Source organism: Onishia niordana (genome assembly GCF_004798965.1).
Taxonomy (GTDB): domain Bacteria; phylum Pseudomonadota; class Gammaproteobacteria; order Pseudomonadales; family Halomonadaceae; genus Onishia; species Onishia niordana.
Map to the genome: position 1 here is coordinate 56506 of NZ_SDSD01000005.1, position 57671 is coordinate 114176.

At 60.2% G+C, this 57671-nt stretch carries 51 protein-coding genes (2 of these 51 only partly in view); 34 read left to right on the forward strand and 17 right to left on the reverse strand.

The features are described 5' to 3' along the window. The 13 genes from ETC27_RS10650 to ETC27_RS10710 all read left to right on the forward strand — a co-directional run. Window positions 1–1766, forward strand: the 3' portion of a protein-coding gene (locus ETC27_RS10650) for a type IV pilus assembly protein FimV (protein WP_136254983.1). It extends 967 nt beyond the left edge of the window; the window shows 1766 of its 2733 coding nt (coding positions 968–2733); its start codon lies beyond the left edge, outside the window; its stop codon occupies window positions 1764–1766. Window positions 1767–1773: 7 nt separating this feature from the next. Further along, on the forward strand, window positions 1774–2718 hold the full coding sequence (truA, locus tag ETC27_RS10655; protein ID WP_136254984.1) for a tRNA pseudouridine(38-40) synthase TruA: 945 nt from the start codon (window positions 1774–1776) through the stop codon (window positions 2716–2718). A 73-nt stretch (window positions 2719–2791) separates the two neighbouring features. Continuing rightward, the gene (locus ETC27_RS10660) at window positions 2792–3424 is read left to right on the forward strand and encodes a phosphoribosylanthranilate isomerase (RefSeq protein ID WP_136254985.1); all 633 of its coding nucleotides are present in this window, start codon (window positions 2792–2794) and stop codon (window positions 3422–3424) included. Between the two features lie 45 nt (window positions 3425–3469). After that, complete coding sequence (gene trpB, locus ETC27_RS10665) at window positions 3470–4657, forward strand: tryptophan synthase subunit beta (RefSeq protein ID WP_136255188.1); 1188 nt, start codon at window positions 3470–3472, stop codon at window positions 4655–4657. A gap of 26 nt (window positions 4658–4683) precedes the next feature. Next, on the forward strand, window positions 4684–5487 hold the full coding sequence (gene trpA, locus ETC27_RS10670) for a tryptophan synthase subunit alpha (RefSeq protein ID WP_136254986.1): 804 nt from the start codon (window positions 4684–4686) through the stop codon (window positions 5485–5487). Between the two features lie 98 nt (window positions 5488–5585). After that, window positions 5586–6536 (forward strand): acetyl-CoA carboxylase, carboxyltransferase subunit beta, encoded by a 951-nt coding sequence (gene accD, locus ETC27_RS10675; protein WP_136254987.1) that lies wholly within the window; start codon window positions 5586–5588, stop codon window positions 6534–6536. Between the two features lie 11 nt (window positions 6537–6547). Further along, window positions 6548–7891 carry a bifunctional tetrahydrofolate synthase/dihydrofolate synthase gene (gene folC / locus ETC27_RS10680; RefSeq protein WP_136254988.1) on the forward strand — a complete coding sequence of 448 codons (1344 nt, stop codon included), beginning with the start codon at window positions 6548–6550 and terminating at the stop codon, window positions 7889–7891. Window positions 7892–7940: 49 nt separating this feature from the next. After that, window positions 7941–8627, forward strand: a complete 687-nt coding sequence (locus tag ETC27_RS10685; protein ID WP_240724880.1) for an SPOR domain-containing protein — start codon at window positions 7941–7943, stop codon at window positions 8625–8627. Further along, on the forward strand, window positions 8624–9211 hold the full coding sequence (locus ETC27_RS10690; protein WP_136254990.1) for a CvpA family protein: 588 nt from the start codon (window positions 8624–8626) through the stop codon (window positions 9209–9211). The genes ETC27_RS10685 and ETC27_RS10690 overlap by 4 nt, the downstream gene beginning before the upstream one ends. Window positions 9212–9277: 66 nt before the next feature. After that, the gene (gene purF, locus ETC27_RS10695; protein WP_136254991.1) at window positions 9278–10807 is read left to right on the forward strand and encodes an amidophosphoribosyltransferase; all 1530 of its coding nucleotides are present in this window, start codon (window positions 9278–9280) and stop codon (window positions 10805–10807) included. Between the two features lie 11 nt (window positions 10808–10818). Then, window positions 10819–12024 (forward strand): O-succinylhomoserine sulfhydrylase, encoded by a 1206-nt coding sequence (locus tag ETC27_RS10700; protein WP_136254992.1) that lies wholly within the window; start codon window positions 10819–10821, stop codon window positions 12022–12024. Window positions 12025–12275: 251 nt separating this feature from the next. Beyond that, entirely contained in the window at window positions 12276–12830 is a 555-nt protein-coding gene (locus ETC27_RS10705; protein ID WP_136254993.1) for a cytochrome b, read from the forward strand. Between the two features lie 91 nt (window positions 12831–12921). Continuing rightward, window positions 12922–13503, forward strand: coding sequence for a YceI family protein (locus tag ETC27_RS10710; protein WP_136254994.1), 582 nt, complete (start codon window positions 12922–12924; stop codon window positions 13501–13503). A gap of 220 nt (window positions 13504–13723) precedes the next feature. Here ETC27_RS10710 and ETC27_RS10715 read toward each other — a convergent pair whose 3' ends face one another. Then, window positions 13724–14518 carry a 2OG-Fe dioxygenase family protein gene (locus ETC27_RS10715; RefSeq protein WP_136254995.1) on the reverse strand — a complete coding sequence of 265 codons (795 nt, stop codon included), beginning with the start codon at window positions 14516–14518 and terminating at the stop codon, window positions 13724–13726. Between the two features lie 523 nt (window positions 14519–15041). Between ETC27_RS10715 and ETC27_RS10720 the strand changes: the two genes are divergently transcribed. From ETC27_RS10720 to ETC27_RS10735, 4 genes are all read left to right on the forward strand, one after another. Further along, window positions 15042–16787 (forward strand): putative bifunctional diguanylate cyclase/phosphodiesterase, encoded by a 1746-nt coding sequence (locus tag ETC27_RS10720; protein WP_136254996.1) that lies wholly within the window; start codon window positions 15042–15044, stop codon window positions 16785–16787. A gap of 106 nt (window positions 16788–16893) precedes the next feature. Then, window positions 16894–18210: an MATE family efflux transporter gene (locus ETC27_RS10725; protein ID WP_136255189.1), complete on the forward strand. Its 1317-nt coding sequence runs from the start codon at window positions 16894–16896 to the stop codon at window positions 18208–18210. Window positions 18211–18428: 218 nt separating this feature from the next. Next, window positions 18429–19688, forward strand: a complete 1260-nt coding sequence (locus tag ETC27_RS10730; protein WP_136254997.1) for a D-amino acid dehydrogenase — start codon at window positions 18429–18431, stop codon at window positions 19686–19688. 517 nt (window positions 19689–20205) lie between these two features. Next, on the forward strand, window positions 20206–20730 hold the full coding sequence (locus ETC27_RS10735) for a hypothetical protein (RefSeq protein ID WP_136254998.1): 525 nt from the start codon (window positions 20206–20208) through the stop codon (window positions 20728–20730). A 193-nt stretch (window positions 20731–20923) separates the two neighbouring features. Here ETC27_RS10735 and ETC27_RS10740 read toward each other — a convergent pair whose 3' ends face one another. The 3 genes from ETC27_RS10740 to phhA form a co-directional block, all read right to left on the reverse strand. After that, complete coding sequence (locus ETC27_RS10740) at window positions 20924–22111, reverse strand: amino acid aminotransferase (protein WP_136254999.1); 1188 nt, start codon at window positions 22109–22111, stop codon at window positions 20924–20926. A 1-nt stretch (window position 22112) separates the two neighbouring features. Continuing rightward, on the reverse strand, window positions 22113–22451 hold the full coding sequence (locus ETC27_RS10745) for a 4a-hydroxytetrahydrobiopterin dehydratase (protein WP_136255000.1): 339 nt from the start codon (window positions 22449–22451) through the stop codon (window positions 22113–22115). Between the two features lie 101 nt (window positions 22452–22552). Continuing rightward, complete coding sequence (phhA, locus tag ETC27_RS10750) at window positions 22553–23377, reverse strand: phenylalanine 4-monooxygenase (protein ID WP_136255001.1); 825 nt, start codon at window positions 23375–23377, stop codon at window positions 22553–22555. Between the two features lie 458 nt (window positions 23378–23835). Here phhA and ETC27_RS10755 point away from each other — a divergent pair, with 458 nt between their 5' ends. Together ETC27_RS10755 and ETC27_RS10760 are read left to right on the forward strand one after the other, a co-directional pair. Continuing rightward, window positions 23836–25398: a sigma-54-dependent transcriptional regulator gene (locus ETC27_RS10755; protein WP_136255002.1), complete on the forward strand. Its 1563-nt coding sequence runs from the start codon at window positions 23836–23838 to the stop codon at window positions 25396–25398. A 36-nt stretch (window positions 25399–25434) separates the two neighbouring features. Beyond that, window positions 25435–26013 carry a hypothetical protein gene (locus ETC27_RS10760; protein WP_240724881.1) on the forward strand — a complete coding sequence of 193 codons (579 nt, stop codon included), beginning with the start codon at window positions 25435–25437 and terminating at the stop codon, window positions 26011–26013. Here the strand turns inward: ETC27_RS10760 and ETC27_RS10765 are convergent, their stop codons facing one another. The 8 genes from ETC27_RS10765 to cfa all read right to left on the reverse strand — a co-directional run bounded on the left by ETC27_RS10765 (window position 26014) and on the right by cfa (window position 35823). After that, window positions 26014–27027 (reverse strand): LacI family DNA-binding transcriptional regulator, encoded by a 1014-nt coding sequence (locus tag ETC27_RS10765; RefSeq protein ID WP_136255004.1) that lies wholly within the window; start codon window positions 27025–27027, stop codon window positions 26014–26016. Between the two features lie 10 nt (window positions 27028–27037). After that, window positions 27038–27919, reverse strand: a complete 882-nt coding sequence (gene rbsB / locus ETC27_RS10770) for a ribose ABC transporter substrate-binding protein RbsB (protein WP_136255005.1) — start codon at window positions 27917–27919, stop codon at window positions 27038–27040. A 62-nt stretch (window positions 27920–27981) separates the two neighbouring features. Next, window positions 27982–28944 (reverse strand): ribose ABC transporter permease, encoded by a 963-nt coding sequence (rbsC, locus tag ETC27_RS10775; protein ID WP_136255006.1) that lies wholly within the window; start codon window positions 28942–28944, stop codon window positions 27982–27984. Next, on the reverse strand, window positions 28941–30494 hold the full coding sequence (locus ETC27_RS10780) for a sugar ABC transporter ATP-binding protein (protein ID WP_240724882.1): 1554 nt from the start codon (window positions 30492–30494) through the stop codon (window positions 28941–28943). Before ETC27_RS10780 ends, rbsC begins: the two co-directional genes overlap by 4 nt. After that, window positions 30491–30910, reverse strand: coding sequence for a D-ribose pyranase (rbsD, locus tag ETC27_RS10785; RefSeq protein WP_136255007.1), 420 nt, complete (start codon window positions 30908–30910; stop codon window positions 30491–30493). The genes ETC27_RS10780 and rbsD overlap by 4 nt, the downstream gene beginning before the upstream one ends. A 111-nt stretch (window positions 30911–31021) precedes the next feature. Beyond that, window positions 31022–32992 (reverse strand): RecQ family ATP-dependent DNA helicase, encoded by a 1971-nt coding sequence (locus ETC27_RS10790; protein WP_136255008.1) that lies wholly within the window; start codon window positions 32990–32992, stop codon window positions 31022–31024. Window positions 32993–33347: 355 nt separating this feature from the next. Further along, window positions 33348–34274, reverse strand: a complete 927-nt coding sequence (locus ETC27_RS10795) for a GGDEF domain-containing protein (protein ID WP_136255009.1) — start codon at window positions 34272–34274, stop codon at window positions 33348–33350. Window positions 34275–34671: 397 nt separating this feature from the next. Continuing rightward, window positions 34672–35823, reverse strand: coding sequence for a cyclopropane fatty acyl phospholipid synthase (cfa, locus tag ETC27_RS10800; RefSeq protein WP_136255010.1), 1152 nt, complete (start codon window positions 35821–35823; stop codon window positions 34672–34674). Window positions 35824–36028: 205 nt separating this feature from the next. Between cfa and ETC27_RS10805 the strand changes: the two genes are divergently transcribed. The 3 genes from ETC27_RS10805 (at window position 36029) to ETC27_RS10815 (ending at window position 38865) form a co-directional block, all read left to right on the forward strand. After that, window positions 36029–36355, forward strand: coding sequence for an MTH1187 family thiamine-binding protein (locus ETC27_RS10805; protein WP_136255011.1), 327 nt, complete (start codon window positions 36029–36031; stop codon window positions 36353–36355). A 363-nt stretch (window positions 36356–36718) separates the two neighbouring features. Beyond that, the gene (locus ETC27_RS10810) at window positions 36719–37783 is read left to right on the forward strand and encodes an HlyD family secretion protein (RefSeq protein WP_136255012.1); all 1065 of its coding nucleotides are present in this window, start codon (window positions 36719–36721) and stop codon (window positions 37781–37783) included. Between the two features lie 8 nt (window positions 37784–37791). Continuing rightward, on the forward strand, window positions 37792–38865 hold the full coding sequence (locus tag ETC27_RS10815; protein ID WP_136255013.1) for a DUF2955 domain-containing protein: 1074 nt from the start codon (window positions 37792–37794) through the stop codon (window positions 38863–38865). Between the two features lie 13 nt (window positions 38866–38878). On the opposite strand, the gene ETC27_RS10820 is transcribed toward ETC27_RS10815, so the two are convergent. Continuing rightward, window positions 38879–39790 carry a LysR family transcriptional regulator ArgP gene (locus ETC27_RS10820; protein ID WP_136255014.1) on the reverse strand — a complete coding sequence of 304 codons (912 nt, stop codon included), beginning with the start codon at window positions 39788–39790 and terminating at the stop codon, window positions 38879–38881. 117 nt (window positions 39791–39907) lie between these two features. Between ETC27_RS10820 and ETC27_RS10825 the strand changes: the two genes are divergently transcribed. From ETC27_RS10825 to ETC27_RS10850, 6 genes are all read left to right on the forward strand, one after another. Continuing rightward, the gene (locus ETC27_RS10825; RefSeq protein ID WP_136255015.1) at window positions 39908–40519 is read left to right on the forward strand and encodes a LysE/ArgO family amino acid transporter; all 612 of its coding nucleotides are present in this window, start codon (window positions 39908–39910) and stop codon (window positions 40517–40519) included. Between the two features lie 317 nt (window positions 40520–40836). Continuing rightward, window positions 40837–41946 carry a 4-hydroxyphenylpyruvate dioxygenase gene (hppD, locus tag ETC27_RS10830; protein ID WP_136255016.1) on the forward strand — a complete coding sequence of 370 codons (1110 nt, stop codon included), beginning with the start codon at window positions 40837–40839 and terminating at the stop codon, window positions 41944–41946. A gap of 180 nt (window positions 41947–42126) precedes the next feature. Continuing rightward, window positions 42127–43587 carry a sodium-dependent transporter gene (locus ETC27_RS10835; RefSeq protein ID WP_136255017.1) on the forward strand — a complete coding sequence of 487 codons (1461 nt, stop codon included), beginning with the start codon at window positions 42127–42129 and terminating at the stop codon, window positions 43585–43587. Between the two features lie 196 nt (window positions 43588–43783). After that, entirely contained in the window at window positions 43784–44617 is an 834-nt protein-coding gene (gene cysQ / locus ETC27_RS10840; RefSeq protein WP_136255018.1) for a 3'(2'),5'-bisphosphate nucleotidase CysQ, read from the forward strand. A gap of 179 nt (window positions 44618–44796) precedes the next feature. Continuing rightward, window positions 44797–45681: a uroporphyrinogen-III C-methyltransferase gene (gene cobA, locus ETC27_RS10845; RefSeq protein ID WP_136255019.1), complete on the forward strand. Its 885-nt coding sequence runs from the start codon at window positions 44797–44799 to the stop codon at window positions 45679–45681. Window positions 45682–45780: 99 nt separating this feature from the next. Next, a complete protein-coding gene (locus tag ETC27_RS10850; RefSeq protein ID WP_136255020.1) occupies window positions 45781–46221 on the forward strand; it encodes a septal ring lytic transglycosylase RlpA family protein in 441 nt (146 codons plus the stop codon). On the opposite strand, the gene ETC27_RS10855 is transcribed toward ETC27_RS10850, so the two are convergent. Genes ETC27_RS10855 through ETC27_RS10870 form a run of 4 tightly spaced genes read right to left on the reverse strand, consistent with a single transcriptional unit; the run spans window position 46205 to window position 50122 of the window. After that, window positions 46205–47458 (reverse strand): ABC transporter substrate-binding protein, encoded by a 1254-nt coding sequence (locus tag ETC27_RS10855; protein WP_240724883.1) that lies wholly within the window; start codon window positions 47456–47458, stop codon window positions 46205–46207. The two genes, ETC27_RS10850 and ETC27_RS10855, sit on opposite strands and share 17 nt — an antisense overlap. Further along, complete coding sequence (locus ETC27_RS10860) at window positions 47458–48852, reverse strand: sensor histidine kinase (protein ID WP_136255021.1); 1395 nt, start codon at window positions 48850–48852, stop codon at window positions 47458–47460. The genes ETC27_RS10855 and ETC27_RS10860 overlap by 1 nt, the downstream gene beginning before the upstream one ends. After that, on the reverse strand, window positions 48849–49511 hold the full coding sequence (locus ETC27_RS10865) for a response regulator transcription factor (protein ID WP_136255022.1): 663 nt from the start codon (window positions 49509–49511) through the stop codon (window positions 48849–48851). Before ETC27_RS10865 ends, ETC27_RS10860 begins: the two co-directional genes overlap by 4 nt. Further along, complete coding sequence (locus ETC27_RS10870) at window positions 49508–50122, reverse strand: helix-turn-helix domain-containing protein (protein WP_136255023.1); 615 nt, start codon at window positions 50120–50122, stop codon at window positions 49508–49510. Before ETC27_RS10870 ends, ETC27_RS10865 begins: the two co-directional genes overlap by 4 nt. 320 nt (window positions 50123–50442) lie before the next feature. On the opposite strand from ETC27_RS10870, the gene ETC27_RS10875 reads away from it, so the two are divergent. The 6 genes from ETC27_RS10875 to urtC form a co-directional block, all read left to right on the forward strand. Beyond that, window positions 50443–51423 carry a Bug family tripartite tricarboxylate transporter substrate binding protein gene (locus ETC27_RS10875; RefSeq protein WP_205742730.1) on the forward strand — a complete coding sequence of 327 codons (981 nt, stop codon included), beginning with the start codon at window positions 50443–50445 and terminating at the stop codon, window positions 51421–51423. Continuing rightward, window positions 51423–51875 (forward strand): tripartite tricarboxylate transporter TctB family protein, encoded by a 453-nt coding sequence (locus tag ETC27_RS10880; RefSeq protein WP_136255024.1) that lies wholly within the window; start codon window positions 51423–51425, stop codon window positions 51873–51875. Before ETC27_RS10875 ends, ETC27_RS10880 begins: the two co-directional genes overlap by 1 nt. Then, window positions 51875–53389, forward strand: a complete 1515-nt coding sequence (locus tag ETC27_RS10885) for a tripartite tricarboxylate transporter permease (protein WP_136255025.1) — start codon at window positions 51875–51877, stop codon at window positions 53387–53389. The genes ETC27_RS10880 and ETC27_RS10885 overlap by 1 nt, the downstream gene beginning before the upstream one ends. A gap of 432 nt (window positions 53390–53821) precedes the next feature. Next, window positions 53822–55093: an urea ABC transporter substrate-binding protein gene (gene urtA / locus ETC27_RS10890; protein ID WP_240724895.1), complete on the forward strand. Its 1272-nt coding sequence runs from the start codon at window positions 53822–53824 to the stop codon at window positions 55091–55093. Between the two features lie 155 nt (window positions 55094–55248). After that, on the forward strand, window positions 55249–56841 hold the full coding sequence (urtB, locus tag ETC27_RS10895; protein ID WP_240724885.1) for an urea ABC transporter permease subunit UrtB: 1593 nt from the start codon (window positions 55249–55251) through the stop codon (window positions 56839–56841). Window positions 56842–56898: 57 nt separating this feature from the next. Beyond that, window positions 56899–57671, forward strand: the 5' portion of a protein-coding gene (gene urtC, locus ETC27_RS10900) for an urea ABC transporter permease subunit UrtC (RefSeq protein WP_205742727.1). It continues 358 nt past the right edge of the window; only the first 773 of its 1131 coding nucleotides appear in the window; it begins with the start codon at window positions 56899–56901; its stop codon lies off the right edge, out of view.

Consider the following 57671-nt stretch of genomic DNA (forward strand, 5'->3'; position numbering starts at 1 on the left):
ATGCTCAGTCAGATACTCAGTCAGATACTCCGCGCCTGACCTTGCTGACGGATGCTGAGGTAGAGTCGGAAGCCAATGCCGGTGCCGTTGATTCGCTATCAAGTGAGCAGGCCGAACGTCTCAATCGCCTGGAGGCGCAGCTTTCGCAGAGCCAGCAGTCCCTGGCTGAAATTCGTGCCGAGCGCGATAGTGCCGAGGCTGAGTTGGCGGCAATGCGTGAAGAGGTCGCCGATATGCGTGACACGCTTGAAACGCTTGCAAAAGCCCAATCCTCTAGTGTCGCGCAGACCCAAGGTGAGTCGGCAAGCAACAGTGCCGTTGAGCGTTATTTGATGCCGTTATGGACCGCTATCGCTCAGGCGGGTCGAGCTCTTTCCGCTCAGCTGGCGGCGGCTGGGCTGGCGCTTCTCTTGGCACTGTGGTGGTGGCTGCGTCGGCGCCGAGCAGCCGATGAGGATAATACGACTGACAACGCGCCGGCTGTCACCGGTGCTCAACGCGATGCGGAATCGACGGAAAAGCCGCGCGGCAAATCGGCTCGCTTTGCTCCTGATGTAAGAGATGCCTTTATGCCCAAGGCGGAGGCGGTCAGTGAGGCGGACATCTTTATCGCCTATGGTCGCTACGACAAAGCGCGAGCGATACTCGAAGAACGTCTCGATGCCGAACCCGACCGCCATGACCTGCGACTCAAGCTGGTCAAGGTGCTGGTCGAGCAGGGGCTTTGGCAGGAGGCGCACATGGAAGCCGCGCGCCTGGCCTTAGATGACGACCCTGGCCGTCAGGCAGAGCTTGAACGCCTCCTGGCCCGTGCGCGGGGTGTGTCGTCTCCAGCTGAGCCGGAGACGGAGGCTCATAGCGGCGCTCAAGGAGGTGGGGTTGGCGAATCCGAGCCGCAGCCATCGTCCCAGGCGTCGCCAAGCGACGAGGCGGATACAGTACCCGAGATGGCACTAGAGCCGGTTGAGTCGACACTGATGTTTCGACCACCGCTGGAGCGCGAGCCGGTCGCCTTTGATGGTAAGCATCATCATGCCGAGCCGTCCTGGCAAAAAGGCAAGGAGGTGGACCCAGAGCAGATCCGAGAGGCGCTTCGCGAGCTTTCGACCAGCCAACAGAATGTGTCTGGTGATGATGACGTCTCGGGCGTCGCCTCGCATTCAGCTGGCCAGCCTCCGCGTGTCGAGCAGAATGCCAGCATCGAAGGAAATGAACAGGAGGCGGCCAGTAAGCCGGTCGGCGCTGCCGAGAGAGAGAGCGAGTCGTCTAAGTCGACGCGCGACCATGTGATCGATTATCACCCGCCGACCCTGGAGCTGGAAACCGCGCCACCCGAAGAAGCGCCCATGCAACCGAGTGTGGAATTTCCTCAGCCACAGGTATCTGCCCCAGCTGATGGGGAAGCGTCTGTTGATACCCAGGCGCCGACGTCAGGTGAGCAAGATATCCCCGCTCTCGGTGAAGATGCAGGGAGTAATCTCGCTGACTTGATGCGTGAGCCCGACGAGCGGGCGCCTGGCTCGGCGTATGGCGTCAACGAAGAGGAGTGGGACATCGAGGAGGTGGCTTTCGAGCCGCTCCATCTGGATAATGACCAGCCTGTCGACTCCCCGGCGTTGACGCGGTCGCTGGTTGGCGAGGCTGAAGAGCACCTCGAGCAGGGCAATCATGCCAAGGCGCAGGATAAGCTCGCCCGTGCGTTGGACGAAGGGGATAGCGAGACCCGCGAACAGGCCAAGCGCCTGATCGCTCAGCACAACTTATGATGAGCCGATGCCCCTTTTTGAGACCCTTGATGAAAAGTCACCCCTGACTGGCCGCTTGGCCATGGGGGTTGAGTATGATGGCAGCCACTATAGTGGCTGGCAGCGCCTGAAGCATGCCTCCTCGGTACAGGGGGCGCTTGAGAAAGCGATGTCTCATATCGCCAATGCACCCGTGAATGTGCACTGTAGTGGACGAACCGATAGTGGCGTGCACGCCACTCGTCAGATCGTTCATTTTGACTCCCCTGTGCCGCGCTCCGAGAAGGCCTGGGTGTTCGGCACCAATGCCAAGCTGCCGCGAGATATCGCCGTGCACTGGGTCAAGCCGGTGCCGGACGATTTTCATGCCCGTTTTCTGGCACTCGCCAGGCGCTACCGCTATGTCATTCTCAATCAACCCAGTCGCCCGGTATTGGAGCGTGCCAATGCCACCTGGTGTCGTGATCCTCTGGACGTGCCGGCCATGCATGAAGCGGCTCAGGCGCTGGTGGGTGAGAAGGACTTTTCGAGTTTTCGTGCCGCGGGCTGTCAGTCCAAGACGACGCGGCGCCACCTGCACTTCATCGAGGTGCATCGCCATGGCTCGCTGGTCGTGATTGACGTCCAGGCCAACGCCTTCCTGCACCACATGATTCGCAATATTGCCGGCACGCTTATTGCGGTGGGCCGCGGCGAGAAAGGGCGGGATTACCCGGCGCAGCTTATGGCCATGAAAGATCGCACTCAGGGCAGCGTCACGGCCCCGGGCTGTGGCCTGCATTTTGTCGATTCGATCTATGATGATGTCTATGAGCTACCGCGCGAGCCGCTGGGGCCGAACCTCTTGGCGTTTCTCGGTGAATGGACGGGCGAGCGCGAGTTGCCAGACTGTCCGCTGGTCGATTTTCGCCGTACCCGTCCGACCAAGGCCTCGGTGCCTCCGGGCTTCGTCGAAGCGGGTAAGCCGACCTGATGAGACGGTCGTCCAGGAAGGGGCATCCAGAAGGGAACGTCATGAAAGCCGCTGAGCCTAAAAGAGGCCTACCATGCAGCGCACGCGCGTAAAGATCTGTGGTCTCACTCGTGAGGAAGACATCGATGCAGCGGTTGCCGCGGGGACTGATGCGCTGGGGTTCGTGCTATGGCCGGGCAGCAAGCGCGCCATCGGCCTTGATCGTCTGGCCGAGCTGACGGCGCGGGTGCCGGCCTTCGTGACGCGCGTCGGTCTTGTCGTCGATCAGGAAGCGGCGTTCATCGAGGCGGCCTGTGAGCATCTCGATTTACTGCAGTTCCATGGCGATGAGACGCCGGATAGTTGCGACGGCTACTCTCGGCCCTATATCAAGGCGCTGCGCATGCGTGAAGGGGTCGATCTCGAGGCAATGGCGAGTGCCTATGGCACGGCCCGAGCCCTGTTGCTGGATGCGTATAAGCCTGGGGTTCCCGGCGGGACCGGCGAGACCTTCGACTGGTCCCGAATCCCCGCAAGCCTGGCAAAACCTGTTATTCTGGCGGGAGGTTTGCATGCGGCAAATGTTCAGCAAGCCATCCGTGCAGTTGGCCCCTTTGCCGTCGATGTTTCCGGTGGTGTGGAAGCCTCGCCTGGCATCAAGTCGGCGGCCAAGTTAGATGATTTCCTGCACCATGTTTTTACGACTTATCCATCCAAGTTCCAGTGACCCTGTGAGGTGTCTTTCGTGACCAAGTTCAGCGACCTGACCCGCATGCCGGATGCACGAGGCCATTTCGGCGCCTACGGCGGCCGGTTCGTCTCGGAAACGTTGAGCTTCGCCCTGGAGGAGTTGGAAGAGACCTACGCGGCTCTTCGCGATGACCCCGATTTCCAGGCCGAATTCGACCATGATCTGGCCCATTACGTTGGCCGTCCTTCGCCGCTTTACCATGCCGAGCGCTGGTCAAGGGAGCTCGGTGGGGCACAGATCTGGCTGAAGCGCGAGGACCTGAACCACACCGGTGCTCACAAGGTGAACAACACCATCGGTCAGGCCCTGCTCGCCAAGAAAAGTGGCAAGCCGCGGGTCATCGCCGAGACCGGCGCCGGTCAACACGGTGTGGCAACCGCTACCGTGGCGGCTCGCCTGGGGCTCGAGTGTGCCATCTACATGGGGGCGGAAGACGTTCAGCGTCAGAAACTCAATGTCTATCGGATGCAGCTACTGGGCGCCAAGGTGATTCCGGTCGAGTCCGGCTCGCGCACGCTCAAGGATGCCATGAACGAGGCACTGCGAGACTGGGTCACCAACGTCGACAATACCTTCTACATCATCGGTACTGTCGCGGGGCCGCATCCCTATCCAATGCTGGTGCGCGATTTCAACGCCGTGGCAGGCCGCGAGGCTCGGGAGCAGTCCCTCAAGCAGATCGGTCGCCTGCCGGATGCACTGATCGCCTGCGTCGGCGGCGGCTCCAACGCTCTGGGACTCTTCTATCCCTTCGTCGAAGATGAGGATGTCGCCATGTACGGTGTCGAAGCTGGTGGCGATGGCGTCGAGACAGGCCGGCATGCGGCACCGCTGGCCGGCAACGCGCCGCGCGGTGTACTGCACGGCAACCGCACTTACCTGATGTCCGATGAAGGTGGTCAGGTCTCCGAGACCCATTCCATTTCGGCGGGGCTCGATTACCCGGGTGTGGGACCAGAGCATGCCCTCTGGAAAGATGTTGGACGCGTCAACTATGTGGCGGCCAATGACAAGGAGGTGCTCGAGGCATTCCGCGAGCTCACTCATGTCGAGGGCATCATGCCGGCACTCGAATCGGCTCATGCGCTGGCCTATGCCAAGGTGCTGGCGCCGACCATGCGGCCTGACCAGCATATCGTCATCAATCTCTCAGGGCGTGGTGACAAGGATATCCTCACCGTCGCCAAGCTTGACGGCATCGAGATCTAAACGTGGACCGCGACCAGGACAAGGGTATGAATCGAATCGATCAACGCTTCGCCACGCTCAAGGCGCAGGGCCGCACGGCCCTGATACCGTATCTCACTGCCGGTGATCCCGCACCTCAATACACCGTGGGCTTCATGCATGCCCTGGTCGAGGCCGGGGCAGATATCATTGAACTCGGTGTGCCGTTCTCCGACCCCATGGCCGATGGCCCGGTCATCCAGAAAGCTTGTGAGCGGGCGCTCAAGCATGGCACCCGTCTTTCTCACCTTTTCGCCATGGTGCGTGAGTTCCGCAGCCAGGATACCGATACGCCGGTGGTGCTGATGGGCTACTTGAACCCCATCGAGCGCATGGGGTACGAGGCGTTTGCCGATCAGGCAAGCGAGGCCGGCGTCGATGGTGTTCTGACCGTCGACATGCCGCCAGAAGAAGCGGATGAATTTGGCCCTGTGTTGAAGGCGCGTGGCCTGCAGTCGATCTTTCTGGTGGCCCCTACCACCTCGGATGCCCGCGCCGGTACAATCAGCGCCCATGGCGAAGGCTATCTGTATTATGTCTCGCTCAAGGGCGTGACCGGTGCCGCGACGCTGAATGTGGAAGAAATCGATGAGCACCTGGCGCCGCTCCGTAAACTCTCCGACTTGCCGCTATGCGTAGGCTTCGGGATCCGCGATGGCGCAACAGCCGCTGCGGTGGGCAAGGTCGCTGAGGGTGTCATCGTTGGCAGCGTGCTGGTCGGGCAGATCGCCGCCTGCGTCGATGACCCGGCAGCCATTGCCCCGCGCCTCAAGGATATTATGGGCGAAATGCGCCAGGCGCTGGACGCCTGATGCCGGTGAATCCCGGCATTGCGCAGCTCGCACGCTGCGTCATTTGAATCAACATCGGCCCGGTCGTGCCGGGCCCCGGATGATGGAAACCTTCTGATATGAGCTGGCTAGACAAGATCGTGCCCTCCATGGGGCGCATTCAGCGCAATGACCGACGCACGAGTGTACCCGACGGTTTGTGGCGCAAGTGCCCCAAGTGCGAAGGGGTGCTTTACCTCCCCGAGCTGGATAAGCACCAGAGCGTCTGTCCCAAGTGCGACCATCATCTGCGCTTAACGGCGCGTAAGCGCCTCGACTGGTTCCTCGATCAAGATGACCGGGAAGAGATCCAGACCGACCTGCAGCCCGTGGACCGGCTCAAGTTTCGTGACTCCAAAAAGTACAAGGATCGTCTCGCGGCGGCTCAGAAGAGCACCAACGAGAACGATGCCCTGATTGCCATGCGTGGCCAGCTGGATGGCATACCGCTGGTCGCCGTGGCTTTCGAATTTAGCTTCATGGGGGGCTCCATGGGGGCCGTGGTGGGCGAGAAATTCGTGCAGGCCGCGACCCGCTCTCTCGAAGAAGGCATTCCGCTGGTGTGCTTCGCCGCCTCCGGTGGCGCTCGCATGCAGGAAGCCCTGTTCTCGCTGATGCAGATGGCCAAGACCTCTGCGGCACTTGAGAAACTGAAACAGGCAGGTATTCCCTATATTTCGGTGCTCACTGACCCAGTCTACGGCGGAGTTTCAGCGTCTCTTGCCATGCTTGGCGATCTTAATGTGGCCGAGCCCAATGCCCTGATCGGTTTCGCGGGCCCGCGGGTTATCGAACAGACGGTTCGCGAGAAATTGCCCGAAGGTTTTCAACGCAGCGAGTTCTTGCTGGAACACGGTACCGTCGACATGATCGTGCACCGTCAAGAGATGCGTGATCGGCTCGGCGGAGTGTTGCGCAAGCTGACGCATCAGCCGATTTCCGGTCCGCCGGAAAACGCAGAGCCGGATCTGGTCGACGAGGCTCAAGGCTCGGAAACACCAGAGACCGACGACGTCAACCGTGAGGCCTGACATCAGCCGTCATGAGCAAAGCTAAGCCATCATCACCGCAGGCCTTTGCAAGCCAGCCCTCGACGCTTGATGGCTGGCTTGAGCGTCTCGAACGCCAGCATCCGGTAAGCATCGACCTTGGCCTCGAGCGAGTGGCCAAGGTCGCTTCGCGTCTGGGACTTGCGCCAACGCCTCAGGCAGGTCGCCTGGCGGGTAGGGTCATTACCGTTGCCGGCACCAATGGGAAAGGCTCAACGGTCTCCATGCTTGAAGCCTTGGCACTCTCTCATGGGCTGACGACCGGCACCTACACCTCTCCGCACTTGTTGCGTTACAACGAGCGCCTGAAGCTGGACGGGGAAGAGGCCAGCGATGCGATCCTGATCGAGGGCTTCGCCCGCGTAGAGGCAGCGCGGCTTGAGGGTGAGCCGATCAGCCTGACCTACTTCGAAGCCGGTACTCTGGCAGGGCTCTGGGCCATTGGCCAGCGCCAGCCCGATATCGCCATCCTGGAAGTCGGGCTGGGGGGAAGACTGGATGCCGTCAACGTCATCGATGCCGATGTCGGGGTGGTCACCACCGTGGCCCAAGACCATGCGGCCTTTCTGGGCAACGACTTAGAGGGGATTGGTCGCGAGAAGGCCGGTATCCTGCGGGCCGAGCGCCCAGCCGTGTTGGGAAGCGAGTCCTTGCCGGCAAGCGTCTACCAAGTGGCGACAAGCCTTGAGTGTCGCGTGCATCGCCTGGCACACGAGTTCTCGCGAAGCGCTGGCGCCTCGGGATGGGCTTGGCAAGGGCGTGATGACAAACATGAGCCGTTTGTGTTGGACGCACTGCCAGATCCTGGTCTGCCGCTCGACAATGCCGCAACCGCGCTTCAGGCATTGGCGCTTTCGGGTGTGACACTCGAGCCAGCCGCCTGTCGCCGTGCCTTCAGTGACGTCACGCTTGCCGGACGCATGCAGTGGCGAGACAACTGGTGTCTGGATGTAGGACATAACCCGCATGCCGCCGCCTACCTTGCCGACCGGCTCACCGCCAGGCCATACACCGGGCGTCGCGTGGCGCTACTAGGCATGTTGAGCGACAAGGATGCCGAGGGCGTTGTCTCGGCTCTTGCCGGTGTCATCGATGCCTGGGTGCCGGTGACGCTTGGCGGCGAGCGGGCTAGGCCGGCCGGCGACCTTGCTGACCTGATTCGCGCTCGTGGCGGCGATGTGCTGACACTCGCCGACTCCCCGGCAGACGGGGCAGCGTGGCTCGAGGGGAGCATTACGGCCGAGGATGAGGTGCTGGTGTGTGGTTCCTTCTTTACCGTGGCAGAGGTGCTGGCGCGCTGGTCATCGCCAGCACTCGATGTGTCACGGCCACAGTAGCCAGTGGCCCGCCAGGAAGGCGAGCCGGGGAGGGTGAATGAAGTACGGAATGCGTGAAAGAGTTAGCGGCGCAGTCATCCTGCTCGCTTTGGCGGTTATCTTCTTGCCGATGCTGTTTGATGATCCGGTGTCCCGGGACGAAAGACCCCAGCCGATGCTCAGCATCGAGGCGCCATTGGAGGTTGAAAGAGTGGCAGTCGATGAGCCTCAGCCGCCCAGTCGTCTTGATGAGACATCGAATGAGGCGTCTACCCAGGTGGAGCGCCAGCAAGATAGCGCGTCCAGTGAGGCTGAAGCGGTCAAGCCAAATGGCAATGCTGATAAGCCTGTCGTCGATGTGCCCTCCGTTGCATCAGACGAGCAGGAGGAAACGGCGCGTGAGACGGCAGAGGCCTCAGAGGCCTCTCAAGAATCCGCGCCTCAGGCGCAGGCCGATGCCAGTCAGCCGGAGCAGGCCGATCCGATCGCCGATCTGGCCAGGGCCGCGGAGGAAAAGCGGGCCGCTACCGGTGAATGGTCGGTGCAGGCCGGAAGCTTCGGTGAGCCCGGCAATGCCGAGCGCTTGGAGGAAAAGCTCGAGTCGCAGGGCTTCAATGCCTATCGCCGGCCTCGAGGTAACGACTTGACTGCCGTCTACGTTGGCCCGTTCGCCAGCGCCGAGGAAGGCGAGCGCGCCCGCAGTGAGCTCAAGGCCAAGGCGAATCTCCAGGGGCTTGTGGTGAGGATGTCACCATGACGCTTACGTGGATCGACTGGATATTCCTTGCGGTGCTGGGTGTCACCATGCTGGCCGGTTTCATGCGAGGCCTGGTCCAGGAAGGCCTAGGACTCGTTACCTGGGTGCTGGCGCTGATGGCGGCAAGGTTCTTCGCCGAACCCGTGGCGGACATGCTGGCCGGACTGATTGACAGTGATGATGGTCGGCTGGTGTTGGCCTTTGTGCTGGTGATTTTGGTGGTCATCATGCTTGGCGGTATGGTCATTCGCCTGCTGCATGCCGCCGTTGAGTGGGTGGGCATGGGCTTTTTCAACCGGATCGCCGGTGCCGTGTTCGGCACCCTCAAGGGGGCAGTGATCCTGGTGCTGGCGACGCTGCTGATCGGCTTCACCCCGCTTGAGCAGCTCAGCGCCTGGCAGAATGCCGAGGTGCGGCCCACGTTTGAGCGTCTGGAAAGCTGGGCGCTTGATCGTGTCGCCGCCTGGGAGCGTCAGGATCCGGAACGTGCCGAGCAGCTGCGTTCTTTATCGCTGCCGGACATATTGGGGCAGGATGCCCCGTCGAGCGACACCGCTCCCTCGCGCGAGGATGGCGCACCCTGAATCCGATTTTTCATGGCGTCGGCCCCGTTCGGCGTCGAAGCACCATTGCAAGCGAGGTAAGCCGGAATGTGCGGTATCGTAGGCCTAATGGCCAATCAGGCGGTCAACCAGGCGTTGTATGACGCGCTGACGGTTCTTCAGCATCGTGGGCAGGATGCTGCGGGGATGATGACCTGGAACGAAGGGCGCTTTCTGCTGCGCAAGAGCAATGGCCTGGTACGTGATGTCTTCCATACCCGCCATATGCGCCGCCTCAAAGGCAATCTGGGGATTGGCCATGTCCGCTATCCGACCGCTGGGTCTTCCAGTGAAGCGGAGTCGCAGCCGTTCTATGTCAATTCGCCCTACGGCATTTCGCTTGCGCATAACGGCAACCTGACCAATTCCGATCAGCTCAAGCAAGAACTGTTCTCGAGCGATCTTCGTCATATTAACACCAGTTCCGACTCCGAAGTGCTGCTCAACGTCTTTGCCCACGAGCTTGGCAAGCAGGGCCTGAGCATGGGCCCCGAGGATATCTTCGATGCCGTGCGCCGTGTGCATCGTCGCTGCAACGGTGGCTACGCGGCCGTGGCCATCATCAACGGCTATGGCATGGTGGCCTTCCGTGATCCTCATGGTATCCGCCCGGTGGTCTTCGGGACGCGTCAGGAAGCAGGGCGCCAGGAGGTGATGATCGCCTCGGAATCGGTGGCGTTGGACGTGGGGGGCTTTGAGCTTCACCGTGACCTGGCGCCGGGGGAGGCGATCTTCGTCGACCTCGACGGCAATATCCATACCCAGTCGTGTGCCGATAATCCCACGCTTGCCCCCTGCATATTCGAGCATGTCTACCTGGCGCGTCCGGACTCGCTTCTCGACGGCGCTTATGTCTATGGCACCCGCATGCAGATGGGGCGCAAGCTGGGTGATCGCATTCGCAAGGAATGGCCGGATTACGACATCGATGTGGTGATTCCGATTCCCGATACCTCACGGACCTCGGCGCTGGAGCTCGCCCAGCACCTGGGGGTGACGTACCGTGAAGGTTTCATGAAGAATCGCTATATCGGGCGTACCTTCATCATGCCGGGGCAGACCCTGCGCAAGAAGTCCGTACGTCAGAAGCTCAATGCGATTGATGTCGAGTTCAAGGGTAAAAACGTGCTGCTGGTGGATGACTCCATCGTGCGCGGCACCACCTGCAACGAAATCATCCAGATGGCCCGCGAGGCCGGTGCCAACAAGGTCTACTTCGCGTCTGCCGCGCCGCCCGTGCGTTATCCGAACGTCTATGGCATCGACATGCCGTCGGCCGAGGAATTGATCGCCCATGGCCGCACCGAGAGCGAGGTGGGCGATCTTATCGGAGCCGACCGCATGATCTATCAGGACCTCGAAGACCTGAAGACCGCCTGTCGCGAGATCAATCCGGCGCTCGAGGAGTTTGACTGCTCGGTCTTCGATGGTCGCTACATCACCGGCGATATTGACGAGACCTACCTGAATAACCTGCAGGCTTCGCGCAACGACTCTGCCAAGGATCACAGCGCCGGTGACCATGCCTTGGTCGGCATGCATAACCAGGATGATGATCTGGACGACGAATTCGCTTGAAGGGAGACGGCATGAACGACGAAAGCGGCTTTGAGGCTTGGCACGACTGGGCGCTGGACACCCAGGCGATCCGTGCCGGCCATGCACGTACGGCAGAGCAAGAGCATGGCGAGCCGATCTTCCCGACGTCTAGCTTTGTTTATGGCAGTGCCGCCGAGGCAGCCCGTAAGTTTGGTGGCGAAGAACCAGGCAATATTTATTCCCGTTTCACCAACCCCACGGTAAGAACCTTCGAAAAACGCCTGGCGGCGATGGAAGGAGGGGAGCGTTGTGTCGCCACCAGCTCCGGCATGGCGGCCATCCTGTCGACGGTACTTGGGTTACTCGAGGCAGGCGATGAGATCGTCGCGTCGCGCTCGCTATTCGGCTCCACGGTCAGCTTGTTCGACAAGTACCTCGCCAAGTTCGGTATCGTGACGCACTATGTTGAACTGTCGAATCTCGAGGCGTGGGAGGCGGCGATGACGTCGCGCACCAGGCTTCTTTTTGCCGAGACGCCGTCGAATCCGTTGTCCGAAGTGGTGGATATCCCGGCACTTGCCGAGATCGCCCATCGTCATGAGGCCCTGCTTGCCATCGATAACTGCTTCCTGACACCGGCACTGCAGCGCCCGCTGGCACTGGGGGCCGACCTGGTGATCCACTCGGCGACCAAGTATCTGGATGGTCAAGGGCGTGCGCTTGGTGGGGCGGTCGTCGGCCGCGACCAGGAGCTCGAGGCGCTCTACGGCGTCGTGAGAACCTGTGGGCCCTGCATGAGCCCGTTCAACGCCTGGGTGTTCCTCAAGGGATTGGAAACGCTCAGCCTGCGCATGCGAGCCCATTGTGACAATGCGCTGGTGCTTGCACGTTTCCTCGAATCGCATCCGGCGGTGATCAAGGTCCATTACAGCGGTCTTGAGAGCCATCCGCAGCATCAACTGGCGGCAGATCAGCAGCGCGGCTTCGGTGGCGTGCTGGGGTTTGAAGTCGAAGGGGGACGCGACGCCGCCTGGTCGGTCATCGATTCCACTCGTATTCTGTCGATCACCGGCAACCTGGGCGACGTCAAATCGACCATCGGCCACCCTGCCACCACGACTCACGGTCGTCTCTCGGCGGAGCAGAAAGAGTCTGCCGGCATCGCTGAAGGGTTGGTACGGATCTCCGTGGGGCTCGAGGATATCGAGGACATCAAGGATGATCTTGTTCGTGGACTCGATTCATTGATGAGCTAGCGTCGGCATCACCTGCCCCCGATGACGCCACGCTTGTGAACTGCACCCCGAAAGTTGGACACCACATCCAACCTTCGGGGTGTTTCTACGAGTAACCTGCACAGCAACCATTGATAGAAACTGCATGAAGCGTTCACTTTTTTGCGCTGTTTAAGCCGGTAACGATGAGTATGATCGAATGTATGCTGTAAACAGAGGTCATATGAGCTGATAGCCAGTTATGACGTACTAAGTGCCAGGAGGGCAGATGAATGTGGTGTAACACGCGTCGAGGTTGGGGCATCGTGAGTATCGTACTGCACTGGTTGAGTGCCGTGGCGATCATCGGCCTTTTTGCTCTCGGCTGGTGGATGACCGATCTTGGTTACTATGACAGCTGGTATAACTTGGCCCCCTGGTGGCATCGCTCGGTCGGTTTGCTGTTGTTCGCCGCCACGTTACTACGTCTGATCTGGCGAGTCCTCAATCCCACGCCCGCCGTGCCTGGCTCAAGGTTTGAACGCCTTGGCGCCGCACTTGGCCACGTGGGGCTCTATGTGCTGCTGCTTGTCATACTCGCCAGCGGTTATCTAATTTCAACGGCTGATGGCCGTGGCATCAGTGTGTTTGACTGGTTTGAGGTGTCCGCGGTGCTCAGTGATCTGCCCCAACAGGCGACTATTGCCGGCACCATTCATTGGTATGGCGCTCTATGCTTGATGGGCCTCGCTACCCTCCACATGTTGGCCGCATTCAAGCATCACTTCATTAGCCGGCATGATGTCTTGGCTCGTATGTTGAACCCGCGCTTTTCTCGCAAGTCGTGATGGCATGTCATGCCATCACGTTAGCCCCAACTTGTCTGACGTCGCCAAGGCGGCGCCTTATCGAGCGTTAACCCAAGAAGGAGTGAATATAATGTTGAAGAAGACAACACTGGCCGCCCTAACCGCTGCCGCCCTGGTACCTGTGAGTCAGGCGCAAGCTGCCGATTATGTGATCGATACCGAGGGTCAGCATGCCTTCGTTCAATTCAAGATCAGCCACTTGGGATTCTCCTACATCTTGGGTTCCTTCGAGGAATTTAGCGGCGAGTTCAGCTACGATCCCGAAAACCTGGCAGCATCTTCAGTGTCCATGGAAGTCGATATCGACAGCCTCAACACCAATCACGCCGAGCGTGACAAGCACATCCTGAGTGAGGACTTCCTGAACGCCGGGGAATATCCGACCGCAACCTTTACGTCCAGCGGTTTTGAATCCACCGGTGAGGGTGAAGGCGTGTTGACTGGCGAGTTGAGCCTGCATGGCCAGACACAGGAGATCGAGATGGACGTCGAGCATGTCGGCGGTGGCGAAGATCCCTGGGGTAACTATCGTCAAGGGTTCGAGGGCACAACGACCCTGACGCTCGCCGACTATGATATCGACATGAGCAGCATGCCAGAGTCAATGCAGGAGCTTGAACTCTACGTGACGTTTGAAGGCATTCGCCAGTAAGGCAAGTCCGTCACGGGCGGCAATCAAAACACCATCGGGCTACCGGTGGTGTTTTTTTATGCAAGAGCATAACGCTCTTAGAATGAGGGTCCCTGAGAGACAACAGAAACCGGCCAACGAGGTTGGCCGGTGAGCGAGTTCCTTTCGCTCTTCGTTTTCTGGTGCATGCTTATCCCTGCATTCCTTGTGGTGTCATGTTCTGACGACGTGGCCAGGGGCCTTAAAAGACGTCGTTGAGCACCGCATCAGGGAAGTGACGGCGCAGTATCCGGTTCTGGAAGCCGTCCACGAAGCGACTATTAATGATAATGATGAAACGCTCAAAGGAACGGTTTGAGTCCTGCTGAGTCATGGCATCGACGCTATGGAAGAGTCGGTCATCATGAATATGCAGGACCTCGCCGGGAGCGGTGACGTGCTCAAGCAACGACTGCTTGCCTGTCTTGTCGGCAAACAGACGGTTGGTGGCTCCCTCGACGTTGTCGCGGTTGATGACCAGGATACTCAGAAACTTGCAGCCGTCTGCATGGATGCCCTGGCCTTGCAGGGGGTCGATCATTCCCTTGCCGCGGCTACCGGTGATCTGCATCAGGATCGGCTCCCGCTGACCAATGCCCCAAAGTTCGGCCCAGGATTTGACGAACGTCTTGACATCCTGGCGGGCCATGAAGGCCTCTTCGAGGGCTGGATAGTAGCGCAGTTTATCCGCCATGCTCTCCGCATCGTTGAAGGCGCCGCCCTGCGCCATCGGGCAGTCGCCCATCACTTCCACTTGATCGTTCTCATTGATGTTCAACCATGACATTCGCTTCCAGCGACGGTTGACGTAGGGGTCTCTGGGCAGCGATGGCAGATAGCTTTTCCAAGCCTCCAGATTAATCTTGTGCGAGACATCGGACAGACTCCAGCCTTGGCGAGAGAGTTCCTGAATGACGCGGGGTTCCCAGTAGGAGGGGGTGGCTGGCTGGGCGACGGTAGAGAGGTCGTAACCGTGCTTAAGGCTTTCATTTTTCATGATCTCATCCTCTTGGATAGCGCCGCCGAAATTGGCGGCACACAAAGGTTGCTACAAAAGCAACCCCTCAAGAGTTGAGATACTTGGTCAGGAAAGCCAATCAAATGGAGGAAATTATCGATCTTCGAAATAACTAGCTTCTGATAAATAGACTAAGCTATGTGTCGTGGTACCTTTAATCCTTCAGCATGGAATGCACCAGGAAGGAGTGCCGTATGTAGAACGGCTGTATTTTTGCCGCACTCTGCTGTGGGCTTGCTTCGAGCAGAGTTGTGTGGCGTCCGATGATGAACTGGGAGACACCCCTTTGCCTTTTGGTTTTCGGATTATATCGAAAGCACTAAAGCGACTAGACACCCGGCGTCACGCCAAGACGGTCATTTTTTCTGGTCTGGCCGGGTTGATCACCTTGCTCAGCGTTGCCTTGAACGCCCCAGATGCCGTCCAGATTGGCAGTACCTTACTGCTTTGTGCGGTACTTTACGTTTGTTTGAGGCGTCTTAATCTGGATCAAGTGGCAGCCATGTCGGGTGCTGGCAACCTTGAGAAAGTTCAGCGCCACTATTCTGAAAGCGAGCAGCGCTTCCAAGCCCTGCTGGAAAGCCTCCCCAAGGTAGCCGTACAGGGTTACGACCGTGACCGGCGAGTCATCTACTGGAACTCGGCGAGTACCGAGCTCTACGGCTATACCGCTGATGAGGCGTATGGTCAGCTACTTGAGGACTTGATTATTCCTGCCGAGATGCGCTTCGGGGTCATCGGGGCGCATCGTGCCTGGATGCAAGAAGGCATTGAGATTCCGGCCGGGGAAATAGAGCTCAAGCGAAAGGGGGGAGAATCTGTTTCGGTGTTTTCCCATCACGTGATGCTTGGCGAGCATACCGATGCACCATTGATGTTTTGTGTCGACGTGGATTTATCTGACCAAAAGCAGGCGCGTCGAGATCTGGACTTCATCACTCGGTTCGACTCGCTCACGATGCTTCCCAATCGCTCGACGTTCGCCGCTCAACTGGATGAGTGTCTGGAACAAGCCGGGCGGTTGGGAGAAGTCGTTGCCGTGGTGTTCGCCGATATTAGGGGCTTTGGCGAAATCAATGATGCTGAGGGATACGAACGTGGTGACCGTCTGCTGGTAGAAGTCGCGCATCGGCTGCGGGGCTGTCAGCGAAGCTCAGATCTGTTGTCGCGGTTTGGGGGCGATGAATTCGTGATGGCCTTCCCGCATCTGGAGTCTGACCACAACGCACTGCCGTTGGTCAAGAAGGTGCTCGCCGCCTTCGATGAGCCATTCGATATAGGCCTAGGAGAGTTGCATGTCGGCTTGAAGCTCGGCATTAGTCTTTATCCGAACAATGGCCGCAGTGCACAAGAGCTGATCCAGCATGCCGATGTAGCCAAGAACCGGGCCAAGGTGGCCACTGGTCAAGCCCACTGGTTTTTCGATAAGCGCCTGCATGATGAGCTGGTTCATGAATACCGTACGGTCGAGCGGTTGCAGAGAGCGCTGCGTGAAGGTGAGCTGAGATTGCACTATCAGCCTCAGGTGGCAGCCAACAGTGGTCGAGTAGAGAATCTCGAGGCTTTAATACGCTGGTTCCCCAGCGAGGGCGGCAGTGTGCCACCCTCTGAGTTTATCCCTTTGGCCGAGCGCTCGAACCTGATCTATCGCATTGGCGATTGGGTCATCCATGAGGCCTGCCGTCAGCAGGCGGAGTGGCGGAAAGAAGGGTTAGGCGACTGCCGAATTGATATCAACCTATCCGGCAAGCAAGTGATTCAGCATGATGTCTTCGCTTACCTCGAGACTTGCATGGAGCAGTTTGGCCTAACGACGCGAGAGATCGGTATCGAACTCACCGAAAATGTGTTGATCAACGCCGATCAGCGTGTACTCAGCACGTTGCGTCGGCTTTATCACCGAGGCATGAAAATCAGTATCGATGATTTCGGTACCGGCTATTCATCCCTGAGTTATCTCAAGCAATTTCCGATTACGGCGTTGAAGATCGATCGCAGTTTCGTCCGTGATGCCCCAGAGGAGCCCAGTGATCGCGCTATCATGGCGGCCATGGTCTTTATCGGCCATCAATTGGGGCTTGAGGTCATCGCCGAGGGCGTCGAAACCGAAGAACAGCTCGAGCTGGTTCGTGAGTTCGGTTGCGATATGGTGCAAGGCTATTACTACTTCAAACCGATGAGTGCTGGCGATATCGGGCGCCTGCAGCGATCGCTGCAGGCGGTACGCGGGCAACTCCCTCAAGACTGATCCCCTAGCGTTCACCATCAGCCGGGCCTGCGTGGCGATGCCAGGGCGCGTACAATATTGCCTCTTTGCACAGTCGTCTGGAGGCAATGTGCCCGAATCGGATGCAATGAACGCGTCGCTGGGGTGCCGTCTATGGCGTCAGACCTGGCCGATGGCCATCGGCGTGATGGCCTTGTTGGGCTTCCAGTTGGTGGACAGTGCCTTCATCGCCCGGCTGGGCACAGCACCGCTGGCGGCGCAGACGTTTACCTTTCCGCTGTCTTTTCTGGTCATCGGCGTTCAAGTGGGCCTGGGAATCGCTATCGCCGCCCAGCTTTCGCGTGTGCTGGGCGCGGGTGAACGCGCTCGAGCCAGGCGCCTGGGGAGCTTGGTGATGGTGGTCGCGGGCAGTGTGATTGCACTGCTCGTGCTCTTGTTGTGGGTCTTTCAGAGCCGCTTGTTTTCCTTGCTTGGCGCCGAGACCACTAGTCTGCCTTTGATTCGCGCCTATTGGGGGCCACAGCTGCTATCGGCCTGGCTGGGGGCAGTGTTGTATTTTGGCTATAGCCTTTTTCGGGCTCATGGCGATACTCGCTTGCCGGGCAAGCTGATGGTGGTGACCAGTTTGATCAACCTGGCACTCGACCCGCTGCTGATCTTCGGTGTTGGTGACTGGAAAGGTCTGGGTCTGCCTGGTGCGGCCTGGGCCACCGTGCTTGCCTTTGCCTGCGGTTTGGCCATGCTGGTTGGACGGCTCGCCCATCATGACTGGCTGTCTTCGTCGGGTTTATTGGCAGAAGCGCATCGCTCGGCACCAGGCTTCGCCAGTATTGCCGCGCCGGCGATGGTCAGCCAGCTAATGCCACCCTTAGCCGCGATGCTTTCTACACGTATCGTTGCCACTCTCGGTGAAACCAGCGTCGCGGCTTGGGGGCTTGCGAGTCGCCTGGAAACGGTAGCGCTGATGCTGGTATTAGCACTGACCATGTCGCTGCCACCCTGGTTGGGGCGCTGTCATGGTGCCGGCGATGGGGAGACCATTCGCCGCCTGATGCGGTTGGCGGCGAGGGTCGTCCTCGGCTGGCAGCTGACGCTAGGCATCGTGCTGGCCCTGGCGGCTCCCTGGCTTGCGCTCTTGCTGTCGGGCAGCCCCGAGGTCCGCGATGAACTGGCGCTGTTGATTCGCTTCCTGCTGCCGAGCTATGCCCTGCTGGGACTGTGCATGGTGGTCGTGTCGGCCGGCAATGCGTTGGGCTGGCCGTTTGGCGCGATGCTGATGTCGGGCGTTCGCCTGTTCGTCTGTTATCTGCCTTGCCTGTGGTTGGGCAGTCAGTGGTCGGGGATGACGGGGCTGGCCATCGGGGCTGCGCTTGGTAATGTCCTGGCCGGCACGCTCGCCTGGTGGTTGTATCGATATCGGCGCCCGCTGTCTGAGGTGAAGTAAAAACGACGCATCCAGATGCTTTTTTCAGGTTAATAGTTTGGCTATATGGCTATAATTTGGCTTATATAGCTTCATGTTAAGCCTTATTCAGAATATCTTCTTTACTCCTTCCCTTATACTTATGCCTTTCCATTGGCGTTCCTGGTGGTTATTCGTTCACCGCCAAGCACGGGCATGGGCGAAAGATTCCAGATACAGCAACAAGAAGGGGAGAGGCAATGAAGGTCGTCGTTCTCGGCAGCGGTGTAGTGGGTGTGACCAGTGCGTATTACCTGGCGCGTCAGGGCCATGACGTCACGGTCATCGACCGCCAGGCGTCTCCGGCCATGGAGACCAGTTACGGTAACGCGGGTCAGGTCTCGTTCGGCTTTTCCTCGCCATGGGCGGCTCCCGGCATTCCTCAGAAGGCCATGAAGTGGATGTTCCAGGAGCATGCGCCGCTCAAGGTCCAGCCCAAGCCCGATCCCACCATGGCGCGCTTCATGATGCAGATGTTCAACAATTGCACGCCCGAGCGTTATGCCATCAACAAGGAACGCATGGTCCGTATCGCCGAGTACAGTCGCGGCTGCATCAACGCGCTGCGCGAGGATACTGGCATTCGCTACGAGGATCGTCAGAAGGGATTATTGCAGCTGTTCCGCCACGACAGCCAGGTAGAGGCGGTCGGCAAGGACATGCAGGTTCTCGAGCAGTGCGGGGTGCGCCATAGGCTTCTTGATGCCGAGGAGATCAAAGGGGTCGAGCCGGCGCTCGCCCGAGTACCGGGCAAGTTCGTGGGCGGGCTGCACCTGCCCGACGACCAGACCGGAGACTGCCATCTCTTCACCAACCGCCTGGCCGACTACTGCCGCGAGCGCCTCGGCGTGACCTTCCGCTTCGGGGTGACCATCGAACGCCTTAAGCGTAGCGCGGGACGCATCGAGTCGGTGGTCACAAGCGCAGGCGAGATCAATGCCGATGCCTATGTGGTCTGCATGGGCAGCTTCTCCAAGTTCCTGGTCAAGGACCTGGACATTCGCCTGCCGATCTACCCGGTCAAGGGCTACAGCCTGACGGTACCCGTCAGCGACGATGGCGGAGCGCCTCAGTCCACGGTGATGGACGAGAGCTACAAGGTGGCGATCTCGCGTTTCGACGATCGCATCCGGGTCGGTGGAACGGCGGAGCTTGCCTCCTACGACATGAGCCTGCTGGAGAAGCGTCGTGCCACCATCAGCATGGTGGTGAAGGATGTGTTCCCGGAGGGCGGCGACGTCAAGCGGGCAGAATTCTGGACCGGCCTTCGCCCGATGACGCCAGATTCCACACCCATTATTGGCGCCACCAAGTATGACAACCTGTGGCTCAATACCGGCCATGGCACCTTGGGCTGGACCATGAGCTGCGGCAGCGCCCACTTGCTGGCCGACCTGATCGGGGGCCGCCGGCCTGAGATCGATCCGAAGGACCTGGACGTGTCTCGCTACGCGCGCTGAAGAACTGTCTACTCGCTTACGCCCCACCTTCTGCTATCGGCAGTCGGGGTGTCTTTGTTTGGGGACAGTGTAACTATCTGATAATGAATGCTTTTTTATATGTGCCTCAGGTGCGTTGGTGACATGCAACAGATCATGCCTGGTTTTCAGTCGGGTAAGGGTTTGAAATAGACATTGACCTTCTTCATCTAGTTGATATTGATGATTTTTCCTTGAATTTGGCACGCTGCTCGCAATACCTATTACGTGGTCTCGCCATGACGGCGCGGCCCAGCAAGTGAGGTCGCCTGAGGCAGGGACATGCCTTGTGAAGGATGGCTAAGTGGCTTGGGATAGGCCGGCGTCAGGCGACATACGACAGGTAGTCGAGTCGCCCAGGAGCAGGATGAATAGACACCTCGCTTGCTCAAGGACGTGGCCGGCCCAAGGACGGGCCTCGGCGACCCGTGCAGAGGCCCGGTCTCTATGCCACAACCAAGGTCTGCAGCCGACGCGGTGCATCAAACCAGGAGGATCTATGAAACTGAAGACACTCAGCATGAGCATTGCCTTTGCCATCGCTGGCCTGAGCGCCAACGTCGCGATGGCCGATCTTAATGCGCAGACTGATACCTCAGCAGAGGCCGGCGTATCTTCGGGTACTGCCGATAGCAGTTCAGTCGGCCTTTCAACCAATGCAGAGACCGACGCTGGTGTTTCTGTCCAGGGTGGAGAGGCTGGTGAGAATGCCTCAATGAGTGGCAATGCCAGCATGAATTCTCAGCCCGATGCCGGAAGCCGCACCGGCACTACTAGCGATCAAGCGGCCAGCGAGCTCGAAGGTGCCTCTGACAAAGCCGAACAAGCGTATCAGCGCGGAACAGACAAAGCTGCGACGAGCGTGGAATCGGCAACCGACACAGCGGGTGATGCCCTCGATACGTCGGCCGGTGCCACCGGCAGTGCCGCTGGCGAAGTGAGCGATAGCCTGGGTGGCGATACCGCCGGCCAGACCGGTGTTTCCACGCAAACCGACACCACTGGGAGTGTGACGACTCAGTAAGTCAGGACGTCGTCTCGATAGTGGGTCGGCGCTGAAGAGACCCGGGGCGAGAGCGCATGATGGCTCTCGCCCCATTTCGTATGTCCGCAGGAAAAGGGGAGTTCACGGCGGAGTGATGCCCGTAACGCAAGACGCCCGGCGAATGCCGGGCGACGTCATGCAGGGTCCATCCATTCGTGGAGGCGTTACCCCCTTAGTTGACCGCGGCAAAGGCCTTGGCCAAGTAGGGTAGGTTCTCATCTGAAAAACCTGCCACGTTGGCCCGACCCGAGCGCACCATGTAGATGCCGAACTCGTCGCGCAGCCGGTCGACCTGCTCCGGGCTGAGGCCCGTGTAGGAGAACATGCCACGCTGCTCCCCAATGCAGGCGAACTTGTCCGCCAAGCCATGTGGTTTAAGGGCATCGACGAAGTCGCGGCGCAGGCCGTTGATGCGATCACGCATCTCGGTCAGTTCTTCGCGCCACATCGCGGCAAGCTCAGCTGATTCGAGGATCTCGGTGACGATGGCGCCACCGTGGGCCGGCGGGTTGGAATAGTTCTCACGTGCTACGACGGCAACCTGAGAGCGCACGTTCTCCATGTTTTCCTGGTTCTTGGCGATCACCACCAGAGCACCGGTGCGCTCGCGGTAGATACCGAAGTTCTTGGAACAGGAGCTGGTGATCAACACCTCATCCAGGCTCTCGGCCATTAGGCGCGCCCCATAGGCGTCTTCTGTCAGGCCCTCACCGAAGCCCTGGTAGGCGAAATCGATCAGCGGCAGCAGTTCACGCTCCTGAACCACTTCCAGCACTTGCTGCCACTGCTCGCGGGAGAGATCGAAGCCGCTTGGGTTGTGACAGCAAGCGTGCAGCACGACCACGTCGCCTGTTGGAATCTCTTTTAGCGCTGCCAGCATCCCCGGGAAGTCGAGGCGATTGTCGGCATCGACATAGGGATATTTGCCAAGCTTCAACCCGGCGGCCTGGAAGATACCCAGGTGGTTCGGCCAAGTAGGGTCGCTGACCCAAATGCCGCGACCGGGCAGTTGAGTGCGAACGAAGTCTGCGGCCAGGCGCAATGCACCAGTGCCGCCTGGAGACTGGGTGGCACTGGCGCGGTTAGCCGCCAGCACCGGTGATTCCTCGCCCAGCAACATGGGCAGAATTACCTTGCCGTAGCGCGGATCGCCGTGAGAGCCAATATAGCTCTTGGTGGTCTCATTCTTCAGCAGCAGGGCCTCGGCCTCCTTGACGGCCCGCATCACCGGTGTCGTGCCCGCGGCATCCCGGTAGACACCAACCCCAAGGTCAACCTTCTGGGGGTTGGTGTCATTCTTGAAGGCTTCGATCAACCCGAGGATCGCGTCCCCGGGCACCCGCTGAATCTGCTCGAACATTTTAGGCTGCAACCTCGTCGGTTCTGGCGGCTAGGATGAAATCGTTCTTGTGTAGGCCCTTCATTTCATGTGACCACCAGGTCACGGTGACCTTGCCCCACTCGGTGAGAAGCGCGGGATGATGACCGGCTTCTTCGGCAATATCTCCGACCCGGTTGGTAAAGGCGAGGGCCTGCTTGAAATTACGGAACTTGAAGACACGTTCCAGCTGCATGATGCCATCGCGCTCGATAATCTGCCACTCGGGAATCTGCTGGCCAAGTGTCTCGATCTCGCTCTGCGTTACCTGGGGAGCATCCCAGCTGCAGGCTTCACACTGCTGTTCGGAAAGATCGCTCATGGGGTAATCCTCAAGGGTTGGGTGATGATAATGGGTGGTCGGACGTGTCAGGTTGCCTTCGAATCGGCCGGTCGATTTAACAATGACCAGGCTGGCAATGATCAGGCTCCGACGGCTTTGGGCTTGGGTGGAAACTTGGGTTCATGCAGGCCCAGCGCCATGGCGCGATGCACCAGTGCCATGATGTCCTGCTGGGAAAGGTCGTGCAGGGTCTCGAGATCGTCAAGAACGTAATAGAGCGGCTGCAGGATGTCGATGCGATAGGGCGTGCGTAGTGCCTCAAGCGCATCGAAATCGTGATGCTCGGGCGTATCGGACAGCGCGTGGAGGGTCTCCTTGGGAGACGAGATGATGCCGCCTCCATAGATACGGCGCCCCTGTGGGGTGTTGACCAACCCGAACTCTACCGTCATCCAGTAGAGCCTCGCCAGGTAGACTCTTTCTTTGGGGCTTGCCGCCAGGCCAAGCTTGCCATAGGTCGCGGTAAAATCGGCGAAGGCTTGGTTAGTCAGCATTGGGCAATGACCGAAGATCTCGTGAAAGATATCCGGCTCCTGCAAGTAGTCGAGTTCTTCCGGGGTGCGAATGAACGTGGCGACCGGGAAACGACGGTGGGCCAGCAACTCAAAAAAGGTATCGAAGGGGATAAGCGCTGGCACCTGGGCGGTTTGCCAGCCGGTAGTGGCCTCGAGTACCCGGTCGACTTCGGCGAGCTGTGGAATGTGCGTCTCGGGCAGAGCCAAGCGCTCCATGCCGTCGATGTATTCCTGGCATACGCGGTTCTCGAGGATCGGCAGCTGGCGTTGCATCAGGGTTTGCCAGGTGGCGTGTTCTTGATCGCTGTAGGTGATAACGCCGTTAGCATCTGGCATGCGTGCCTGATACTTGCTTGGCTTGGCGGCGATGGGCTTGGTCTGCGTGGCCATACAGCAGTCTCCGGTTGGCGTGCTCTTGTTATTGGTCGTCGCGGCCGGCAGTGGGGCGCGTTCTTTTCAAACCTGACCTCAGTCTATGAGAGCCGTCGACGGAAGAAAGCTATCCCACTCTCGCAAGGCCCATCCGATGAAGAGCTAAGTGTCACGAAAAATTGACGATTGTCCGTTTGCGGTATCAGGAAATCGCCGCGTTGGCTGGTGAATGACCTTGAGGCTTTCCTGGCGTCACGTTAACTTGACAGTCGAGTCACGCGGCCTTGACGTCCACGTGATATGCACGCGTTCTTTTGCGCCTTACGCTTCATAAAAGTACGTCCCTGTGATTGTTGGCGGCAGGTTGGCCAAGGCGCTTCGTCGAGAAGCGTTACCGTAACGTCAATTATCTGGTCTTTTATCAATACGTTTTTCAATCAAGCCTTGGACCACGGCTTGTTGATCCAGAGGCCGTCATGCGTCTGAAATTTCATTGTCAGAACCGGATCGGCATCCTCCGGGACATCGTCGCTCACTTCGCCGATTTTGGCGTCAATGTGGCTCACGGCGAAGTGGGAGGCGATCACGGCAACACCATCTATCTGCATCTGCCACAGCTTCTTAATGCTCAATTGACGTCACTCAAGCCGACGCTTGAGACCATCCCCGGCGTCTTTGGCGTCAAACGCGTCAGCTTGATGCCCAGCGAGCGTCGCCACCTGGAGCTGGATGCGTTGCTGTCATCGCTTTCTGAGCCGGTGATGTCGATTGATATGGAAGGACGAGTGGTCGCCGCTAACCGGGCCGCTGGCCAGATGCTTGGCGTACGGGTCGACGAAGTACCGGGTCTGTCGCTTGATCGCTATCTGCCGGACCATGATCTGCCTGACCTGATCCGGCGCAACAACGCCCGCGTCAATGGCCTGCGGCTCAAGCTCAAGGGAGCCACTTACCTGGCCGACATTGCGCCATTGCACCGCGAGAATCACGATGACGTGGCCTCGCTTGCCGGCGCCGTAGTGACGCTGCATCGCGCCGACCGCATCGGTGAGCGTATCTATCAGGTCCAGCGCCAGGAACTTCGTGGCTTCGAGGCGATTTTCCAATCGAGCCCGCGGCTGGCGACACTGATCCGCGAGGCCCGGCGCATGGCGCCGCTGGATGCGCCGCTGCTGATCGAGGGGGAGACCGGTACCGGCAAGGAGTTACTGGCACGCGCATGTCACCTGGCCAGCCACCGTGGCCAGGCGCCCTTCATGGCGCTCAACTGTGCCGGGCTTCCCGAGTCGATGGCCGAGACCGAGCTATTCGGCTACGCCGCAGGCGCTTTCGAGGGCGCTCGGCCGGAGGGCAAGCTGGGACTGCTGGAGCTGACCGCAGGCGGCACCATCTTTCTCGATGAAGTCGGCGAGATGAGCCCGCGTTTGCAGGTAAAGCTGCTTCGCTTCCTGCAGGACGGCGGCTTTCGCCGAGTGGGGAGCGATGAAGAGACCTTCCTCGATGTGCGGGTGATATGTGCCACCCAGCAGGACCTGCCGGCTCTCTGCGCTGAGGGACTATTCCGGCAGGATCTTTACCATCGCCTCAACGTGCTTTCAGTCCAGGTGCCTCCGCTGCGCGACTGCCTCGATGGTATCGAGGAGCTGGCGGCTCACTTTCTCGACCGCGCCGCACGCCAGATCGGCTGTCCGATGCCGCAACTTTCCCCGGCGGCGTTGGCGAGGCTGTCGAGTTATCACTGGCCGGGCAATGTGCGCCAGCTCGAGAACGTGCTCTTCCAGGCCGTTTCATTATGCGAAGGCGGAACCATCTTGCCGGCGCATTTGCGTTTGCCTGAGGTGGGGCAGGCGCCGGGACTCGCCGGTGTCGACTTGGACGGGTCGCTTGGCGAGATCATGGGCGATGTCGAAAAGCGCGTACTCGCCGCCCTGTATCCCAAGCATCCCTCGAGCCGCCAGTTGGCGCGCCGGTTGGGTGTGTCGCATACCACCATTGCCAACAAGCTCAAGCGCTACGGCATCGGTGATGAGGGTGAGTGAATGGCGTACCGGCTACCCCTTGCCCTGAAGCTTGGCTTGACCGCTTGGATCCTCGTCTGGGCACCGACTTACTGGCTGCTACTGGGGCCGGATAACTTCCTGTGGCTGTGTGATTTGGCCAATCTGCTGCTGTGGCTTGGAGTTCTCATGGAAAGTCGCCGGCTGGTGTCGATGCAGTTGCTTGCAGTGGCATTGGTCGGATTCCTCTGGACACTGGATGTCGCCGTTGCGGTGCTCAGCGGGGTTCATCCGATCGGCGGCACCGAGTACATGTTCGACTCCGCTTATCCGGCCGCTGTTAGGGGGCTCTCGCTTTTTCATCTGTGGTTGCCCTGTGTGGCCGCCTATGGCGTCTGGCGCCTGGGCTATGACCGCCGGGCGATTCTCTGGCAGGTCGGCCTGACCTGGCTGGTGGTGCCGCTGAGTTATTGGGTCACGGCCCCCGAGCACAACATTAATTGGGTACAGGGGCCCTTCGGGCAGCCTCAGGAGAGCGTGGCGCCGTTGTTCTATCTCGGGGCTCTGATGCTTGCCTGGCCGCTGGTCATCTATGTCCCGGTGCATGTCCTCGTGCTCGCCATCTCGCGCTGGCGCCGGCATCGGGCGGGCGACTAGTCAGCAGGGCGCAGTGGTTTGCCTGACCGATTCTCGTTCCACCAGTCTTGGCGGCAGCGCCGTCACTGGGTCGAAAGGTCGGTCATGCTCAAGGCGGTCGATGAGCTGCGCGATAGCAGTCGCGCCGAGTTCGTAGATGGGCTGGTGGATCGTGGTTAGCGCCGGGCTTGTGTAGCGGCCAATGTCGATATCGTCATAGCCGATGACGGATAGATCCCGCGGTAGGCTGAGGCCCTGTTCGATGGCGGCGCGCATGGCGCCGATGGCCACCAGGTCGTTGAAGGCAAATACGGCCTGGGGTGCTTTCCCTGTGGCGAGCACATCATGCATGGCGGCATGCCCGCCCTGGGCCTGCAAGTTGGTCGCAATGATGCGTCTTGCCGGCGGTGCAAGGCCCTGGTTGGTCAAGGCGTCCAATGCACCGGCCAGGCGCTCCTTCGAGCGTGGGTGGTCCGCGGGGCCGGTGAGTAGGGCGATATCCTCTAGGCCTTGCGCCAGCAGATGGTCGATGGCAATTCTAGCGCCCAGGCGAGAGTCGTCGTTGACGACGGCGATATCCGGTCGTGGGGTCGTCGCTGCGTCCAGCATGACAGTGGGCAGGGCCTGACGGTTCAGTGCCTTCACAAAGTTGGGGCCATTGCGTGAGGTCATCACGATCAGGCCATCGATGCGGCGCTCCTGGAGCGAATCGAGGTAGGCTACCTGCTTGTTGTCGATGTCGTCGGCGTTGCACAGCATCAGGCTGTAACCGCAGTCGAAGCAGTGATCTTCGACGCCGCGGATGAGAGCCGAGAAAAAGGGGTTGTCGGCGCTGGTGACGATCATGCCGATGGTGCGGCTGCGCCTGGATTGGAGCGAGCGTGCGATGGTATCCGGGCGATAGCCAAGTTCTTTGATGGCGCGTTGCACCCGCACGCGGGTGGCGGGTGCAACGGCACGACTTTGATTAACGACATGGGAGACGGTGGTGATTGACACCCCCGCCTGGCGTGCCACGTCCTTTAGACGAACCATGTCCTGAGTGTTATTCCTTGGTGATCAGTTTGAGGGGAACCGGAATATTGGCTTCGACGCTTTCCCCCTTGAGTAGGGCGTCGGCGGTGTTAATGCCCAATGCCCCGATGAGCGCAGGACGCTGGGCAATGGTGGCGTCCATGATGCCCTCTTCAACTGCCTGAATGCCGGCATCGGTACCGTCGAAGCCCACCAGGATCACATCGTCACCACCACTGGCCTGCAGCGCGCGCTGAGCACCGAGTGCCATTTCGTCGTTCTGGGCGAACACGGCTTCAAGGTCCGGATGTGCTTGAAGCAGGTTCTCCATCACGTTGAGGCCTTCGGTACGGTTAAAGTTGGCCGGCTGGGTGGCCACAAGCTCAATGCCGGGGGCCTCTTCGACCGCTGACATGAAGCCTTCGCCACGGTCGCGCGTGGCCGAGGCACCTGGGACACCTTCGAGTTGAACAACCTGACCTTCCCCCCCCAGGCGGTCGGCGATGTACCCGCCGGCCAGCTGACCGCCGGCCACGTTATCCGAGGCGATGTGCGAGGCCACGCGACCGCCGTTGGCGCTGCGGTCCAGGGTGATCACCGGCACATTGCGCGCGTTGGCAGAGCGCACACTGGACACCGCGGCGTCCGAGTCCGTCGGGTTCATCAGCAGCACATCGATATCGCGGGACAGGGCGTCCTCGACGTTGGAGAGCTCTCGGGCCGCGTCGTTGCCGGAATCCAGCACGATCAGCTCGTGGCCAAGTGCTTCGGCCCGTTCTTCGGCCCCTTCCTGCATGGTCACGAAGAAGGGATTGTTCAGCGTGGACACCACCAGGGCAATACGATCGGCCATGGCCTGGCCGCTGAGGCCGATGCCGGCTGCGACGGCGGAGGCGAGTAGCAGTTTCTTCATGGTCTGGCTCCTTGGGTCTTGTTGTGAAGCGTGTTGTGAAGCATAGCGGTCGTGCTGGCGTGTCACGACGAGGTCGACCGGCTGTCGAGCAGCACGGCCAGGAGAATGACCGCGCCCTTGGCGATCATCTGGAAATAGGATGAAACGCCCATGATGTTGAGCGCGTTGTTGAGTACGCCAATCACCAGCGCGCCGACCAGGGTGCCGAAGATCCGACCCCGCCCGCCCATCAGGCTGGTGCCGCCGATCACTACCGCGGCGATGGCATCGAGTTCATAGCCTGTGCCGGCGGTGGGCTGCGCCGAGCCCAGTCGGGCGGTCAGTACCACGCTTGCCAGCGCCGCGCAGGCACCGGAAATCGCATAGACGCTGATCTTGATGCGGTTGACGTTGATGCCTGACAGACGCGCCACCTTCTCGCCGCCGCCTACTGCATAGACATGTCGACCGAAGCGCGTGTGATGCAGGACAGCCCAGCACAGGATGAAGACGAAGAACATCAGGTAGATGGGAATGGGCACTCCCAGCCAGTAGCCGCCGCCGAGCTGCCAGAACAGATCAGCCGCCTCGGTGGTGCCGATCGAGATGGGACGTCCGTCGGTGAAGACCAGTGCAGCCCCGCGCAGGATGGTCATGGCGACCAGGGTGACGATGAAGGCCTGGATGCGTCCGTAGGCGACGAAAGCACCGGCAATGGCCCCCAATGCCGCCCCTGCGGCAACGGTGCCGGGCACGCCGATCCAGGGCGTCAGGCCTGAGGCGGTCATGGCACCGGCGAAGGCGCCGGTCAGCGCCAGTACAGCGCCCACCGACAGATCGATGCCGGCGGTCAGGATGACGAAGGTCACCCCCATGGCGATGATGGCGTTGATGCTCGATTGGCGCAGGACGTTGAGGATGTTGTCGACGGTCAGGAAGTTGTCACTCAGCGCGGCGCTGACGATGACCAGCAGCGTGAGGGCGAGAAAGGCCTTGTTATCGATCAAGAGCCGAGTGGCGGCCTTATTCATGGTGAGGGTACTCATGAGGTGACGGTCTCCGTGGCGCTGTTCGTATGGGCAGCGGCGGTCATGATGGTTTCCTGGGTGGCGTCGTCGCGAGTGAATTCGCCGCTGATGCGGCCATTGGCGAGCACCATGATGCGATCGGAGAGCCCCAGCAGTTCTGGCATCTCTGAGGAGATCAACAGCACGCACTTGCCCTGGCGCTTGAGCTCATTGATCAACAGGTAGATCTCGCGCTTGGCACCGACATCGACCCCGCGGGTGGGCTCGTCGAGAATCACGATCTCCGGTTCGGTCATCAGCGCCTTGGCAAGCGAGGCCTTTTGCTGATTGCCCCCGGAAAGGGTGTCGATGGGTTGGTGCATGTCCTGCAGTTTGATGTGGAAGGCCTTGATATAGTGCTCGACGGCGGCCTGTTCTTGTCCGGCACGCACAACGCCCAGTGGACCGCAGAAGGCAGGCAGAGCGGCGAGTGACATGTTGTTTGCCACCGAGTGCTCAAGCAGAAGGCCGGCCTGCTTGCGATCCTCGGGCACATAGACCAGGCCCGCCCGCAGCGCATCGCGAGGTGACGTGAAGCGTACGGGCATGTGACGGATACGCACTTCACCGGCCTTGATCGAGGTGTCGCCGCAGATCGCCTGGGCCATTTCCGTGCGTCCGGCGCCCATCAGTCCGCCAAAGCCCAGCACCTCTCCGGCGCTCGCCGAAAAGGACACATCGACGACGCCTGGTGCCGACAGCCGCTCGACCTCGATCATCACCTGGCCAAGTGTCGGTGGTTCATAGGGATAGCGGTCGGCGAGTTCGCGCCCCACCATCTTGCGTATCAGCTCGTTCTCGTTGAGCTCTGTCGTCGGGCCGTCGTGCACGAGTTGGCCGTCGCGGAGCACCGCAACGCTGTCACACATCCGGAAAATTTCGGGCAGGCGGTGAGTGATCATCACCAGTGACCTGCCTTCCTCGCGCAGGGCAATGACCACTTGCTCGAGTATCTCGGTCTCGATGTCGGTCAGCGAGTCGGTTGGCTCGTCCATGATGATGATCTCGGCGTCCAGGGACAGGGCGCGCGCGATTTCCACCATCTGCTGTTGCCCGATACTGAGGCCGGCGACCGGGGTGCGGGGATCGATGGGCTGCCTGAGGCGGGCCAGTAGCTCGCCGGCCTGGCGATACAGGCGCCCCCAGTCGACCATGCCCAGACGATTGCGCGGTTCACGACCGAGAAAGATGTTCTCGCCGGCCGAGAGGCCTCCGATCAGGTTGAGTTCCTGATGAATGATCGCGATGCCGGCATCCATGGCCTGGCGCGGCGCCGTGAAATGCACCCGCTCGCCACGCAGCCATATCTCACCGGCGTCGGCCTGATGGACGCCGCTGAGAACCTTCATGAGGGTCGATTTTCCTGCGCCGTTCTCTCCGGCCAGCGCCTGGACACGGCCTGGATAGAGGGAGAGATCGACACCCTCAAGCACGGTAACGCCAGAAAAGCGTTTCGCTATGCCTCTGAGCTCCATCAGGGGCGTTGGCATCTCGGCGCTGTGCCATCTGTCTTTTGATACGGCACTCAAAATGGCACTCCACTGTGCAGGGCGATGTTGGCAAAGGGGGTACATTCCCCGGTGCGGATCACCGCCTTGGCGTTATTGAGTGATTGCTTGAAAGCGTCGTGGGATACGTAGCTTGCTTCCACGGGGCGTCTGTCGCGCGTTTCCAGCGTGGTCAGACGGTGTTGGATATCGCCCTCGAGGGTCGGGCTGTGCGTGCTGATTTCGTTGGCCAGCGTCACGCCCTCGATGCAAAGCTCATCAAGCAGGGCATCGAGTATCGGCAGGAAGCCCGGCAAACCGGGCACCACGGCCAGGTCGATACGCGGCACGTCGCTCGGAATCGGCAGTCCGGCATCGGCAATCACCAGGGTGTCGGTATGTCCGAGCTCGGCGATCAGGGTATTGAGCGAAGCATTGAGCAGGCCATGACGTTTCACGGGATTCACGCTGTAGCTGAGAGTTCAGGCCAACAGTGTAACGCGCAAACGTTTGCGCCACCGATGCGCAGAAAGTCTAAGACGGCGTGGAGATCACTCTGGACATCTCGATCAGGGCGCTAAATGGTCGTCCAGGAAGGCCTGTACGTCGGCGAAAGGGTAGGCCTCCAGGGCGGCAAAGCCATCCAGGCGACGGGTCTTGAGGCGAGTGAACACCGGCATCGTCAGGCCACAAAGAAAGCGCGCAAGTAACGCAGAAGATGGCGTTGTACCGATCAGATCCCCGTAGCGCTCGCGCAGTGGCGCGCACCAGGCCGCAATCTGTTGCGGATCCAGAGGGGGCTGGTCCGGGCCGGCCGGCAGTCTTGCGGCCCCTTGACGACACACCGAGCAGTGCCCACAGCGTTCAGGCACTTGATCGTCGCCGAAATAGCCAGCCAGGCGCCGACTGAGACAGGTGTCGCTTTCGAAGAGATCAAGCATGGCGTGTATGCGCCGAATCTCGCTGCGCTCTTTCTCCTGGAAGTAGGTGCTGAGCTCTTGTGTTAGACGCTCGGCATCGACGCCAGGGGCAAGGACCTCGTAGACCTCGGTCATCTGCTTGCTTTCGAGCTCCAGCCAGCCCTGGTCTCGGCAATAGTCGAGCGCGGTGATCACCCTGGCCCGACGGGTGTCCAGGCCTCGTTCGGCACCGAGCCGCTCAAGGGCCGCAAAGTCCAGGGTATGCCAGGTACGAGCGGCCTTACTTGCGTCGATGATGGCCTGCAAGAAAGCTGCGCGCTCGCCGGAGAAGCGGGCGACCAGTGATGCCGGGCCGTCAGGGAACTTGAGCCGATAGTCGGCGAAGTAGGCATAGCGTGGCGCAATGATGCCACGCAGTTCGAGCTGTACCAGCAGGGTCTTCAGAGGCAGCGGGCGGATATTGCTGTCCTGGGAAAGAGCGTTGAGCATTAGCTCCCACTGTCCGCCGGGCGCCGCCAGGGCTTCATCTATCACTCGACGAATGCCCTCGGGCTCTGGTGTGTCGCCGTAGACGAAGTTCTCAAGCACGTTGAGAGTGTCGCGTCCGCCCATCACCAGGCACTCGGAAGGCTTGCCATCGCGGCCGGCGCGGCCGATCTCCTGGCTGTAGTTCTCGATCGACTTGGGCAGGTCGAAGTGTACCACCTGGCGGATGTCGGCCTTGTCGATGCCCATGCCGAAGGCGATGGTGGCGACAATGCAATTGACCCGGCCGCCCATGAAGTCCTGCTGCACCCGGTCGCGGGTCTCGGCCGGTAGCCCGGCATGGTAGGCACAGGCTTCGATGCCGGCCTTGGCGAGATAGGCGGTCAGGCGCTCGGCGCTCTGCTGCAGGGTCACGTAGACAATAGTGGGGCGTGGGCCAGACGTTGAGAGTCGCGGCCCTAGCCAGTCGACCATGGCGCGTGCCCGCTGCTCGGCGGCCACCGGCATGACCGCAAGATCCAGATTGGGACGATAGAAGCCGGTAGCGGTAACGTCCTGCGCGTCGATGGCGAAGCGCTCGCGCATATCCTGGATCACCCGCGGCGTGGCCGTGGCCGTCAGCAGCAGCGCCTGGGGGATACCGAACTGACGCTGGTAGTCGGGCAGTTTCAGGTAGTCAGGACGGAAGTTGTGCCCCCATTCCGACAGGCAGTGCGCCTCGTCGACCACCTGTAGTGAAATGGGAACGCGGGCAATGAAGGCGCGGAAACGCTCGTTCTTGAGCCGTTCCACCGAGATCATCAGGATGCGAATCTCACCGCGTTGGACGCCTTCCATCACCCGGGCCGCTTCCTCACGGCTCTGGCTGGAGTCGATGCTGGCCGCGGCGATGCCGTGTCGGGCGAGGAAGGCGAGCTGGTCCTGCATCAGTGCCAGCAGTGGCGACACCACAAGCGTCAGGTGGGGCATCACGAGTGCCGGTAGCTGATAGCACAGTGACTTGCCGGAGCCAGTGGGGAAGATCGCCGCCGCACTGCGCCCGTCGGTCACTGCCTCGATCACCTCGCGCTGGCCGGGACGAAAGTCGTCGTAGCCGAAGACGTCGCGCAGGGTCTGCTGAGGTGTCGGGGTCATGAGGGCTCCAGATACGGGTCTTGAAGGCGAGGCGTGAGGCCCCGGGGAGTGATGCCGAATCACAGGATACAGGTTCAGCGCTTATTGCTTGAATTCAGGTTTTCCGCCCAGGCGGCCTGACTGGCGATTTAAGTGAGGAGGGGCACTCGGTAGGCCAAGCTGAGTTATCAAGACTGAGTGATCAAGACTGAGTTATTCAAGGCGCTCAGGGCTTGGCCTACCTTATATCGGGAGGGGCATATGGCGAGGTGTCATGAGGAGCCGAGGATGAGCATCGTTCACGTCACGGGTTGCTGAAATCGTTCAAGGTGTCGACCATGATCATGGCCGCTTCAAACGCCTCTTACGTCCTTGGTTAGAAGGTTGCTTTAGCTACCACGCAGTTGCGGCCGAGATGTTTGGCTGCATAGAGGCGTTGGTCGGCGCGTTCGAGAAGCTGGTCGCGCAATTCCCCGATGCGATGCTCGGTGATGCCGGTGCTGATGGTGATGCCACCTTCAGGCAGACCGAAGTCATGACGCGCGATTTCTTGACGTAGGCGTTCGGCCATGGCTTTACATTTAGCGATCGGTGTCAATGGCAACAGCACGGCAAACTCTTCTCCGCCTAGGCGTGCCAGGCAGTCTTCTTCCCTCAGCAGGTCATTGCATAATTCGGCAAGACGGCGCAGTACCTTATCGCCCTGAAGGTGTCCCCAGGTATCGTTGACGCGCTTGAAATGGTCGATATCGATCATCATCAGCGATAGTGGCGTGCCATGGCGGTTGCTCAGTGATATCTCCCGGCCGAGCTCGCCCATCAGCTTTCGCCGATTGGGCAGGCCAGTGAGGTCATCGGTATCTGACAGATCGCGGAGATGTGTCTGATACTCGATCTGTTCGCTAATGTTGACCATCAAGCCATGCCAGAGGATACCTTCCTCGATACGCTCAGGCATGGCCCGCACGGCAATCCAGTATTCCTCGCCTCCTGGCTCGCAGTGACGAAACTGGGTGGTCAGTGGCATCAACGACTTCGCCGAGCGTTCGACGGCGACCATCAGGCGGGGAAAGTCTTCAGGATGTACGTGGTCGAAGGCGTGACTGCCATCTTCGGTGAGTCGTTCACGGTCCGTGGCATTGCCGAAAATCTTACTGTCGCCCGCCAGGTAAGGAAAACGGACCATGCCACATTGGCTGCGGTAGAACTGAAACACGATGCCGGGCAGGCGCTCGGTCATGGCCTTCAGTTGACCGTAGTCGCTCTGTGTCTCATCCAATGAGGGGTCATCATCAAAAGGCATGAGGCAATCTCTTCCCTTAGGCAACAAAGGCCTACTCTAGTGGTGATGGGCGCAAGAGGCACATCGCAAAGGTGAGCGCCCGATCACCTTCGTGCGTAGAAGGGGAAGCGCACTACCTATGAACACAACATGATGCTTTATTTTATTAGGTGTCTACTCTAAGCCAACTGTGACGATTTTTGTAAGAGATTGTAGTAAAAGATTGCGAAAGACATGCTTCATATCAAGTGGCCGCGAACTCAAGCCGAAGCGCCGTGCCGGGCACCGAACCATCGTAAACGGCAGTCTAAGGCGAAAATCGCAATGTAGGAGTGTTACTGCCTCGGGTGAGGACGGCGAACAGGAATCGCCGTGGAAGTGTCGCCTCTGTCAAGCAAAGAGACCTTGCCCTCTTATCTTATCGTGCAGCGTCGTATCGGCCCTCACGTCCCTTGGAAAAAACCAGTTGCCAGAGCTGAAGATCCCTGGCCCGGAACGCCCCGGCACAGACTGAGAGGTAGTAGCGGAACATGCGCCGCGTGATGTCGTTGTAGCGGTCGGCTATTTCCGGCCAATGTTCATCGAAATTTTCAAGCCAGGCCATCAGGGTACGGTCGTAGTCGGCGCCGAAGTTTTGCCAATCCTCCATCAGCAGGTAGTTCTCGCTGGCGCGAGCGATATGCATGGCGGAGGGCAGTATGCCGTTGGGGAAGATGTACTTGTGGACCCAGGGGTCGGCACTGATGTCTGAATTATTGGAGCCGATGGTGTGCAGTAGGAAGAGGCCGTCCGGGGATAGTAGCCTGTTGACGGTATCGAAGTAGGTGCGATAGTTGCGATGGCCCACGTGTTCGAACATGCCGATCGAGACGATGCAATCATAGCGGCCGTCGAGTTCGCGGTAGTCTTGCAAGTGAATCGTGACCGGTAGTTCGCTGCAACGCTGGCGAGCCAGTTCGGCCTGCTCTCTGGAAATGGTGATACCGGTGACTTCCGCACCGTAATGGCGAGCAGCATGTTCGGCGAAACTGCCCCAGCCACAGCCGATATCCAGTACTCGCATGCCTGGCGCGAGTTCCAGCTTGCGAGCCGCCAAGTCGAGCTTGGCAATCTGTGCCTGATGAAGGGTGTCGGCGCCTTTCCAATAGCCGCAGGAATAGCACATAGTGGGGTCCAGCATGCGCTCGAACAGATCATTACCCAGGTCGTAATGTGTCTCGCCGACGATGTAGGCCCGGGCCTTGCTTTGCAGGTTGAAAAGACCGGTCTGTAGCTTGTACAGCATCCGCTCCGTAGGCGTATTGGATCGTTCGCCCAGACCATGCCGCAGCATGCGATGAATCATCTCGTCGATTCGCTCACACTGCCACCAGCCCTCCATGTAGGCTTCACCCAGTCCCAGAGAGCCCTGGTGGAGCATGCGCGAGAAAAGGTCGGGGTGGAGCACCTGCAGATCCCAGGGGGCTGTACCATTCAGGCTCACGCCAGAACCGTTGAGTAACTGCTCGACGATTCGGCGGGCACGGGTGTCGGGTAAGGCAATGGCAGCGATCCGCGGGTCACTTGTCATGGCAGTCTCCTAGTCCATCAGCCTAGTCCATCAGACAAGGGGAGCGTACTGGTCCTACTGGACCGGCATGCGTTCCGAGTCCTTTTGCTACCCTTTGACTATCCAACATAGCCATAAATGTGTCGCCGAGCATAATCCCGTCGTGTGGCGGCGACTGCGAACCAGCTTGTTTATCAATATCTTCATCCCTGTTCAGGAGAATCCTATGCGCGTGATCGTCGACCTTTGCGTGGTGCCGTTGGGAGTAGGCGTCTCGGTGTCAGCCTATATTGCGGCCTGTCAGCGTGAGATTGAGGCTGCCGGGCTGGAGTACAGCATGCATGCCTACGGCACGAATATTGAAGGTGGCTGGGACGAGGTGATGGCGGTAATCAAGCGCTGCCACGACGTCGTTCATGAGATGGGCGCCCCCCGGATCACCACGACCTTGAAGCTGGGGACCCGTATTGATCGTGAGCAGCATATGAAGGACAAGGTAGAAAGCGTCGAAGCATTGCTTGCAAGCGATGCCCGAGGGAGTGGGGTAGCCTGAGGACAATACGTGAGACAGCGCTTGAGTGCGGCCAGCATGGGACATGGCACTCGCGTATAGATATCAGTGGTGTCAGTCAGGTCGAATTCGTAGGTGCGACCGTTCCTGCTGTTTTGTCATTGGCCATCAACCAGCGTATCGCCGCCTGAGCAAGTGCCTGGTTGGGATTATCGTTTTGCCCATGTCGCCCCGCTTGCGGGGCGTCGTGCTGCGCATGCAGTAAATGTCGCGAAGAAGTAGTAGCAGGAAAGCTGAAAGGGGTTTTTGATTAGCATGCTAATTGTGGTAGTATCTGTCGAAATCTTATCTTGCTAACTATTTGCGTATCTCCACCCTTGGAGATGCTGGCTTTCAGGAACCTGTATGACGCCCGATCAACACTTTGCCCGCTTGGTCAGGGTGGCGCTTGTCGTCTTTGCCCTATGTTTTGTTTATTTTCTCGCCGCCGATTTATGGATGCCGCTGACACCACAGGCTCGCGTCATGCACCCGGTGGTGCGCGTGGCGCCTGAAGTGGACGGGCGCGTCGCCGAGGTGAGCGTTACCAACAATCAGCATGTGGACGTCGGCGAGTCGATGTTCACCCTTGATCGCCGACCCTACATGCTGGCAGTGGAAGAAGCGGAGCTGGCATTGGATGAGGCGAAGCGTGAGAACGCTAAGCTCGATGCTTCGATCGCCGCCGCCCAGGCGACGCTCGCCTCACATCGCGCCGGTGCCGATGAGTTAGCGCAGGAGATGGCCCGTGCCGAGCGATTGATTGCACAACACAGCATTTCCCGACAGGCCTATGACCAGGCCCGGGCCAGCTACCAGACGGCGCGTGCTCAGGTCCAGGCCGCACAGGCCAAAATCGAATCCTTGAAAGCCGAGCGTGGCGGAAAAAGTGAGGACAATCTTCGGCTTCGACAGGCACGCAATGCCTTGTCCAAAGCCCAGCTTGATCTTGAGTATGCCAGTGTTCGAGCAGAGGTCAGTGGCACGGTTTCCAACCTTCAGTTAAGCGTTGGAGAGTATGCCAATGCCGGTAACCCGAAGCTGGCGCTGGTTAGCGATGACGCAGATATCATCGCCGACTTTCGTGAGAAATCGCTTCGCTCGGTGGAGGTAGGCGATGCGGCCAGTGTGATTCTCGATGCTTTTCCCGGCCGCGTGTTCGATGCACGCGTGGTGGGCCGAGACGCAGGTGTCAAGGATGGCCAGCTGAACCCCGATGGCAATCTTGCCGACCCCCGGAGTTCCGACCGCTGGGTGCGCGACGCCCAACGTCAGCGCCTGCACCTTGATCTGGAAAATGCCCCCGAGGTGCTTGCCGCATTGCCGACTGGCGCCCGTGCCACCGTGCAGCTTCACCCGATTGGTGGGTTGGCCGCGGGGCTTGGTGCCCTACAGGCCCGTCTGGTCAGCCTGATTCACTTCATCTACTGAGACCGTTTATGCGCCATCCCGGCTCTGTGGCTTCCACGTCCCTGAATGAAGGTGTCACGTCTTCACGTTTGAGTCGTAATGACCTGCGCCAAATTCTGCGTATCGCCTGTGGTGTGCTGCTGGGATTTCTGATCTGCAAGCTTGCCAACTGGAATTATGGCACTTTCTTTGCCGTCTACCCGGTGCTGTTGCTGGGATTGGTGCCGGTACTCTCCGCGCATGTTATCCGCCAGTTTCTGGCCAGCATGCTGGTCGTCAGCGCTATTACCTTGGTTATGGCAGGGGGGCTCGGTGATAAGCCGGTACCGATGACGCTGCTGATGGTGGGGGTCTATGCCTGGCTGTTTCGATGCATGACGCAAGGCGTCCTTTTTCTATTCGGGGCCCAATGCGTCGTCAGCTTGTCCGTGCAGCTGAATTTCGTCAGCTACCCGCAGACCGGCGTCTTCGACATTGTCACCAGTAACATCGTAGGGTCAGTGTTGACGGTTGCCATCGCGATGCTGATGCATGTTGTTTTCCCCGATGTGTCACCACGAACACCGCCGACACGGCCGGCTAAGCCCACGAGCAACCAGCGCCACGAGATCATCCTGGCGACCACCGTGGCGACACTATCGTTCCTTGTTTTTCAGTTGCTGGATCTCAAGGATTCGTTATCGGCCCAGGTTGCCTCGATTCTGGTGTTGTTTCCTCTAAACTGGCGGGGCGCCGGCATCGCCGGAAAGCACCGGGCTGTGGGCACCTTATTAGGCTGCAGTGCTGGCCTTATGATGCAGGTGGGCCTGCTTGGCCATTACAACCTGCTGCCCTTCGCTGCTTTCTCGCTCTGGCTGGGTTGCCTGGTTTTCGCCCGCTACCACATGTTGGAAGGTGGAAAGTCGGCGACAGGGTTCGGCGGACTGACCACGATGGCGATTCTTTTTGGTCAGTACCTGACTCCACAACAGGACCTTGTCTACGATGCCTTGTACCGCTTTAGTTCGGTGGCGACATCCGTGCTGTTGACGCTGATGGCGGTCTATCTCATGCACCATTTACTTGACCGCTTTGCCGCCACGCGCCTTCAGCGACTGGACTGAGAGCAGATCGCCATCAAACCGCTGCTGTCTGTATCTCAAGGGGCATGGGTCCCAGCCATTGACTGCTGATGGCGAGCAAGTGGTCGGTCAGGGTGGCCAAGGTCTGGCCGCCGTGGCGCCAGTGATGCCAGTAGAGAGGCACATCGATGTAGCTGTCAGGGGCGATATCTACTAACCGGTGTTCTTCCAGTTCCCGGGCCGCTTGGCGTTCAGGAATCAAACCGTATCCCATGCCCGCCAGCGCCAGACGCACAAAGCCTTCCGATGATGGGCAAAGATGGTGGGGGAAGGGAGCCTGGTAGTCGCGCATCGCCAGATAACGATGCTGCAAGCGATCGTCCGGACCATAGACAATCGCCGGTGCGGTAGACAGCTGCTGGTGGTTGATACCCTCGGGAAAGTGACGGGCCACATAGCCAGGGCTCGCCAGGGCGCGATAGCGCATGCTGCCCAGCGGATGGGCCCGTGCGCCTTGCACGGGGCGAGGGGTGGTGCAGATGCAGCCCGCTACCTCGCCATCGCGCATGCGTTTCAGTGCCACGTCCTGATCCTCCACCACCAGGTCCATCAGCACACGATGCTCATCGCAGAACCGACCCACCGCTGGTGGCCACCAGGTCGCGATGCTGTCGGCGTTGATCGCCAGCCGCAGGCGCTGCTCGCTCTCGCCCAGCGCCGGTACCTGGTCGAGCAGATCATGTTCGAGCAGGCCAACCTGCAAAACGTGATTGAGTAATCGCCGACCCAGCGGGGTCGGGGCGAGCTTGGGGCTTCTGACCAGCACAGGCTGACCCAGGCGTGCCTCAAGCAGCTTGATGCGTTGCGATACCGCGGATTGCGTAAGGCCCAGGTGTCGAGCACCCCGCTCGAAGCCGGACTGGTCGACCACGGCGGCTAATGCTTCCAGAAGCTTGTAATCGAGCATAAATCTGGGTAATTCCCCATTCCGTCAATTAATTTCACTTATCCCCCAGTCAAGCCTAGTCTGGCGATGGTCTGCAAGTCATTGGATGCAGAAAGTCGGGATTAGGAGTCGCTTTAGATGTGGGTATCTGCCTTACAGGGCCTGCTGGTGGGAGCCGGTCTGATCATTGCTATCGGCGCCCAGAATGCCTTTGTCTTGAGTCAGGGGCTGCGTCGCGAACATATCTGGTTGGTGGCGACCGTTTGTGCATTGTGTGACTGGGTACTGGTCGGGATGGGTGTGCTGGGGCTGGGAACGCTGCTTGCCGAGCAACAGATGCTAATGGTGCTGGCGCGCTGGGGTGGGGCAGGTTACCTGGCCTGCCTGGCGTGGCTGTCATTAAGGCGTGCCTGGCATTCGCATTCGCTTCGCGCTGATGCAAAAGCGCCTGTCTCACGTCGGGAAGTACTGTGGGCGACGCTCGCCGTCACGTTATTAAACCCTCAGGTGTATCTGGATACGCTGGTCATGCTCGGGGTGGTGGGGGCCCTTCAGGAAAGCCCCGGTGGCTTTTTCATGGGGGCAGCGTTGGCATCCTTTGGCTGGTTCTTCGGGCTGGTGGCGGCAGCGAGTTGGCTGGCGCCCAGACTGGCAAGCCCCAAGGCCTGGCGCGTCATCGATACTCTGATTGGTATCACCATGGCGGTGATCGCCTGGCGACTGCTGTCTGGCGGAGTGCTACCCCTCTGACTGAGAGGTGGTTTTGGTCAGGATGACGTGGGTCGAGAAGGAATCGCGAGCGCCCGCTGTAAGATATTCGTGACACTCTGTCAGGCTTTTACGCCACCCCTGGAGCATGAATTGTGCTACTCGGGTTGGCTGTAATCTTTCCTTTACGACTGGTGGGCTGCTTGGCTGCATTAGGGGGCGCGAAAGGCGGTTTCTGTCGTTCCTCGGCGCCGTCCAGGCCCCTAGGCTGTTGGTCACGGATCGCCCGCTGCCTCCTCTGGTGGCCGGCAAACGACACGTCATGACAACAACAGCAAGGAATTGCCGAGGAGATCACCATGAACGCCGCTGCTCCCCAGACTCAGGCCACTGCGCAAGTGTCCAATCACAACCCGATCGGTACCGATGGCTTCGAATTTGTCGAGTACACCGCTCCGAGCGCCGAGGGCATCGAGTCGCTGCGTGCGCTTTTCAATCAGATGGGCTTCACCGAAACCCGTAAGCATCGCTCCAAAGAGGTTTTCCTGTTTCAACAGGAAGGCGTGAACTTTGTGCTCAATGCCGAACCGGACAGCTTCGCCGCCGAATTCGGTCGTATCCACGGCCCTAGCGCCTGTGCCATGGCCTGGCGAGTGGCCGATGCGCGCAAGGCCTTCGAGCATGCAGTGGCCGAGGGGGCCGAGCCTGCCGAAAATCCGGTCGGCGAAGGCGAAGTGGGCATTCCGGCGGTCAAGGGTATCGGTGGGTCGTTGCTGTACTTCGTCGACCATCAGCTGGACGGTGAAGGTCGCACGATTTATGACATTGATTTCCAGGCGATTGACGGCCGCACGCCGAAAGATCACAGCGTGGGATTGCAGGTGCTGGATCACCTGACGCATAACGTCGACCGTGGCCAGATGGACGTCTGGGCCGGCTTTTATACCCGGGTCGCCAACTTCCGCGAGATTCGCTACTTCGACATCGAAGGCAAGAAGACGGGGCTCTTCTCTCGGGCCATGACGGCGCCCTGCGGCAAGATGCATATCCCGATCAACGAGTCTGCCGACGATAACTCCCAGATCGCCGAATTCCTGCGTGAATACAACGGTGAGGGTATCCAGCACCTGGCGATGGCCACTGATGATATCTACGCCACCGTGCGCGCCCTGCGTGCCAACGGGGTGACATTTTTGACCACCCCGGACACCTACTACGAAAAGCTCAATGACCGGGTGCCCAACCACGAAGAGAACGTTGATGACCTGCGTGAGCTGAACCTGCTGGTGGATGGTGCGCCGGAGCAAGGCGTGCTCTTGCAGATATTCACCGAGACGGTCATCGGGCCGATTTTCTTCGAGATCATCCAGCGCAAGGGTAACGACGGCTTCGGCGAAGGCAACTTCAAGGCGCTGTTCGAATCCATCGAGGAAGACCAGATCCGTCGCGGCGTACTCAAGGACGATTGAGATCAGGCGGCCAGGCGTGATGGATATGTCACGCCTGGTGCAACCTGCTGTCGTTAAGCCCTATCAGCGATGGATTCCCATGCAATATGACTTATCGATAGCACATCCCTTCGTTCGCATGGTCAAGGCACGAATAAAAAAGCTAAAATCCCCTATAACAACAACCCCCAAAGGTGTGACATGACGGCGAGACAACAACCCAAGAACCTGTGGCTAGGACGCTGGGGCTTCATCCTGGCGGCTACCGGTTCTGCCGTAGGCTTGGGCAATATCTGGAAATTCCCGTACATGACGGGTGAGTACGGTGGCGGCGCCTTCGTGCTGGTTTACCTGGCCTGTATCCTGGCCGTTGGCATCCCGGTGATGATGGTTGAAATCGGCCTTGGTCGTCGCGGTCGTGGTAGCCCGATTGATGCGATCCGGCGGGTTGCACGGGAATCCGGTCGCGGCGGACTCTGGTCGCTGATTGGCTGGATGGCGATGCTGTGCGGCTTCATGATCCTGTCGTTTTACGTGGTCGTCGCCGGCTGGTCGTTCTCCTACCTGTGGAAGACGCTGACCGGCGGACTGGTGGGCTCCGAGGTCGGTGATATGGCAGCGATCTTCGCCGCCAACAACGCCGACCCCCTGGCGCTTGGCGGCTGGAGCACGCTGGTTACCGTGATCACTCTGGTGATCGTTGGTAAGGGCGTGCAGCAGGGCATCGAGAAGAGTGTCAGCTGGATGATGCCGGGCATGGTGATCATGCTGGCGATCATGATCGGCTATTCGATGTTCTCCGGTGGCTTTGGTGCCGGTGTCGACTTCCTGTTCTCCTTCGAGGTCGGCAAGCTCTCAAGCGAAGGCCTGCTTGCGGCCATGGGCCATGCCTTCTTCACCCTGTCGCTGGCCTCCGGCGCCATCCTGACCTATGGCTCCTACCTGCCGGATGGCGCGTCCATTGCGCGTACCACCTTCACGGTGGCCATTGCCGATACGCTGGTCGCGTTGATGGCGGGCCTGGCCATCTTCCCGGTGATCTTTGCCAACGGCATGGATCCAGCAGCTGGTCCTGGGCTTTTGTTCATGAGCCTGCCGCTGGCCTTCCAGGCGATGCCGTTCGGCAGCGTCTTCATGACCATCTTCTTCGTCATGCTGTCGATGGCGGCGCTGACGTCCGCCATCTCGATGATCGAGGCCACCGTGGCCTGGCTCAACGAAAGCAAGGGTATCTCGCGTACCAAGGCGACTTGGGGGGCCGGCATCGTGCTGTGGCTTCTCAGCACGCTGGCCATGCTCTCTTTCAATGTCGGTGCCGACTGGACGATTGCCGGCAAGCATGCCTTCGACTGGCTTGATTATCTGACCTCGCGTTTCATGATGCCGCTGGGCGGCCTGGGCATGGCGCTGCTGGCAGGCTTCGTGCTGCGCCACGAAATCTTCAAGTCCGAGTTGGGGCTTTCCAAGACCCAGCATGCCCTTTGGCTGTTCATGGTGCGCTATGTGAGCCCGCTGGGTATCGTGCTGGTGTTCATCGATAGCCTCGGGCTGATGGCCCTGGACATGGGCAGCCAGTGGTACTGGTGGCTCGGCGTGCTGGTCGTCATCACCGTGGTAGGCGAGCTTGCGAGTCCGCGCCTGAAGCGCCAGCTTGCTGCCTGATCATCACCCTGATCTGAACCATGAAATATTCGCTGCCCCCGCATCCTGCGGGGGCAGCGTCGTTTGGGGCCCGTTATCTTCAGATCATCAGCTCAGCCCTCTTGTCTGGCGCTTGTGTGCCTGAGCACGCCTAGACCTATGCCATAATGCGCGTATCCACTCATGTACATGCCAAGACGTTATCCAAGGAGCCAAGGTGTCGGGATATCTTTCAAGCGATCAGTGCGACCAACTGCTGAAGGGCGTTCGCGCCGCTGGTCGTCAGGTACTGGCGATTTATGATCGCGAGTTCACCATCGAGACCAAGCAGGATGACAGCCCGTTGACCGAGGCTGACATGGCGTCTCACCACGCTCTGGTGGCGCTGCTTGAGGCGCTGACGCCGGACGTGCCCATTCTTTCCGAGGAATCCGGGGATATTCCCTTCACCACGCGTCAGGCCTGGTCACGCTATTGGCTGATCGACCCGCTAGATGGCACCAAGGAATTCATTAAGAAAAACGGTGAGTTTACGCTCAACGTGGCCCTGATCGAGAATGGCGAGCCGGTATTCGGCATCGTCCATGCCCCCGTGCTTGGCGAGGACGGAACCACCTGGTGGGGCCAGGTAGGCGAGGGCGCCTGGAAGCAGGCCGATACTGGCGTTGAGCCGATTCAGGTACGCAAATTACCGGATGCAGCGATTGAGCCCTGGAGGGTGGTTGGCAGCCGCTCTCACGGCGCGGCGGAATTCGAGGCCTTCTGTGCTGACTTGCCCGCCAACGAGCGAGTCTCTATGGGCAGTTCGCTGAAGCTGTGCCTGGTCGCCGAGGGAGTCGCGGATCTTTACCCGCGTCTGGCACCGACCTGTGAGTGGGATACTGCCGCGGCCCAGGCGGTTGTGGTCGCGGCCGGTGGTGAAGTGCTGAATGCCCGCAGCCTGGCGCCACTGCGCTGCAATCAACAGGATAGTGTGCTTAACCCTTATTTCATCGTCTGCGGCGAGCGCGACGTGCGCTGGGAGCTGGCGCTGACCAAGGCGCTGAGTTGAGACAGGCCATGAGGTCGTCAGGTGTGGTCGACGCGAGAGCAGCGGGTAGGGGCTAGAGTTATAAGCTTCTAAGCAGAGATTACTGGCGATCCGTCGGTTAAAACCTTAAATTTGGCTATAAGAATTTTATCTTTCTGCGTAAAATGGAATAAACGGTTCATCGATTCGAGACGCTTGCCATGACCTCCGACCTGCACTCCACATCGCTTCCCCAGTACGGGGGTGACGCGTCGCTTTCTCGACTGCGTGATTTTCCCCGCGGCCAGGTGGCGCTGGTCGGAGCGGGGCCTGGCGACCCGGAGCTGCTGACGCTTAAGGCGCTCAAGCGGCTGCAGGCGGCTGAAGTGATCCTGCATGATCGCCTGGTCAGCGAGGAAATCCTGGCCATGGCCAACCCTCAGGCGAGGCGCCTGTATGTCGGCAAGGCTCGCTCCAAGCACAGCCTGCCTCAGGATGGCATCAATCAGGCGCTGGTTGATTGGGCCCGTGAGGGCAAGCGAGTGGTGCGTCTCAAGGGAGGCGATCCCTTCATCTTCGGTCGCGGCGGCGAGGAACTCGAGACCCTGGCGGCTGCAGGTATCGCCTTCGAAGTGATTCCAGGCATTACCGCGGCCTCCGGCTGTGCGGCCTACGGGGGGATTCCACTCACCCATCGCGATCATGCCCAGTCGGTGCGCTTCGTCACCGGGCATCTCAAGAACGGCAGTTGCGATCTGGACTGGGCGACGCTTGCCCACCCCGGTCAGACGTTGGTGTTCTACATGGGCCTTGGCAGCCTCGATATCATTCGGGAGTCACTGATGGCTCATGGGCTTTCTGCCAAAACGCCGCTGGCACTGATCGAGCAGGGCACCACTGCGCGTCAGCGAGTGCATGTCGGCAGTCTGTCTCACCTGCCTGCCGCCTTTCATGGCGACACCATCAACCCGCCGACCCTGATAGTGGTCGGTAGTGTGGTTAGCCTGCATGAGACCCTTGCCTGGTTTGATGGTGAAAAATCTGGCAGCAGCGGTTGGCAAGAGGGTAAACATCCCACCCCGCTCAAGGCATCAGACAGCGCCTGAAGGGTGTGAGCCAAAGCGTCCTACTGTCGCCTGAAGGCGACGTTTGATTCGCGTTGTTGGCGACGTATCGTGATGGCTTTTGCCACGATGGATCCCCGTATGTTGCATTTCCTTCCTCCGCGCGGCCTCTCTGGTTCCGCGCAGGGCTTGTCCTATAGAGCGCTTGGCGGACTCGTGTTATCCGCCATGCTGATCACCGGCTGTTCCAGTCAGGCGACGCACGAGAATGCCGGTGCGGGTGACATCGTGAACAGTGAGGTCGGGATGGCGTCCTACTACGCGGATCGCTATCACGGGCGGACGACGGCAAGCGGTGAACGTTTCGATCAAGAGGCCATGACGGCTGCCCATCGCACCCTGGCGTTCGGCACTCGCGTGCGTGTCACGCGACTCGACAATAATCGCCAGGTGACGGTGCGTATCAACGATCGTGGTCCCTTCAGTCGTGGTCGCATCATCGATCTCTCCAAGCAGGCCGCGCGAAAGCTCGGCATGCTCAGAGACGGTACCGTCAGGGTGCGGGTCAGCGTGCTGCGCTAGTGTTCTCGCCTGTCATGTCAGGCCTGGATGCTGATGTCGTTTGGGATGTCGGTAATGCTGCGCCGGGTTTGCCTGAGGAGGGTGAGGGCTGCCAGCGCCGAAACTCGCGTTGCCAGCGCGTGAGCAGCGCGCGTCGTTTGAGATCGTCGAGGGTCGCCAGTAGGGCAGGACTCAGGCGGATGGGGCGCAGCGCCTCGCCGAGGCGTGACTTCAAGTCGTTGGCGGTGCCGGGGCCTTCGAGTGCGGGATGCACGGCACCTAGCGCCGTGCGCTCTGCAAGCACGCGTTGTCCGTGCTCACTGAGCAGATAGTTGACGAAGCGCTTGGCCGCGGTGGGGTGGGGTGCTCGAGTAGGAATCAGCACCAGCCGCTGAGTCACCAGGGCATAGTCCTTGGGGATCACCATCTTGAGTGCCGGGTCGGCGTCGACGACGTCCCGGGCATAGCTGCCCAGCAGGTTGTATCCCAGCCAGTACTTGCCTTCCTCAAGGCCCTTGAGCATGGCGCCGGTGGTTTCCTCGAGCACGGCATCGGCACTTCCTAGCGCGGCGACCAGCTCCCAGTAGCGAGGCGACAGGCGGGCTTCCTCGACGGCATAGCTGTAGCCGGCGCCGCTCTTTGCCGGGTCGTAGGTCACGACCCGGCCACGCAGTGCGTCACCATGTTGCTCCAGCAGGTTGAGCAGCGCGTCGTGGCTTTGAGGCGCCCCAAAATCTTCTTCAAGCTCCTGTCGGTAGACCATCACGATGGGTTCGAAGGTGACCGCAAACAGTTCATGTCGCCAGCGGGCCCATTCGGGCCAGGTATCGGCAAGGGGGCCGTTCAGCGTTTGGCCGTGGCCGTCGTTGGCGAGTCGGTATTGCCAGGGCATGGCCGAGGAAATCAGCACGTCGGCGCTTGGTGTCTCGGCCGCCAGAAAGCGCTGATTGAGCTCAAGCGTGGTCAGGTTGCGATAGGTGAGTGTGACGAACGGGTGACGGTGGTGAAAATCCTCGAGCAGCGGCCGAATCTGGGGAATGTCCAGTGCACCATGAACCGTTAGCTGCTCGAGTGGCTCTGTGGGCGTGGCCGAGCCAGAAAAGCGCAGTGTCTGTTCGGCCTGGACGGGCAGGGTGCTGACAACCAGGCAAATAGCGACCCATAAGGCGCTGAATACCCTCGGCCGAGCCCATTCCCTCACGCCCGTTGCGAGCCGTTCAGCCTCTCGATGTCGAGTGCGACCCAGCATGCCGTTCATCAGCGATCTCCCGTGAAGTGAATGGCGACGCTCAGGCCGCGATCATTGGCCATCGGCTCAAGCGTCAGGCGAGCCTTATGACTGCGCGCGATGCCATCGACAATGGCAAGCCCCAGCCCCGAACCTTCGCCACCATCGCGCCCACGATAGAAGGGCCGCAGCACCAGCAGGCGCTGATGCTTGGCGATGCCAGGGCCATCGTCCTCGACAGCAAGCGTCGGCGGGCCATCCGTTACCCGTACCGTGATGCAATGCGCGCCATAGCGGCGTGCGTTGTCGATCAGGTTGCTTAGCGCTTCCTCGAGCTGCCAGGCGACACCATCGATCATCAGCGGTGTATCCTCGGCCTCGACACCCAGGTCAATGTTGGCGCGATCGCAGCTGGCCCAGGCATCTCGGCAGGCGCGTCGGGCCAGCGCATTGAGATCCAGCGGCGCAAGGTCCGGTGTCGCTTCCGGGTTATCGAGGCGGGTCAAGGACAACAGCTGACCCGCGAGGCGCGCGGTGCTGTCGCTGGTGGCCTGCATGGCCTCCAGTGCACTGCGCCAGGCGGCCGGGTCATCCTGGCGTAGCGCCAACTCGGCGCGGGTCGAAAGCCCGGCCAAGGGGGTACGCAACTGATGCGAGGCATCGCCGATGAAGCGCTCCTGGTTGGCCCGAACGCGACGCATGCGTGCCAACAGATCGTTGAGCGTCTCGCGCAGCTCGGCAAGCTCCCGGGGCAGTGTCAGCTCCAGAGGGGTCAGGGTGCGTGGATCTCGGGCACGTATCGCGCGGCGCAGTCGCGTCAGTGGGGCAAGCGCCGAGCGAACTGCCAGCAGCAGGGCGGCGATGGCGAGCGCCGCCATCACGCCGATATAGGCGAGATTCGTCCGCAGCAGGCTGAGCGTCAGTGCCTCACGGCCCTCCCGGGTATGGGCGACGCGGACTTCGAAGCGCTCCTGCAAACTCCAGTCCTCGAGGCGGCTGCGACGGATGCCCTGTCGCAGGGTAAGCGAGTGCCATTCGATGTCGCGGTAGAGCAGGGTATCGCCGCGTGCACTCTCATGGACGCTATCGTGGACTCGGTCCGGACGGGTATCGCCGGGCAGACGCGCATTGCCGGTGATGAAGCGCCCATCGCCATCGTAGAGGGCATAGAACACGCGCTCTTCGGCATCGGTTGCGAGCATTTCCAGGGCGGCAGGTGGCAGGTCCAGCCATAGCTGGTCATCCTGCCACTGAACCCGGTCGGCAATGGCAAGGGTGGCGGCCTCAAGCAAGCGGTCGAAGGCACGGTCGGCGGTGTGGCGCGCATCCAGATACGCCTGCACCAGCATCAGGGCGCCTAGTCCCACTAGCGGCACCAGCAGCCAGATAAGCAGCCGACGGTAGAGGCTATCGGGCCGCTTCACTCGGCCTCCAGCAGATAGCCGAGGCCGCGCACCGTGCGCAGGTTCACGTCGCTTTGCTTGAGACGCCGGCGCAGGCGGTGAATATAAACCTCGATGGCATTGTCGCCCATGGCATCGCCCGCAAAGGCTTCTTCTGTGAGGCGTGCTTTCTCCACTGGCGTGCCGGCATGACGCATCAGGCAAGCCAAGAGCCGCTGTTCCCTGGGAGGCAGGGAAAGTGATGTGTCATCAAGCGTGAAGCGCTGCGTCTCGGGGCTGAAGCTGAGCCCTCCGACCCGCAGGGCCTGGCTGCGGCCGCGACGGCGAAGCAGGGCTCGTACCCGGGCCTCCAGTTCGTCAAGGGCGAAGGGCTTGGCAAGGTAATCATCGGCGCCGAGGTCCAGACCCCGGACACGATCCTCGATGGCGCCTCTGGCGGTGATGATCAGCACTGGGGTATCGCTATCGTGGCGGCGGAGTGCGGCGAGCACGTCCAGGCCGCTGGTGCCCGGCAGGTTCAGATCGAGCAGCACCAGGTCGGCACCACTCCCAGGAGCAGAGAGGAGGGCAAGGGCCTGATCGCCGTCATCCAGTGTCGTCACCTCGAATTGCTCGAGACGCATGGCATCGCCAAGGGTCTCGGCAAGCAGCGGGTCGTCCTCGATCAGTAACAGCTTCACGGCACGACTCCTTCATTGTGGGTCGCCGAGGCTTCGAGCCTGACCCGTGCGGCTTCAAGAAGCGCCTCACCCCGCGACGCTTCAAGCCGCCCATTGGGCCCCGAAAGCGATAGCCAGAGCCCGCCCGCGCCCGAGATCTCTTCGCCTATTGCCGTGCACAGCATGAGGCCACCGCTCAATGGTTGTTCCGGGGTGTCGGTGTCACCGATGGGCCAGCTCTCTCCTGGGTGCAGCTCATGGCGCAGGCTTGAGTCCGGCAAGCTGACCAGGCGGCAGTGAGCGAGCCCCTGCCTGACTTCGAAGAGGGCAGCGGTTTCCCCGCTTTGCTCGCATAGCCGATCCAGTACCGGCTGAACGAGGGTGGCAAGCCCTAGGCCCGGGCGATGGCGCCGTCCCAGTCGGGCGGGGGTATGGCCGAGCGAGAAGTGTCCGTCAGGGCGTCGAATGACATAGTCAAAACGCTCGAGGGAGGCCAGCAATCGAAGCAATGTGCTCTTGTAGAAACCGGTGGCCTCGGCCAGTTCGGTCAGGGTAAACGCCTCTTTGGGGGCATCGAAGACCTCCAGAATCTTGAGTGCCCGCTCCACCGCCTCAACGCGCTGTTCTGCCATGTCTCGTTTTCCTCGCAGGGTTGCTTGATCGTCTGATTTTTACCTATGCAACTTTGGTCGTGTTTGGGCGTACGGGCGTTGACGGGGCGGAGCCGTGCGCCTAACTTTCCATTCCAAGGAATGATGTTCTGCCTTACAGAATTGTAAGGTGGCTGAAAGCTTCCGACAAGCCTTGAGTGCAACATTTACAAGCGAGTTGCTGAAGGCGTACGCCAACGCATCACCATCAACGGCATCCTGACTACCCGTGTTGCGGGCCGGATGACCCAGCGAGGCCAATAACAATGTTGACGAAAAGCATGTTCCAGAAACGCATCTCGATGAAGACGCCGCTGACGCTGATCACCGCGGCGGCACTGACCCTGAGCGCCTCCTTCACTCAGGCCTTCGAGCCGGAAGGCAAGGTCGAGTGTCTGGCGCCGGCTGATCCGGGCGGTGGCTGGGATTTCACCTGCCGCAGCGTCGGCAAGGTGATGGAAGGTCTGGATATCGTTCCGCGCAGTGTCCAGACCATCAATATGGCTGGTGCTGGCGGCGGTGTGGCCTTCGCTCATACCGTCAGCAAGCGGGCCGGCGATGAACAGCTGTTGGTGGCGGCGTCTACCGCGACAACCACGCGACTGGCCCAGGGGCAGTTCCCGGGCATGAATGCCGATATGGTCAACTGGGTCGGGGCGCTGGGCGCTGACTACGGAATCATCGCTGTGGCCGACGATTCCGGGTACGACGACCTGCCTGCGCTGATGGATGCCATCAAGGAAGATCCGCGTAGCGTCAAGTTCGCCGGGGGTAGCGCCAAGGGTGGCTGGGATCACCTGAAGGTATTGATCGCGGCCCAGAAGGCGGGCGTCGAGAATCTGCCGCGCATTCCTTATCTTTCCTACAACAACGGCGGTGAGGCCATGACCCAGGTGGTTGGCGGTCACGTGGATGCCTTTACCGGTGACATCACCGAGGCGCAGGGCTTCATGGAATCCGGTGATCTGCGTGTGCTGGCGGTCCTGTCCGAGGAGCGCCTGCCGGGCAAGTTCAGCGACATTCCTACTGCGCGTGAGCAGGGCATCGATGCCATCGGTCCTAACTGGCGCGGCTTCTACATGCCGGCGGATGTTTCTGATGAAGCCAAGCAGTACTGGATTGATGCCATGGACACCATTTATGAGAGCGAAGAGTGGAAGCAGGTGATGACCCAGAACGGCTTGATGCCTTTCCACATGACCGCGGATAAGTTCGAAAACTTCGTCCACTCGCAAATCCAGTCAATTGAAGATCTGTCTAAAGACATCGGGCTGATTAACTAATGACCTTCAACGACCGCATCTTCGGGGTCCTGATGATTGTCCTGGCCGTCGCGTACGGCTGGGGCACGACCCAGTTCAATGAACCCTTTGGTGGGGCCGAAGCTGTCGGCCCTGAAACTTTCCCCCGCTTGTTGGCCGCGGTACTGGCGCTTTCCAGCCTGTACATGATCGTTAGACCGGACCCGGATAATGCCTGGCCCTGGAGCCGTACCGGCATTGAATTGATCGTTGCCGTCGTGGTGCTGATTCTCTATGCGGCGTTATTGCAGCCGCTTGGTTTCATTATCAGCACTACCCTGGCCGTGGGCACTCTGTGCTGGCGCATGGGCGCTCTTCCGGTCAAGGCATATATCACCGGGGCGGTCTCGGGAGTGGTGGTGTTTTTGCTGTTCACCCTCGCGCTCGATCTGGCGTTGCCTTTGGGCCTGCTCTCGTTCCTGGAGGTTAACTGATGGAAACCCTTGGCTACTTGATGGACGGGTTTGGCGTCGCCCTGGCGCCGCACAACCTGATGTTCGCCCTGATGGGGGCTTTCCTTGGCACCCTGATCGGCGCTCTGCCGGGCCTGGGTCCTGCCAATGGCGTCGCGATCCTGATTCCGCTGGCCTTTACGCTGGGCCTGGCGCCGGAAACCGCGATGATCATGCTGACCTCGGTCTATGCCGGGGCCATGTACGGCGGGCGCATTTCGTCGATCCTATTGAATATTCCCGGTGACGAGCCGGCGATGATGACCTGCCTCGACGGCTATCCGATGGCCCAACAAGGCAAGGCGTCCGAGGCGCTGGCCATTTCGGCCGTGGCGTCCTTTATCGGCAGCCTGGTGGCCACCGTGGGACTTATCCTGCTGGCACCGTTGCTTGCGGATTTCGCGCTGACCTTCGGGCCGGCCGAATACTTCGCCCTCTTTCTGCTGGCCTTCGCCACCCTTGGCGGCATCACCGGCAAGAACCCCATGAAGACAGTGGTCGCCGCGTCGATCGGTCTCATGATTGCTACCGTGGGCATCGACTCCACTGGTGTGCAGCGCTATACCTTCGGCACGCTGGAGCTTTATGAGGGTGTCGACTTCATCATCGCCATCGTCGGCTTGTTCGCGATCTCCGAGCTCTTGTTCTTCATCGAAGAGAAGGCCGGCGGTGGCAAGGAAAAGATGGCCGTCAATAAGCTGACCCTGACATGGAAGGATATCCGCAACATCCTGCCGTCAAGCTTTCGGGGTGGTGTGCTGGGCTTCATCGCCGGCGTGCTGCCGGGGGCAGGTGCGTCGCTGGGTAGCTTCATCGGCTATACGCTCGAGAAGAAGATGGTGGGCAAGAAGGGCTACTTCGGCAAAGGTGATCCGCGTGGCGTCGCGGGCCCCGAGGCGGGTAACAACGGTGCCTCGAGTGGTGCGCTGGTGCCCATGTTGACCCTGGGTGTGCCGGGCAGCGGCACCACCGCGGTGCTGCTTGCGCTGTTGATCTCGCTGAACATTACGCCGGGACCGTTGATGTTCACGCAGAACGCCGACATCGTCTGGGGCGTGATTGCGGCGTTGTTGATCGGTAACTTCCTGCTTCTGTTGCTCAACATTCCGCTGGTCGGCATCTTCGTCAAGCTGCTTTCGATACCACCGATGTTCCTGTTGCCGGTGGTGACCATGATTGCCTTCGTCGGTATCTACTCGATCAGTAACACCATCTTTGATCTCTACTTCATGGTGGCCTTCGGTGTGGCGGGGTATATCTTCCGTAAGCTGGAGCTTCCACTGGTGCCCATCATTCTCGGCTTGCTGCTGGGGCCAGAAATGGAAAAGAACCTGCGGCACGCGATGGAAATCTCCGATGGCGACTGGGCCATCCTGTGGGACAGCGGCCTGGCCATTGGCCTCTGGGTGTTTGCCGGCCTGGGCCTGATTCTGCCTTATATCGTCGGCCCACTGCTTCGCCGTCGCATGCAGGCAGGCGGATCTCAGGTGGATTGACACACGTTGTAACGTAACTTATTTGACACCCTTTGAGGCACCGACCGTCAGGTCGGTGCCTTTTTTTGTGCGGATCTCTCGGCATAAAGGCAGCGGTGCATCATTTCGGTGCCCGAGCTTATTTGAATCGCACTAAGCCTTATGGCTGCACCAAAAGTAAGCATGGAAGCGCCAAAAGAGAGCACGTGACGGGTCATGTGGTAGGCAAAAGCGGCAAACAAGGCAAATGCCTGTTTAATGAGATAATCCTAAATAAATGATTTTTAAGGGTTATTCAGCCTTTTCAGTGTCTTGGCATGTCCCTTGCGATGGGTGCTGGGCCGGCCAGTGCATGGCTGGCAGCGTCGCTGGATATTGCCGAACAATAATTTTTAATAACAAGACACTCTCAAGGAGATCCATGTGAACACTTCGACTCCGTCCGCTCGTTGGCTGGTCGCGGCCCTTCTCTCACTCGGTGTGGCCGTGCCGGCCCAGGCGCAGGAAAACGACCCCATCAAGGTCGGTATCCTGCACTCGCTTACCGGCACCATGGCGATCAGCGAATCCACCCTCAAGGACACCATGTTGATGCTGATCGAGCAGCAGAATGCCGAGGGTGGCCTGCTGGGGCGTCAGCTCGAACCCGTGGTCGTGGACCCGGCGTCCAACTGGCCGCTATTCGCCGAGAAGGCTCGTGAGCTGCTGGCGCAGGACAAGGTCGATGTGATCTTCGGCAATTGGACCTCGGTGTCTCGCAAGTCGGTGCTGCCGGTGGTCGAAGAACTCAACGGCCTGTTGTTCTATCCGGTGCAGTACGAGGGCGAGGAGTCTTCCGAGAATGTGTTCTATACCGGTGCAGCGCCCAATCAGCAGGCGATTCCCGCGGTTAACTACCTGAAGGACAACGTCGGCGTGGAGCGCTGGGTACTGGCCGGTACCGACTATGTCTATCCGCGTACCACCAACAAGATCCTCGAGGCCTACCTGAAGGGCCACGGTGTAGCCGATGAGGACATCATGATCAATTACACGCCGTTTGGACATTCCGACTGGCAGAACATCGTCTCCGAGATCAAGCGTTTCGGCAGCGAAGGCAAGAAGACCGCGGTTGTCTCGACCATCAATGGCGATGCCAACGTGCCGTTCTACCGTGAGCTCGGCAACCAGGGCATCGACGCCGCCGACATTCCGGTGGTCGCCTTCTCGGTGGGCGAGCAGGAACTGTCCGGTATCGATACGGGGCCGCTGGTCGGCCACCTGGCCGCGTGGAACTACTTCATGAGCGTCGACAACGACGCCAACTATGACTTCATCGATGCCTGGATCGACTATACCGGCGATGAGATGTCGGTCACCAACGATCCCATGGAAGCGCATTACATCGGCTTCAACATGTGGCTCGAGGCGGTACGCAAGGCAGGCACCGCCGACGTCGATGCGGTCAAGGACGCGATCATCGGCGTGACCGTACCCAACTTGACCGGTGGCTATGCGGCGATGATGCCCAACCACCACATCACCAAGCCGGTGCTGATTGGCGAGATCCAGGACAACGGTCAGTTTTCGGTGGTCTGGGAAACACCGTCCACGGTCGCAGGCGATGCCTGGTCGGACTACCTCGACGGCTCTCGCGACCTGATCAGCGATTGGCGCAAGCCCATGGAGTGCGGCAACTACAACGTGGTCGAGGGTAGCTGTGGTGGTGGTGTCGAGGCGGAATGAGCCCGGATGCAGGCCTGCTTCCATCGGAGTAAGCGGGGTTTTGTCAGAAACTGACGGAAAGATCGCCGGGCCTGAGTGTCCTGCCCGGCGAACCAACAGGTGATGCCAGCTCTCTTTTCCGCTGCTATTGCATTGCTTTACCAAAGGATATGTCCATGAGGATCACCCGATACCTCACGCTATGGCTACTGCTGGTAGCTCTGGTTGGTACCGCACAGGCGCAGCAGGATGACCCCGCTAGGTCGCTTCTCGAGGCGCTTGCCAGTGCCTCCTATGCCGCCAAAGGCGAGGCGATTGACGCCATCGTCGAAAGCGGGGACGCGCGCAGTCGTGCCTGGCTTGAAGCCCTCAACGACGGCAAGCTGCAAAAGAACAAGAAGACCGGTCAGTTCGTGGTGGTGTTGGCCAATCGCGGCCGGAACTGGCCGGTGGAAGACGCCTTGAGCGGTGAGCCGCTCGGCGAAATGTCCCGACGCGAGTTGGACCGTATCGGCATCAATAATGCCCTGCGTGGCCAGCTACGTAGCACCCTTGCGGTGCTCGATCTGTACGTTGATAACCCTGATGCTCGTCTGCAGGCGGCCAACGACCTGCTCGGTCAGGTCGATGAGGCCATGATGGCGCCGCTCAATGCGGTGAGGGACCAAGAGTCTAATGAGGCGGTGCGGGACCGGCTGACCGAGGCGCTGGCCATTTATCGGCTCGAACAGGGCGACCCCCAGGCCATCGAGACTCTGCGCGGGAGCCTTCACCCTGAAGCCCGGGCCGCCCTTAACGGGGTCGTGGCCGGCGCCGATGCGAAGCTTGCCGCCGAGGCCAAGGCGGCCCTTTCCGGCATCGAGCAGACCCTCAAGATCAACCGCGGCGTCGAGACGCTCTATTTCGGCCTGAGCCTCGGGTCGGTGCTGGTGCTGGCGGCGATCGGTCTGGCCATCACCTTCGGTGTGATGGGGGTGATCAACATGGCGCACGGTGAGCTGATCATGCTCGGCGCCTATACCTCCTGGGGCATGCAGCAACTGCTGCCGGGCCAGCCGGGCCTTGCCGTGATCCTATCGATTCCGGCCGGCTTCCTGGTCGCAGGCTTGGCGGGTGTCGCCATCGAGCGCTGCGTGATCCAGTTTCTCAAGGGGCGCCCGCTGGAGACGTTGCTTGCGACCTTTGGTGTCAGCCTGATTCTGCAGCAGTTGGTGCGCACGCTGATTTCGCCGCTCAACCGTACCGTGGTCACCCCGGAGTGGATGAGCGGCTCATTGGTGATCAACGACGCCTTGTCGCTGACACTCAATCGCCTTTATGTCCTCGGCTTTGCGCTGCTGGTCTTTGCGGCACTGATGCTGGTCATGCGCCGCACCAGGCTCGGGCTCGAAGTTCGGGCGGTCACCCAGAATCGCGCCATGGCGCGCTCCATGGGCATCCGCGCGACCCGCGTCGATATGCTCACCTTCGGCCTCGGTGCCGGGGTGGCCGGGCTTGCCGGCGTGGCGCTGGCTCAGTTGACCAACGTCGGCCCCAACCTCGGCCAGAGCTACATCATCGATTCATTCATGGTGGTGGTGTTCGGCGGCGTCGGCAACCTGTGGGGCACCCTGGTGGCCGGCATGTCGCTTGGGGTGATCAACCAGGTGCTGGAGCCCTGGGCCGGCGCTGTGCTCGCCAAGATCATCGTACTGGTCTTCATCATCCTGTTCATTCAGAAGCGGCCTCGCGGACTTTTTCCGCAGAAAGGCCGGGCGGCGGAGGGCTGATCCATGACTTCATCAACTGCGATAACTGCGCTGCCTTCACGTGCGTCGAATTCAGCCATGTCTCCTTCAGGCATGTGGCTGACGCGGCCCTTTACCGAACGCTCGACTCGCCTGTTTCTCGGCGTGCTGACGCTGGCGCTTGCGTTGGTCACGGTGCTGCATCTGGCACTGCCCGAGGGGCATGCGCTGCACGTCTCGAGCTATACCGTGACGCTGCTCGGCAAGTACCTGTGCTATGCGCTGCTTGCTGTCGCGGTGGATCTGGTCTGGGGCTATCTGGGCATCCTGAGCCTCGGTCATGGCGCCTTCTTTGCCCTCGGTGGCTACGCCATGGGCATGTACCTGATGCGCCAGATCGGTGATCGCGGCGTCTATGGCGATCCGGTGCTCCCGGACTTCATGGTCTTTCTCAACTGGGACAGCCTGCCGTGGTTCTGGCACGGCTTCGACATGGCCGGTTTCGCCTTCCTGATGGTGTTGCTGGCGCCGGGGCTGCTGGCCCTGGTGTTCGGCTTCCTGGCCTTTCGCTCCCGGGTCACCGGCGTCTATCTGTCGATCATTACCCAGGCGCTGACCTTCGCCCTGATGCTCGCGTTCTTTCGCAACGAGATGGGCTTTGGCGGCAACAATGGCCTGACCGATTTCCGTGAGCTGCTGGGCTTTGACCTGAGAAGCGATGCCACGCGACTGGGACTCTTCCTGGCCTCCGGCGTGGCACTGGCGCTCGGTTATGTGGTGTGTCGTGGCATCGTCGCCAGCAAGCTTGGCCGGGTCTGTGTGGCCTCTCGCGATGCCGAGGCCCGGGTGCGCTTCCTGGGCTACCGAGTCGA

What these genes read in the sequence shown, in the direction of transcription:
- ETC27_RS10720 (WP_136254996.1), top strand. Translation starts at nt 15,042, where the DNA reads ATGTCGGGTGCTGGCAACCTTGAGAAAGTTCAGCGCCACTATTCTGAA.
- ETC27_RS10805 (WP_136255011.1), top strand. Translation starts at nt 36,029, where the DNA reads ATGCGCGTGATCGTCGACCTTTGCGTGGTGCCGTTGGGAGTAGGCGTC.
- ETC27_RS10765 (WP_136255004.1), bottom strand. Translation starts at nt 27,027, where the DNA reads ATGGTTCGTCTAAAGGACGTGGCACGCCAGGCGGGGGTGTCAATCACC.
- trpB (WP_136255188.1), top strand. Translation starts at nt 3,470, where the DNA reads ATGCCGGATGCACGAGGCCATTTCGGCGCCTACGGCGGCCGGTTCGTC.
- hppD (WP_136255016.1), top strand. Translation starts at nt 40,837, where the DNA reads ATGAACGCCGCTGCTCCCCAGACTCAGGCCACTGCGCAAGTGTCCAAT.
- ETC27_RS10705 (WP_136254993.1), top strand. Translation starts at nt 12,276, where the DNA reads ATGTGGTGTAACACGCGTCGAGGTTGGGGCATCGTGAGTATCGTACTG.
- ETC27_RS10835 (WP_136255017.1), top strand. Translation starts at nt 42,127, where the DNA reads ATGACGGCGAGACAACAACCCAAGAACCTGTGGCTAGGACGCTGGGGC.
- ETC27_RS10745 (WP_136255000.1), bottom strand. Translation starts at nt 22,451, where the DNA reads ATGAGCGATCTTTCCGAACAGCAGTGTGAAGCCTGCAGCTGGGATGCT.
- ETC27_RS10730 (WP_136254997.1), top strand. Translation starts at nt 18,429, where the DNA reads ATGAAGGTCGTCGTTCTCGGCAGCGGTGTAGTGGGTGTGACCAGTGCG.
- ETC27_RS10790 (WP_136255008.1), bottom strand. Translation starts at nt 32,992, where the DNA reads ATGACCCCGACACCTCAGCAGACCCTGCGCGACGTCTTCGGCTACGAC.
- ETC27_RS10685 (WP_240724880.1), top strand. Translation starts at nt 7,941, where the DNA reads ATGCGTGAAAGAGTTAGCGGCGCAGTCATCCTGCTCGCTTTGGCGGTT.
- ETC27_RS10885 (WP_136255025.1), top strand. Translation starts at nt 51,875, where the DNA reads ATGGAAACCCTTGGCTACTTGATGGACGGGTTTGGCGTCGCCCTGGCG.
- ETC27_RS10715 (WP_136254995.1), bottom strand. Translation starts at nt 14,518, where the DNA reads ATGAAAAATGAAAGCCTTAAGCACGGTTACGACCTCTCTACCGTCGCC.
- ETC27_RS10810 (WP_136255012.1), top strand. Translation starts at nt 36,719, where the DNA reads ATGACGCCCGATCAACACTTTGCCCGCTTGGTCAGGGTGGCGCTTGTC.
- cfa (WP_136255010.1), bottom strand. Translation starts at nt 35,823, where the DNA reads ATGACAAGTGACCCGCGGATCGCTGCCATTGCCTTACCCGACACCCGT.
- ETC27_RS10795 (WP_136255009.1), bottom strand. Translation starts at nt 34,274, where the DNA reads ATGCCTTTTGATGATGACCCCTCATTGGATGAGACACAGAGCGACTAC.
- ETC27_RS10815 (WP_136255013.1), top strand. Translation starts at nt 37,792, where the DNA reads ATGCGCCATCCCGGCTCTGTGGCTTCCACGTCCCTGAATGAAGGTGTC.
- accD (WP_136254987.1), top strand. Translation starts at nt 5,586, where the DNA reads ATGAGCTGGCTAGACAAGATCGTGCCCTCCATGGGGCGCATTCAGCGC.
- ETC27_RS10855 (WP_240724883.1), bottom strand. Translation starts at nt 47,458, where the DNA reads ATGAACGGCATGCTGGGTCGCACTCGACATCGAGAGGCTGAACGGCTC.
- ETC27_RS10880 (WP_136255024.1), top strand. Translation starts at nt 51,423, where the DNA reads ATGACCTTCAACGACCGCATCTTCGGGGTCCTGATGATTGTCCTGGCC.
- ETC27_RS10755 (WP_136255002.1), top strand. Translation starts at nt 23,836, where the DNA reads ATGCGTCTGAAATTTCATTGTCAGAACCGGATCGGCATCCTCCGGGAC.
- ETC27_RS10740 (WP_136254999.1), bottom strand. Translation starts at nt 22,111, where the DNA reads ATGTTCGAGCAGATTCAGCGGGTGCCCGGGGACGCGATCCTCGGGTTG.
- ETC27_RS10875 (WP_205742730.1), top strand. Translation starts at nt 50,443, where the DNA reads ATGAAGACGCCGCTGACGCTGATCACCGCGGCGGCACTGACCCTGAGC.
- ETC27_RS10690 (WP_136254990.1), top strand. Translation starts at nt 8,624, where the DNA reads ATGACGCTTACGTGGATCGACTGGATATTCCTTGCGGTGCTGGGTGTC.
- rbsB (WP_136255005.1), bottom strand. Translation starts at nt 27,919, where the DNA reads ATGAAGAAACTGCTACTCGCCTCCGCCGTCGCAGCCGGCATCGGCCTC.
- ETC27_RS10850 (WP_136255020.1), top strand. Translation starts at nt 45,781, where the DNA reads ATGTTGCATTTCCTTCCTCCGCGCGGCCTCTCTGGTTCCGCGCAGGGC.
- folC (WP_136254988.1), top strand. Translation starts at nt 6,548, where the DNA reads ATGAGCAAAGCTAAGCCATCATCACCGCAGGCCTTTGCAAGCCAGCCC.
- rbsC (WP_136255006.1), bottom strand. Translation starts at nt 28,944, where the DNA reads ATGAGTACCCTCACCATGAATAAGGCCGCCACTCGGCTCTTGATCGAT.
- ETC27_RS10725 (WP_136255189.1), top strand. Translation starts at nt 16,894, where the DNA reads ATGAACGCGTCGCTGGGGTGCCGTCTATGGCGTCAGACCTGGCCGATG.
- ETC27_RS10820 (WP_136255014.1), bottom strand. Translation starts at nt 39,790, where the DNA reads ATGCTCGATTACAAGCTTCTGGAAGCATTAGCCGCCGTGGTCGACCAG.
- phhA (WP_136255001.1), bottom strand. Translation starts at nt 23,377, where the DNA reads ATGGCCACGCAGACCAAGCCCATCGCCGCCAAGCCAAGCAAGTATCAG.
- urtB (WP_240724885.1), top strand. Translation starts at nt 55,249, where the DNA reads ATGAGGATCACCCGATACCTCACGCTATGGCTACTGCTGGTAGCTCTG.
- ETC27_RS10710 (WP_136254994.1), top strand. Translation starts at nt 12,922, where the DNA reads ATGTTGAAGAAGACAACACTGGCCGCCCTAACCGCTGCCGCCCTGGTA.
- truA (WP_136254984.1), top strand. Translation starts at nt 1,774, where the DNA reads ATGCCCCTTTTTGAGACCCTTGATGAAAAGTCACCCCTGACTGGCCGC.
- ETC27_RS10700 (WP_136254992.1), top strand. Translation starts at nt 10,819, where the DNA reads ATGAACGACGAAAGCGGCTTTGAGGCTTGGCACGACTGGGCGCTGGAC.
- ETC27_RS10735 (WP_136254998.1), top strand. Translation starts at nt 20,206, where the DNA reads ATGAAACTGAAGACACTCAGCATGAGCATTGCCTTTGCCATCGCTGGC.
- cobA (WP_136255019.1), top strand. Translation starts at nt 44,797, where the DNA reads ATGACCTCCGACCTGCACTCCACATCGCTTCCCCAGTACGGGGGTGAC.
- purF (WP_136254991.1), top strand. Translation starts at nt 9,278, where the DNA reads ATGTGCGGTATCGTAGGCCTAATGGCCAATCAGGCGGTCAACCAGGCG.
- ETC27_RS10825 (WP_136255015.1), top strand. Translation starts at nt 39,908, where the DNA reads ATGTGGGTATCTGCCTTACAGGGCCTGCTGGTGGGAGCCGGTCTGATC.
- trpA (WP_136254986.1), top strand. Translation starts at nt 4,684, where the DNA reads ATGAATCGAATCGATCAACGCTTCGCCACGCTCAAGGCGCAGGGCCGC.
- ETC27_RS10660 (WP_136254985.1), top strand. Translation starts at nt 2,792, where the DNA reads ATGCAGCGCACGCGCGTAAAGATCTGTGGTCTCACTCGTGAGGAAGAC.
- ETC27_RS10870 (WP_136255023.1), bottom strand. Translation starts at nt 50,122, where the DNA reads ATGGCAGAACAGCGCGTTGAGGCGGTGGAGCGGGCACTCAAGATTCTG.